General features: G+C 61.0%; 49 protein-coding genes (1 of these 49 running past the window's edge). 31 read left to right on the forward strand and 18 right to left on the reverse strand.

The genetic code is table 11. From position 1 onward, the window contains the following. Together AF71_RS10535 and AF71_RS10540 are read left to right on the forward strand one after the other, a co-directional pair. Nucleotides 1–533: the 3' portion of a DNA-3-methyladenine glycosylase I gene (locus tag AF71_RS10535; protein WP_018116680.1), read on the forward strand. Its footprint begins 97 nt before the window's first position; the window shows 533 of its 630 coding nt (coding positions 98–630); its start codon lies beyond the left edge, outside the window; it ends in the stop codon at nt 531–533. Then, nucleotides 530–1,009 carry a hypothetical protein gene (locus AF71_RS10540; RefSeq protein WP_018856906.1) on the forward strand — a complete coding sequence of 160 codons (480 nt, stop codon included), beginning with the start codon at nt 530–532 and terminating at the stop codon, nt 1,007–1,009. Before AF71_RS10535 ends, AF71_RS10540 begins: the two co-directional genes overlap by 4 nt. A 7-nt stretch (nt 1,010–1,016) precedes the next feature. Here the strand turns inward: AF71_RS10540 and AF71_RS10545 are convergent, their stop codons facing one another. Next, nucleotides 1,017–1,721 carry an HAD family hydrolase gene (locus AF71_RS10545; RefSeq protein ID WP_018116678.1) on the reverse strand — a complete coding sequence of 235 codons (705 nt, stop codon included), beginning with the start codon at nt 1,719–1,721 and terminating at the stop codon, nt 1,017–1,019. Nucleotides 1,722–1,958: 237 nt separating this feature from the next. On the opposite strand from AF71_RS10545, the gene AF71_RS10550 reads away from it, so the two are divergent. Further along, nucleotides 1,959–3,008, forward strand: coding sequence for an aldo/keto reductase (locus AF71_RS10550; protein ID WP_169681280.1), 1,050 nt, complete (start codon nt 1,959–1,961; stop codon nt 3,006–3,008). Between the two features lie 54 nt (nt 3,009–3,062). Here the strand turns inward: AF71_RS10550 and AF71_RS10555 are convergent, their stop codons facing one another. The 3 genes from AF71_RS10555 to AF71_RS10565 form a co-directional block, all read right to left on the reverse strand. After that, nucleotides 3,063–3,422, reverse strand: coding sequence for a DUF305 domain-containing protein (locus AF71_RS10555; RefSeq protein WP_169681282.1), 360 nt, complete (start codon nt 3,420–3,422; stop codon nt 3,063–3,065). 69 nt (nt 3,423–3,491) lie between these two features. Then, a complete protein-coding gene (locus tag AF71_RS10560) occupies nt 3,492–3,857 on the reverse strand; it encodes a hypothetical protein (protein ID WP_169681284.1) in 366 nt (121 codons plus the stop codon). A 90-nt stretch (nt 3,858–3,947) separates the two neighbouring features. Further along, nucleotides 3,948–4,706: a hypothetical protein gene (locus AF71_RS10565; protein WP_018856910.1), complete on the reverse strand. Its 759-nt coding sequence runs from the start codon at nt 4,704–4,706 to the stop codon at nt 3,948–3,950. 138 nt (nt 4,707–4,844) lie between these two features. Between AF71_RS10565 and hisS the strand changes: the two genes are divergently transcribed. Genes hisS through hisG form a run of 3 tightly spaced genes read left to right on the forward strand, consistent with a single transcriptional unit; the run spans nt 4,845 to nt 8,174 of the window. Beyond that, complete coding sequence (hisS, locus tag AF71_RS10570; protein ID WP_018856911.1) at nt 4,845–6,359, forward strand: histidine--tRNA ligase; 1,515 nt, start codon at nt 4,845–4,847, stop codon at nt 6,357–6,359. Between the two features lies 1 nt (nt 6,360). Then, nucleotides 6,361–7,479: an ATP phosphoribosyltransferase regulatory subunit gene (locus AF71_RS10575; RefSeq protein WP_169681286.1), complete on the forward strand. Its 1,119-nt coding sequence runs from the start codon at nt 6,361–6,363 to the stop codon at nt 7,477–7,479. After that, on the forward strand, nt 7,479–8,174 hold the full coding sequence (gene hisG / locus AF71_RS10580) for an ATP phosphoribosyltransferase (protein ID WP_025659453.1): 696 nt from the start codon (nt 7,479–7,481) through the stop codon (nt 8,172–8,174). Before AF71_RS10575 ends, hisG begins: the two co-directional genes overlap by 1 nt. 79 nt (nt 8,175–8,253) lie before the next feature. Here hisG and AF71_RS10585 read toward each other — a convergent pair whose 3' ends face one another. Beyond that, on the reverse strand, nt 8,254–8,697 hold the full coding sequence (locus AF71_RS10585; RefSeq protein WP_026371753.1) for a DoxX family protein: 444 nt from the start codon (nt 8,695–8,697) through the stop codon (nt 8,254–8,256). Nucleotides 8,698–8,910: 213 nt separating this feature from the next. Between AF71_RS10585 and AF71_RS10590 the strand changes: the two genes are divergently transcribed. After that, the gene (locus AF71_RS10590; RefSeq protein WP_018856915.1) at nt 8,911–9,621 is read left to right on the forward strand and encodes a glutathione binding-like protein; all 711 of its coding nucleotides are present in this window, start codon (nt 8,911–8,913) and stop codon (nt 9,619–9,621) included. Nucleotides 9,622–9,683: 62 nt separating this feature from the next. Here the strand turns inward: AF71_RS10590 and AF71_RS10595 are convergent, their stop codons facing one another. From AF71_RS10595 to groES, 3 genes are all read right to left on the reverse strand, one after another. After that, complete coding sequence (locus tag AF71_RS10595) at nt 9,684–10,130, reverse strand: hypothetical protein (RefSeq protein WP_037089657.1); 447 nt, start codon at nt 10,128–10,130, stop codon at nt 9,684–9,686. Between the two features lie 702 nt (nt 10,131–10,832). Continuing rightward, a complete protein-coding gene (gene groL / locus AF71_RS10600) occupies nt 10,833–12,473 on the reverse strand; it encodes a chaperonin GroEL (protein ID WP_018116667.1) in 1,641 nt (546 codons plus the stop codon). 74 nt (nt 12,474–12,547) lie between these two features. After that, nucleotides 12,548–12,844 carry a co-chaperone GroES gene (gene groES / locus AF71_RS10605; protein ID WP_004675403.1) on the reverse strand — a complete coding sequence of 99 codons (297 nt, stop codon included), beginning with the start codon at nt 12,842–12,844 and terminating at the stop codon, nt 12,548–12,550. A 310-nt stretch (nt 12,845–13,154) separates the two neighbouring features. On the opposite strand from groES, the gene chrA reads away from it, so the two are divergent. The 7 genes from chrA (at nt 13,155) to AF71_RS10645 (ending at nt 22,308) form a co-directional block, all read left to right on the forward strand. Next, nucleotides 13,155–14,603 (forward strand): chromate efflux transporter, encoded by a 1,449-nt coding sequence (chrA, locus tag AF71_RS10610; RefSeq protein ID WP_169681288.1) that lies wholly within the window; start codon nt 13,155–13,157, stop codon nt 14,601–14,603. A 101-nt stretch (nt 14,604–14,704) separates the two neighbouring features. After that, complete coding sequence (locus AF71_RS10615) at nt 14,705–15,553, forward strand: TIGR01459 family HAD-type hydrolase (RefSeq protein WP_018116665.1); 849 nt, start codon at nt 14,705–14,707, stop codon at nt 15,551–15,553. A 27-nt stretch (nt 15,554–15,580) separates the two neighbouring features. Then, nucleotides 15,581–16,564: a bifunctional riboflavin kinase/FAD synthetase gene (locus AF71_RS10620; protein WP_018856918.1), complete on the forward strand. Its 984-nt coding sequence runs from the start codon at nt 15,581–15,583 to the stop codon at nt 16,562–16,564. A 133-nt stretch (nt 16,565–16,697) separates the two neighbouring features. Beyond that, nucleotides 16,698–16,895, forward strand: coding sequence for a DUF3311 domain-containing protein (locus AF71_RS10625; RefSeq protein WP_018856919.1), 198 nt, complete (start codon nt 16,698–16,700; stop codon nt 16,893–16,895). Then, nucleotides 16,885–18,360, forward strand: a complete 1,476-nt coding sequence (locus AF71_RS10630; RefSeq protein ID WP_112644305.1) for a sodium:solute symporter family protein — start codon at nt 16,885–16,887, stop codon at nt 18,358–18,360. Before AF71_RS10625 ends, AF71_RS10630 begins: the two co-directional genes overlap by 11 nt. A gap of 281 nt (nt 18,361–18,641) precedes the next feature. Beyond that, nucleotides 18,642–21,548: an isoleucine--tRNA ligase gene (gene ileS, locus AF71_RS10640; RefSeq protein ID WP_169681292.1), complete on the forward strand. Its 2,907-nt coding sequence runs from the start codon at nt 18,642–18,644 to the stop codon at nt 21,546–21,548. A gap of 133 nt (nt 21,549–21,681) precedes the next feature. Continuing rightward, entirely contained in the window at nt 21,682–22,308 is a 627-nt protein-coding gene (locus tag AF71_RS10645; RefSeq protein WP_018856922.1) for a hypothetical protein, read from the forward strand. Between the two features lie 116 nt (nt 22,309–22,424). Here AF71_RS10645 and AF71_RS10650 read toward each other — a convergent pair whose 3' ends face one another. Then, a complete protein-coding gene (locus tag AF71_RS10650; RefSeq protein WP_018856923.1) occupies nt 22,425–22,862 on the reverse strand; it encodes a nucleoside deaminase in 438 nt (145 codons plus the stop codon). 90 nt (nt 22,863–22,952) lie between these two features. Here AF71_RS10650 and AF71_RS10655 point away from each other — a divergent pair, with 90 nt between their 5' ends. From AF71_RS10655 to AF71_RS10665, 3 genes are read left to right on the forward strand one after another with little or no spacing between them, the layout of a single operon-like run. Continuing rightward, on the forward strand, nt 22,953–24,806 hold the full coding sequence (locus AF71_RS10655) for a pseudouridine synthase (RefSeq protein ID WP_169681294.1): 1,854 nt from the start codon (nt 22,953–22,955) through the stop codon (nt 24,804–24,806). Beyond that, nucleotides 24,787–25,347 carry a 16S rRNA (guanine(966)-N(2))-methyltransferase RsmD gene (gene rsmD / locus AF71_RS10660; RefSeq protein WP_018116136.1) on the forward strand — a complete coding sequence of 187 codons (561 nt, stop codon included), beginning with the start codon at nt 24,787–24,789 and terminating at the stop codon, nt 25,345–25,347. The genes AF71_RS10655 and rsmD overlap by 20 nt, the downstream gene beginning before the upstream one ends. A 42-nt stretch (nt 25,348–25,389) precedes the next feature. After that, nucleotides 25,390–26,265, forward strand: a complete 876-nt coding sequence (locus tag AF71_RS10665) for a patatin-like phospholipase family protein (RefSeq protein ID WP_169681296.1) — start codon at nt 25,390–25,392, stop codon at nt 26,263–26,265. A gap of 15 nt (nt 26,266–26,280) precedes the next feature. Here AF71_RS10665 and AF71_RS10670 read toward each other — a convergent pair whose 3' ends face one another. Continuing rightward, a complete protein-coding gene (locus AF71_RS10670; RefSeq protein ID WP_167354932.1) occupies nt 26,281–26,430 on the reverse strand; it encodes a hypothetical protein in 150 nt (49 codons plus the stop codon). A 794-nt stretch (nt 26,431–27,224) separates the two neighbouring features. Here AF71_RS10670 and AF71_RS10675 point away from each other — a divergent pair. Beyond that, nucleotides 27,225–27,560 carry a hypothetical protein gene (locus AF71_RS10675; RefSeq protein WP_169681298.1) on the forward strand — a complete coding sequence of 112 codons (336 nt, stop codon included), beginning with the start codon at nt 27,225–27,227 and terminating at the stop codon, nt 27,558–27,560. A gap of 489 nt (nt 27,561–28,049) precedes the next feature. On the opposite strand, the gene AF71_RS10680 is transcribed toward AF71_RS10675, so the two are convergent. Beyond that, nucleotides 28,050–29,858: a monovalent cation:proton antiporter-2 (CPA2) family protein gene (locus tag AF71_RS10680; protein ID WP_169681300.1), complete on the reverse strand. Its 1,809-nt coding sequence runs from the start codon at nt 29,856–29,858 to the stop codon at nt 28,050–28,052. Between the two features lie 118 nt (nt 29,859–29,976). Here AF71_RS10680 and AF71_RS10685 point away from each other — a divergent pair, with 118 nt between their 5' ends. From AF71_RS10685 to lpxK, 6 genes are all read left to right on the forward strand, one after another. Beyond that, entirely contained in the window at nt 29,977–31,323 is a 1,347-nt protein-coding gene (locus AF71_RS10685) for a TldD/PmbA family protein (protein ID WP_169681302.1), read from the forward strand. A gap of 17 nt (nt 31,324–31,340) precedes the next feature. Continuing rightward, nucleotides 31,341–32,150, forward strand: a complete 810-nt coding sequence (locus AF71_RS10690) for a 3'(2'),5'-bisphosphate nucleotidase CysQ (RefSeq protein WP_113470063.1) — start codon at nt 31,341–31,343, stop codon at nt 32,148–32,150. Nucleotides 32,151–32,211: 61 nt separating this feature from the next. Further along, complete coding sequence (locus AF71_RS10695) at nt 32,212–32,457, forward strand: DUF4170 domain-containing protein (RefSeq protein WP_018856931.1); 246 nt, start codon at nt 32,212–32,214, stop codon at nt 32,455–32,457. Between the two features lie 141 nt (nt 32,458–32,598). After that, nucleotides 32,599–33,918, forward strand: a complete 1,320-nt coding sequence (waaA, locus tag AF71_RS10700) for a lipid IV(A) 3-deoxy-D-manno-octulosonic acid transferase (protein ID WP_018856932.1) — start codon at nt 32,599–32,601, stop codon at nt 33,916–33,918. A gap of 13 nt (nt 33,919–33,931) precedes the next feature. Continuing rightward, a complete protein-coding gene (locus AF71_RS10705) occupies nt 33,932–34,645 on the forward strand; it encodes an HAD family hydrolase (protein ID WP_018856933.1) in 714 nt (237 codons plus the stop codon). Between the two features lie 106 nt (nt 34,646–34,751). Beyond that, the gene (gene lpxK, locus AF71_RS10710) at nt 34,752–35,792 is read left to right on the forward strand and encodes a tetraacyldisaccharide 4'-kinase (protein ID WP_169681304.1); all 1,041 of its coding nucleotides are present in this window, start codon (nt 34,752–34,754) and stop codon (nt 35,790–35,792) included. Nucleotides 35,793–35,823: 31 nt separating this feature from the next. On the opposite strand, the gene AF71_RS10715 is transcribed toward lpxK, so the two are convergent. Then, nucleotides 35,824–36,054: a DUF2093 domain-containing protein gene (locus tag AF71_RS10715; protein WP_007530431.1), complete on the reverse strand. Its 231-nt coding sequence runs from the start codon at nt 36,052–36,054 to the stop codon at nt 35,824–35,826. 67 nt (nt 36,055–36,121) lie between these two features. Continuing rightward, nucleotides 36,122–37,936, reverse strand: a complete 1,815-nt coding sequence (mutL, locus tag AF71_RS10720; RefSeq protein ID WP_169681306.1) for a DNA mismatch repair endonuclease MutL — start codon at nt 37,934–37,936, stop codon at nt 36,122–36,124. A 176-nt stretch (nt 37,937–38,112) separates the two neighbouring features. On the opposite strand from mutL, the gene AF71_RS10725 reads away from it, so the two are divergent. Next, entirely contained in the window at nt 38,113–39,834 is a 1,722-nt protein-coding gene (locus AF71_RS10725; protein WP_169681308.1) for a response regulator, read from the forward strand. A 123-nt stretch (nt 39,835–39,957) separates the two neighbouring features. Further along, a complete protein-coding gene (locus tag AF71_RS10730; RefSeq protein ID WP_025659431.1) occupies nt 39,958–41,316 on the forward strand; it encodes an EAL domain-containing protein in 1,359 nt (452 codons plus the stop codon). 58 nt (nt 41,317–41,374) lie between these two features. On the opposite strand, the gene AF71_RS10735 is transcribed toward AF71_RS10730, so the two are convergent. The 5 genes from AF71_RS10735 to AF71_RS10755 form a co-directional block, all read right to left on the reverse strand. Beyond that, nucleotides 41,375–41,983, reverse strand: coding sequence for a PRC-barrel domain-containing protein (locus AF71_RS10735; protein ID WP_169681310.1), 609 nt, complete (start codon nt 41,981–41,983; stop codon nt 41,375–41,377). A 231-nt stretch (nt 41,984–42,214) separates the two neighbouring features. Beyond that, nucleotides 42,215–43,102 carry an SMP-30/gluconolactonase/LRE family protein gene (locus tag AF71_RS10740; protein WP_169681312.1) on the reverse strand — a complete coding sequence of 296 codons (888 nt, stop codon included), beginning with the start codon at nt 43,100–43,102 and terminating at the stop codon, nt 42,215–42,217. Nucleotides 43,103–43,107: 5 nt separating this feature from the next. Next, nucleotides 43,108–43,740 carry a 2-dehydro-3-deoxy-6-phosphogalactonate aldolase gene (locus tag AF71_RS10745; protein WP_018856940.1) on the reverse strand — a complete coding sequence of 211 codons (633 nt, stop codon included), beginning with the start codon at nt 43,738–43,740 and terminating at the stop codon, nt 43,108–43,110. A gap of 15 nt (nt 43,741–43,755) precedes the next feature. Beyond that, on the reverse strand, nt 43,756–44,673 hold the full coding sequence (locus AF71_RS10750; RefSeq protein ID WP_169681314.1) for a 2-dehydro-3-deoxygalactonokinase: 918 nt from the start codon (nt 44,671–44,673) through the stop codon (nt 43,756–43,758). Next, the gene (locus tag AF71_RS10755; protein WP_018856942.1) at nt 44,673–45,443 is read right to left on the reverse strand and encodes an SDR family oxidoreductase; all 771 of its coding nucleotides are present in this window, start codon (nt 45,441–45,443) and stop codon (nt 44,673–44,675) included. The genes AF71_RS10750 and AF71_RS10755 overlap by 1 nt, the downstream gene beginning before the upstream one ends. A 103-nt stretch (nt 45,444–45,546) precedes the next feature. On the opposite strand from AF71_RS10755, the gene AF71_RS10760 reads away from it, so the two are divergent. The 5 genes from AF71_RS10760 (at nt 45,547) to AF71_RS10780 (ending at nt 52,228) form a co-directional block, all read left to right on the forward strand. Further along, nucleotides 45,547–46,341 carry an IclR family transcriptional regulator gene (locus AF71_RS10760; protein ID WP_018856943.1) on the forward strand — a complete coding sequence of 265 codons (795 nt, stop codon included), beginning with the start codon at nt 45,547–45,549 and terminating at the stop codon, nt 46,339–46,341. Nucleotides 46,342–46,531: 190 nt separating this feature from the next. Beyond that, nucleotides 46,532–47,263 carry a LuxR family transcriptional regulator gene (locus tag AF71_RS10765; protein ID WP_018856944.1) on the forward strand — a complete coding sequence of 244 codons (732 nt, stop codon included), beginning with the start codon at nt 46,532–46,534 and terminating at the stop codon, nt 47,261–47,263. 517 nt (nt 47,264–47,780) lie between these two features. Beyond that, nucleotides 47,781–48,935: an iron-sulfur cluster carrier protein ApbC gene (gene apbC, locus AF71_RS10770; protein WP_018856945.1), complete on the forward strand. Its 1,155-nt coding sequence runs from the start codon at nt 47,781–47,783 to the stop codon at nt 48,933–48,935. A 401-nt stretch (nt 48,936–49,336) separates the two neighbouring features. Next, the gene (locus AF71_RS10775) at nt 49,337–50,311 is read left to right on the forward strand and encodes a magnesium transporter CorA family protein (protein WP_025659424.1); all 975 of its coding nucleotides are present in this window, start codon (nt 49,337–49,339) and stop codon (nt 50,309–50,311) included. Nucleotides 50,312–50,329: 18 nt separating this feature from the next. Beyond that, nucleotides 50,330–52,228: a potassium transporter Kup gene (locus tag AF71_RS10780; protein WP_025659423.1), complete on the forward strand. Its 1,899-nt coding sequence runs from the start codon at nt 50,330–50,332 to the stop codon at nt 52,226–52,228. Nucleotides 52,229–52,544 lie beyond the last annotated feature (316 nt).

Here is a 52,544-nt window from a genome sequence, read left to right on the forward strand (position 1 = left end):
GGGGGCGGCCGGTAACGGATGACATCCGCCTCTTCGAGAAGATCTGCCTGGAGGGGTTCCAGTCCGGTCTCTCCTGGCTCACCATCCTGCGCAAGCGCGAGAATTTCCGCGCTGCCTTTGCTGGCTTCGACTTCGAGAAGGTTGCGCTCTTCGACGACAGCGATATCCAACGCTGCCTCGCCGATCCCGGCATCGTGCGCCATCGAGGCAAGATCGTCTCGACGATCAACAACGCCCGCCGTGCGATCGAACTGAGGCAGGAGTTCGGGTCGCTCGCCCGGTATTTCTGGAGCTTCGAGCCCGGTCATAACGATAGGCCAAAGGTGGTCGATCGTGCCACTGTCATGGCCAACCCGACAACGCCGACATCGGTTCTCATTTCCAAGAATCTGAAGAAGCGCGGCTGGACGTTTGTCGGCCCAACCACAGTTTATGCCTTCATGCAGGCAATGGGTCTCGTCAACGATCACATCGAAGGTTGCTTCTGCCGCGTCGAGGTAGAGGCGATGCGCAATGCGCTGGTGCGCCCATGAAGGCGCTCGCGGCAACCGTCGCATTCTGCCTGGTGGCATCCGTAGCGTTCGGCCAGTCACCGGAGCTGCAGCCCGGCGAGCGACTGGAGAAGCTGCAGTTTCCGGCTGCAACCATGGAGCTCAAGGGCTGGACGAAGCTCGGCAACGGACGGGTTTACACACTTCCCGTGAAGGCTGGCCAGCATGTGAAGATCAGCTTTGCGACCAAGAGCAAGTTTGCCTTCCTTTCGATCTTCGATCTGGCAACGCCCGACGAGGAGGCGATCTTTGGTACCGATGAGGATGGCACCAGCTACACCGTCACGGTGAAGGACAACACCACCTGGCTGCTGCGGCCCTATTATTCCAAGGCGTCGCCGCGCCGCGGCCTGGGCGCGCCCTACAGCATTCTCGTCGAGCCGCAGGCAACAGCGCCGCAGCCCACGGCTCCGGCTGAACAGCAATCGCCGTCGCCACTTTTCCCTTCAAGGCAGTAATGAGGGGCTAGCCCAGGCCTTCGATCAACCTGCGCAGTTCTCCGAGATGTTCGATCTTGCGAAAGCGCGGTGCGTCCTTCGGTTCCTCGACATGCTCGACGACCCAGGTGAGTTCGTGCGGCACGAAGACGCCGTAGCTGCCGGCGGCAATCGCGGGGACAATGTCTGATTTCAGCGAGTTGCCGACCATCATCGCCCGTTCCGGGCCACCGCCGACCTTGGAGAAGATCCGCCGGTAGGTCACGGCGGTCTTGTCGGAGACGATCTCGACGGCGTGGAAGAAGTCGCCAAGCCCGGATTGCGCGAGCTTACGCTCCTGATCGAAAAGATCACCCTTGGTGATCATCACCAGCAGGTAGTTTTCCGAGAGCGCCGCCAAGGTCTCCTGCACATGCGGCAGGGTCTCGACGGGGTGAGAAAGCAGGTCGCGGCCGGTGTCGAGGATATTGGCAATGACACTGGCGGGCACCTTGCCCTCGGTGACCTCGATCGCCGTCTCGATCATGGACAGCGTAAATCCCTTGATGCCGAAACCGTACTGCCGGAGATTGCGCTTCTCTGCCTCCAGCAAGCGCTCGGAAATTCTTGGACCATTTGCAAAATCGGCCAGCAATTCCGTGAAATGCGCCTCGGTAAGCCGATAGTATTGCTCGTTCTGCCAGAGCGTGTCGTCGGCATCGAAACCGATGGTCGTCAGCATGCGGGTCGTCATCGCCCATCTCCGAGTAATCTGGTTTGAATCTATTGAAAGATGGCCGCGATACAAGAGCATCGCAAAGCCGTGAGGCGAGTACACGGCATGTTGAAATGCCGCCGCCTCGCCTTACATCGATAGTGCCTTCCACGCGGCCGCATTCCGGCTGCTCCTGTCATGTGCAGGCCAACAACCAAAAAATGAACTCATCTGTCCGTAGGCAAGCCTGCGGTCGTCACAAGGAAATTTTCGACCATGCGTTACAATCAACTTGGAAATACGGGACTATTCGTCTCGGAAATCTGCCTCGGTACGATGACATTCGGCGCCGCCGGCGAAAACAACCTTTGGGGCTCGATCGCCGACGTCGACCAGAAAGCCGCCGATGAAATCGTTGCGAAGTCGCTGGCATCGGGCGTCAACTTCATCGACACGGCCGACGTCTATTCCTTCGGCGAATCCGAAAAGCTGCTCGGCCAGGCCCTGAAGAACCTCAGCGTTCCCCGTAAGGACGTGGTCATCGCCACGAAAGTCTATAGCACCATGGGCGACAAGCCGAACGACCGCGGCGCCTCGCGTGGCCACATCATGGATTCGGTCGAGGCCAGTCTGAAGCGGTTGCAGACCGATCATATCGATCTTTACCAGATCCATGCCACCGATCCGGTCACGCCGATCGACGAGACGCTGCGAGCCCTGGACGATCTCGTATCCCGCGGTCTCGTGCGCTATGTGGGTGTCTCCAACTGGCAGGCGTGGCGCATCGCCAAAGCGCTCGGCATCTCGGAACGTCGCGGTCTTGCCCGGTTCGAGACGGTACAGGCGTACTATTCGATCGCCGGCCGCGATCTCGAGCGTGACATCGTGCCGATGATGCAGGAGGAAAAGCTTGGTCTAATGGTCTGGTCGCCGCTGGCGGGCGGTCTTCTCTCCGGCAAGTACGGGCCGGGAGCGCCGGGCAACGGGGAAGGACGCCGCGCCTCGTTCGACTTCCCGCCGGTCGACAAGGATCGCGCCTGGGCCTGCGTTGCCGTGATGCGCGAGATCGCCGCGAAACACGGCACAAGCGTCGCGACCGTCGCGCTTGCCTACATCCTGGCGAAACCTTTCGTGACGACTGTCATCATCGGCGCAAAACGCGTCGAGCAGCTCGACCGGAACCTGGCGGCCGTCAACCTGAAGCTCGATGTGGACGACCTGAAGAAGCTGGACGAGGTCAGCGAACTCGCGCCCGAATATCCGGGCTGGATGCTGGCCCGGCAGGGGGTAGCCCGACGGCCGGAACCTTTCGAACCGAAGGGCTGATTAAGGCCTTGTGCAGGCGGACGCCGGGGCTTCGTGCTCCGGCGTCCTTTGCGATTACTTGCCGTGAGCCTTCAGCCAGGCCTGCATATCGGCGATCTCAGCCTCCTGGGCCTTGATGACGGCTTCCGCGAGCTTGCGAATTTCCGGATCCTTGCCGTACTCCAGCTCGATTTTCGCCATGTCGATCGCACCTTGATGGTGCGGGATCATGCCGCGGACGAAGTCGACATCGGCGTCGCCGATATACTTCATCGTCATGTCCTTGTGCATTTTAGCGTTCGCCTGCGCAAAAGCGTGGCTCGATGCGCCGTGGTCGCCCATTGGCTTGCTCATGTCCATTTTCATCTCCTCTGCGAAGACGGGTGCGGACGAGAGTGCGAGCGTGGCCGCTATGGCGAGAACTTTCAGAGACATGGGATTTCCTTCCTCTGTCTGATACTGGAATTCAATGCGCGGCCGAAGCCGCAGCGTTCATGAAGACCGTCAGACAAGCCGGGGAGGCGGCGCCAGCGGTGCTGGGCGGGCATCCTGCATGGCGTGAGCCGGTCCGGGCGCAGGATAGGAAAACATCTGCTTGCCGGTCGCGGCGATGACGCTCAATGGCGGAATGACCAGGCAGGCCGAACAGAAGGGCATGTGCACCATACCGGCGGCCGAACAAGGATCCTGCTGCGCCGGCGACGACTTGGCCTTCTCGCCCATATCCATGCCGGCCATATGCTGATGCTCGGTGCTGGGCGTCGCAGCGACCGGCTGCATGGACAGGCATGTCGGACAGCCAGCCCATGCGGACATGGTGCCGAAGGCAAACCAGCCGAAAACCATCGCTATGATTGCAAGAAACCGCATATCGTCAAAATAGGTGCAGCGCGCGAAGAAGCCAAGCCCGCTTTATACACTTTGGCGAGAGAAGCGTCGGCCGACGTGCGGAGGCTGGCGCTAGTACGCGGCAACGACCTGATGGACGATCTGATAGCCATTGCTCTCTTCGCCGAGTGGCGCCACGGGCCACTGCCAGTTGGCCCGAACCGACGACAGCGCCACGCCGTGCAGCAGATCAGTCTCGTCATGAACCTTCCCCTGTCGGTCTATCACGGCATAGGTAACATCGGTAACCAGGCATGTCTTGCAGGGCGCTGCCTCAAGCGCCGACCGGTGCGCCTCGATCAGTTGTGCGACGGTATCGGCGGGCATGGCGCCGGCCTGTTCCGCCTCGTAACGGCGTTGTGCGCCGCGACCGATCTGGGAGAGGAGATTGGCCGAGACGACGAAGTCGAGATACGGAACGCTTCTCAGGAACGCCAGCGGCTCTGGTTGTTTGCCCGTGGCAAGCTCGTCGTAGCCGGAGAGATCGCGCTCGATCAGCCGAACATTGCTGTAGCGCTTGAGCCGCAGCCAGAGGCGCACCGAGGCAAGATGCACGAGATCGACGAGGACGACAGTGTCAAAGGTCCTGGCTAATTCCTCAATCGGCACGTCGCGGAGCAGGCCCGAGCCCAAAACGACCGCCGCCCTCCTCTGCCGCAACTCCGCAATGGCACTTCTCACAGCGTTCCGGCTTCGCTCCTCGTGCTCCGCCCATTGCCGGCTGCAACGGCCGGCGCGGGACCAGAGATTGACGGAGTATCGGATGAACCGGCGATGCGCCTTCAATGTCATCGGAACGGTGGCAGCATAGAGAAGCGCCTCGGCAATCATCGTGTAGCTCCCGCCATTCGATCCATTCTCTCTCGTTCAATCGATTCTGTGTTCCTGATCAAGGGCCTTCGCCCTTGCCGCACCCGGCCCTTTCCGCTAGGTAACCGCCACTGTCACAGCGAGCGGAATACCTTGGAAATGAACGACAAGCAGAAGAAACCACAAAAGCTCAAGGCCAGACTTCCCCGCGGCTTCGTCGATCGTTCGGCAGCCGACATTCGCGCCGTCAACGAAATGACCGCGAAGATCCGGGAAGTCTACGAGCATTATGGTTTCGATCCTGTCGAAACGCCGCTCTTCGAATACACCGACGCGCTCGGCAAGTTCCTGCCGGATGCCGACCGGCCGAACGAGGGCGTCTTCTCGCTGCAGGACGACGACGAGCAGTGGATGTCCTTGCGCTACGACCTGACGGCGCCGCTCGCCCGTCATGTTGCCGAGAATTTCAACGAGATCCAGCTGCCGTACCGGACCTATCGCGCCGGCTATGTCTTCCGCAATGAGAAGCCGGGCCCCGGTCGCTTCCGCCAGTTCATGCAGTTCGACGCCGATACGGTCGGTGCGCCGGGCGTGCAGGCCGATGCGGAAATGTGCATGATGATGGCCGATACGCTGGAAGCCCTCGGCATCAAGCGCGGCGACTACGTGATCCGCGTCAACAACCGCAAAGTTCTCGACGGTGTTCTCGAAGCAATCGGTCTCGGCGGCGATGACAAGGCCGGCCAGCGCCTCAACGTGCTACGCGCCATCGACAAGCTCGACAAGTTCGGTCTCGAGGGCGTTGCTCTCCTGCTTGGTCCCGGCCGCAAGGACGAGTCTGGCGACTTCACCAAGGGTGCTGGTCTCGACCAGGGACAGATCGACAAGGTTCTCTTCTTCGTCGGGATCAAGGACTATACCGAAAGCGCTGGGCAGCTTGCCGAGCTGGTTGCCGGAACGTCCAAGGGTGCGGAAGGCGTCGAGGAGCTGAACTTCATCGGCGCATTGGTGCGAAGCGCCGGCTATCAGTCGGATCGCGTCAAGATCGACCCCTCGGTTGTTCGCGGCCTCGAATATTACACCGGCCCGGTTTACGAAGCCGAGCTCCTCTTCGACGTGACTAACGAGAAGGGCGAGAAGGTCGTCTTCGGTTCCGTCGGTGGCGGCGGTCGCTACGACGGTCTCGTGTCCCGCTTCATGGGCCAGCCCGTGCCGGCCACTGGCTTCTCGATTGGCGTCTCTCGTCTGATGACGGCGCTGAAGAACCTCGGCAAGCTCGGCCAGGCCGAGGTCATCGAGCCGGTTCTGGTCACTGTCATGGACGGCGATGTCGAGTCGATGGGCCGCTACCAGCACATGACGCAGGAATTGCGCAAGGCTGGCATCCGCGCCGAGATGTTCCAGGGCAACTGGAAGAAGTTCGGCAATCAGCTGAAATACGCCGACCGCCGCGGCTGCCCCGTCGCCATTATCCAGGGCGGTGACGAGCGGGCGCAGGGCGTCGTGCAGATCAAGGACCTGATCGAAGGCAAGCGCCTGTCCGGCGAGATCGAGGACAACGCCAGCTGGCGCGAAGCGCGCGTCGCACAGGAGACAGTTGCCGAAGGCGACCTCGTCGCCAAGGTGAAGGAAATTCTGGCGGCGCAGGCCGAAGACCGCAACAGGGCGGGCTGAGATGGCCCTGATCAACCTGCCGGACTTCTCCGGCGAGCTCCTCTCAGAGTTTGCGGCGCGAAAGACGGAGCGGGTAGATACGCCCGTCATCCAGCCGGCCGAACCATTTCTTGACATCGCCGGCGAGGATCTTCGCCGGCGCATTTTCATGACCGAAAGCGAGACGGGCGCCAGCCTTTGCCTGCGGCCGGAGTTCACGATCCCCGTCTGCCTGCGCCACATCGAGAGCGCGACCGGCACGCCGAAGCGCTATTCCTATCTCGGCGAAGTTTTCCGCCAGCGGCGTGAAGGCGGCAACGAGTTCTATCAAGCCGGGATCGAGGATCTTGGCGACATCAATATTGCCGCTGCCGACGCGCGTGCGATCGGCGATGCGATCGGCGTGCTGGAGCGCGTCGTTCCCGGCAAGCGTCTTGCGGTGACACTCGGCGATCAGGCTGTCTTCGAAGCAGTGGTGCAGGCGCTTGGCCTGCCGCTCGGCTGGCAGAAGCGCCTGATCCATGCCTTCGGCAACATGAGCCAGCTCGAAGCTCTGCTGGCAAGCCTCGTCAGCCCTCAGTTCGTAACTGGATTGAGTGACGAGATGGCACATCTGATTGCCGCCGACGATGAAGCAGCACTTGTTGCACAAATAGATGCGACGATGCAGGCGACGGGCTATTCGACGAATGCCAGCCGTTCGCCGCTCGAAATCGCGCGCCGTCTGAAGGAAAAGCTGATCCTCTCCGAAACGCGCCTCGATGATGCGGCCTTCCGTGTGCTGGAAGAATTCCTGTCGCTGAACGTACCGCTGATCAATGCTTCGGCGGCCTTGGCCGGTTTTGCCGATGCCGCGGGCCTCAAGCTCGGCAACGCGCTGGCGCGTTTCGACGGCCGCGTGGCCGCTCTGGCCAATGCCGGCGTCGATTTGGCGCTGATCGATTACCGCGCAGCCTTCGGGCGTCCGCTGGATTACTACACCGGCCTGGTTTTCGAGATCGGCGTCCAGGGCACGTCGGCGGTTCTCGCCGGTGGGGGCCGTTTCGATCGCCTGATGACCTTCCTGGGCGCCAAGGAACGCATTCCCGCCGTCGGCTTCTCGCTCTGGCTGGATCGCATCGAAGCCGAGAGGGCCGTATGATGACGATTACCATCGCATTGCCCTCCAAGGGCCGGATGAAGGACGATGCCTCGGCGATCTTCGAACGCGCCGGGATCAGGATCACCGCTGTCGGCAACGATCGCTCCTATCGCGGACGCGTCGAAGGTTGGGACGACGTCGAAGTTGCCTTCCTTTCCGCCTCCGAGATTTCCCGTGAACTTGGCAGCGGCACCGTCGATTTCGGTGTCACCGGCGAAGACCTTGTCCGCGAGGGCCTGGCGGAGGCGGACAAGCGTGTCGAGATCTGCGCGCGTCTCGGATTCGGCCATGCCGATGTCGTGGTTGCCGTTCCTGAAATCTGGCTCGACGTCGACACTATGGCCGATCTCGGCGATGTTGCTTCCGACTTTCGCGCCCGTCACGGCCGGCGCCTGGCGATTGCCACGAAATACTGGCGGCTGACGCAGCAATTCTTCTCCAGCCAGCACGGCATCCAGCTCTACCGGATCGTCGAAAGCCTTGGGGCAACGGAAGGGGCGCCTGCCTCGGGATCGGCCGATATCATCGTCGACATCACCTCGACTGGTTCGACTCTTCGCGCGAACAACCTGAAGATCTTGTCCGACGGCGTCATCCTTCGCTCCCAGGCCTGCTTCGTCAGGGCACGCAAGGAAAGCCACGCGAACGACGCGACCGTTCAGCGGCTGATCGACGCCGTTCGCTCGGCACTCTGACCATCGCCAAATCAACACACGAAAAGACCCGCCGTCTGGTGACGGCGGGTTTTTCATGCTTGGGAGGATGCTTGATCGCTTAGGCGACTGCGTAGGCGCCGCGGCGTGCGTCGAGCGAGTAGAGGCCCGGGCCGACAATGGCGAGGAAGATGTAAGCGCCGGCCAGCGTGAAGTTCTTCATGACCATGATCTGGTTCAGGGCGTTGATCCAGCCGAGAGCGGCAGCCGGGAAATCCGGAACGTTGACCGTCGGCAGGTGGAAGACGACAGCGGTGAAGATACAAAAGGCGGCGAGCAGCCAGCCGACGGTCTTCGTCTGGTAGCCGACGAGAACCGCGAGGCCAGTTACAAATTCAAAGGCGCCTGCGAGATAGGTCAGGGCAGTCGACGCCGGAAGACCAGCACCGGCGATCATGCCAGCGGTTCCAGCCGGATCGGTCAGCTTGCCGAAGCCGGCAAGGATGAACATGAACGACAAGAGGACGCGAGCGACAAGAATGACAATATTGTTGGTATTCGACATGAACGTTGTCTCCGTTGAATGGCGTTTGAGGTTGTTGTGCCCCGGCACGGTTGCAACCTCGGATGCCACTTTGTCGCCTTTTTTTGCTGTTGTGGAAAGATAGACGGAAAGGGACACTTCGTTCTCTATTATTGAACGACCGATCTTGGCGAAGTCGGCTTGCCATCGATGGTGCGCCTCTTTTATGGTCGGCCGCCCAAGATGGAGACCCCGATGGCAGATCTTTCCGCATTTCCGATCACGACGCGCTGGCCAGCAGCGAACCCGGATATCATCCAGCTTTACTCGTTGCCAACCCCGAACGGCGTGAAGATATCGATTGCGCTTGAAGAGCTTGGCTTGTCCTATGAACCGCATCTGATCTCGTTCAGCACGAACGACCAGAAGTCGCCGGAATTCGTATCGCTCAATCCCAATGGCCGCATCCCGGCAATCATCGATCCCAATGGCCCCGATGGAAAGCCGATCGGCATTTTCGAATCCGGTGCCATCCTGCTCTATTTGGCAGAGAAGACAGGCAAACTCATTCCATCAGATACAGCCGGGCGCTACGAGACGATCCAGTGGGTCTTCTTCCAGATGGCCGGTATCGGACCGATGTTCGGACAGTTCGGGCACTTCTACAAATTCGCGGCCGATAAGGTTGCCAACAACTCGTATCCGATGGAGCGCTACCGCGACGAATCAAAGCGGCTTCTGAGCGTACTGGAAGCACGCCTCCAGGGTCGCCAGTGGATCATGGGCGATCTCTACACGATCGCCGATATCGCCACTTTCCCGTGGCTCCGCGGTGCAGACATCTTCTACGGCGGGCGTGAGGTGTTGGATTATAAGAGCTTCCCGGCCGTGATGGACTGGCTAGAGCGCTGCATCGCCCGGCCGGCCTCGGAAAAGGGGTTGAATATCCCGGCACGGCCTGCGTAAATCTGAGGCAAATATGCAAAAAGCCGGTCCAAAAGGCCGGCTTTTTTCATGTGCGGGAGCGTCTATTGGCGCCTGGCAAACTCGCCGCCGGTATTCGTCTTGAAACGAGGGAAGATGAAAACACCGAGCATGCTGCCGTGATTAGCATCGTCGTGGCCGTTCGACTCGCCCATGCAGAACAACGGCTGACGGAAGCCATTCGACATCATGATGGTGGTCGAGAAACAGAAGGATGAGGAGAGCGTCGCAGCCTGCTCGAAGAGTTCCAGGATGTGATCGTGATCCTTCGGATCGTAGCAGCGCATGAGGCTCAGAAGCCCGCATACCCGCGCCGGGAGTCCGTGCAGCAGGGCGCTCCATTCCTTGAGGCGGATCACGCCGCTGGACAGGTCTCCGACCCAGGTTTCCGAAATGGAAAACTGCGCCAGCATTTCAGGATCATGATTGCTGATATCCAGTGAGCCCGGCATAAGCGGTGCCGCGGCGTTGGTTCTCGCGATTTTGAACAAATTTTTCCCCAGCGTAGGTGCGGCTTCCCCCGCCGCACGTCCGGCAAAAATGAGCAGGTTCATGTTGCACCGCGCATCATGCTCGGGCGACCGGGAAATGGGGTCTGGATTGCCGGTTCTTCTCACGGAACCGCTTCCAATTTCACGGGGGCGTTACTCAACTTCTAATATATTTTTCGGGAGGGGGTTGTCCCGAATCCTACGTCGCATTCTCGTGGCCAGGATCGATGCGCATCGTGACCCATCGGCTGATGACACGCGCCGAATGCGAGGGGATTTATAGGCACTTTCATGCAAACGGCAATCCGCTTTTTGCATAATGCCGATCGCTACTGTGAGTGGAAAAACAACCGTGAAAGTATGGGGGACGCGAAAAAGAGCAAAAAAATGCGCAGCTGCCGAAGTGTAACCGGTTTCAATGCTCTCCTGAGCTCTGAAATGTGCATAAAATTGCAGCGAACGGATAACACAGCTTTTGGAAGAAATAATGCAGGCTCACAAGCTCTGCGAAAGCTTCGCCGAATGCGAGGCGCATTCAGATATGCGGTTAAACGTTTCACCTGACGATTGAAAAAGCTCACCTGGCGAATCATGCGCCGGAACGAAAAAGGGCGGTCCGAAGACCGCCCTTCCTATTTCCGGGAAAACCAGGAGATAGATCGGTGAAGCTTTATGGACGCTTCAGCGATAGGCTTTCGCCTATCACATCATGTCCATGCCGCCCATGCCGCCCATGCCGCCCGGCATGCCAGCCGGAGCGTCCTTCTTCGGCAGCTCGGCGATCATGGCTTCGGTGGTGATCAGCAGCGAAGCAACCGAAGCTGCGTCTTGCAGAGCCGTGCGAACAACCTTGACCGGGTCGACGATACCCATGGCGATCATGTCGCCGTATTCGCCGGTCTGGGCGTTGTAACCGAAGTTGTCCTGACCCTTCTCGAGGATCTTGCCAACAACGATCGATGCTTCGTCACCAGCGTTCTCGGCGATCTGACGGGCCGGAGCCTGCAGAGCGCGGCGAACGATGTTGATGCCAGCTTCCTGGTCGTCGTTCTCGCCCTTGACGGAGATCTTGGCGGAGGAACGCAGCAGGGCAACGCCGCCGCCCGGTACGATACCTTCCTGAACAGCAGCGCGCGTCGCGTTGAGCGCGTCGTCGATGCGGTCCTTCTTTTCCTTCACTTCGACTTCCGTCGAACCGCCGACGCGGATGACTGCAACGCCACCAGCGAGCTTAGCAAGACGCTCCTGCAGCTTTTCGCGGTCGTAGTCGGAGGTGGTTTCTTCGATCTGGGCCTTGATCTGGGCAACGCGGCCTTCGATGTCGGACTTGGCGCCCGAACCGTCGACGATCGTCGTGTTTTCCTTGGAGATCGAAACCTTCTTGGCGCGGCCGAGCATGTCGAGGGTAACCGACTCGAGCTTGATGCCGAGGTCTTCGGAGATGACAGTGCCGCCCGTGAGGATCGCGATGTCTTCGAGCATGGCCTTGCGGCGATCGCCGAAGCCAGGAGCCTTGACAGCAGCAATCTTCAGGCCGCCACGCAGCTTGTTGACGACGAGCGTAGCAAGAGCTTCGCCTTCGACGTCTTCAGCGATGATGAGGAGCGGCTTGCCGGTCTGAACGACAGCTTCGAGAACCGGGAGCATGGCCTGGAGGTTCGAGAGCTTCTTCTCGTGCAGGAGGATGAAGGCGTCTTCGAGATCAGCGATCATCTTTTCCGGGTTGGTGACGAAGTACGGGCTGAGGTAGCCGCGGTCGAACTGCATGCCTTCGACGACTTCGAGTTCGGTTTCAGCGGTCTTGGCTTCTTCGACGGTGATAACGCCTTCGTTGCCGACCTTCTGCATTGCTTCAGCAATGTCGAGACCGATCTGCTTTTCGCCGTTTGCGGAGATCGTGCCGACCTGGGCAACTTCTTCCGAGGTGTTGATCTTCTTGGCCTTGGCCTGGAGATCCTTCACGACTTCAGCAACAGCGAGGTCAATGCCGCGCTTCAGGTCCATCGGGTTCATGCCGGCTGCAACAGCCTTGGCGCCTTCGCGAACGATCGCCTGAGCGAGAACCGTTGCGGTCGTCGTGCCGTCGCCGGCGATGTCGTTGGTCTTCGAAGCAACTTCGCGGACCATCTGGGCGCCCATGTTTTCGAACTTGTCTTCCAGTTCGATTTCCTTGGCGACCGAAACGCCGTCCTTGGTGATGCGCGGAGCGCCGAAGGACTTGTCGATGATGACGTTACGACCCTTCGGGCCGAGCGTTACCTTCACTGCGTCAGCGAGAATGTCGACGCCACGCAGCATCTTTTCGCGCGCGGTGCGGCCGAATTTGATTTCTTTAGCTGCCATGATTGAAACTCCTGAATTCGAGTTGTCCGGGCTATGGGCCCGTAGCTAAAATCGGAAAGGGGAAAAACGGCTGATTAGCCGATGATGCCCATGATGTCGGCTTCCTTCATGATCAGAAGGTCTTCGCCGTTGATCTTGACTTCAGTGCCGGACCACTTGCCGAACAGAACGCGATCGCCAGCCTTGACGTCGAGAGCGACGACCTTGCCGGACTCGTCACGAGCGCCGGAACCGACGGCGACGATTTCGCCTTCCTGCGGCTTTTCCTTGGCGGTGTCGGGAATGATGATGCCGCCCTTGGTCTTTTCTTCGGACTCAACGCGACGGACAACGACGCGATCGTGAAGGGGGCGGAAATTGGTGCTTGCCATTGTCTAATCCCTCGATCAAATGACACTCGCAGGCCGAGAGCGGCCCGCACGGATGGGTGTTAGCACTCGTGCTTGGTGAGTGCTAGCGAGGCAGCATTTAGGAGTGGCCCAACGGGGAGTCAAGAACGGCCGCAATTTTTCTTCTCCGTCCTCACAAACAGCCTTAACAGCAAATCCTTGTCGGAAGTGCGACAGGTTGCGTTCTCTCCGAGATTTCCGAACGTCCTGAAGCTGGAGAGCTTTTGTATCCCCGGAACGTTTGCGGCACCCGCGGGGCGAGTGGCGTCAGGATTGCCGCGCATACACGCCGATGGTATCGAGCAGCTTGGGGCAGGGGGCGGCAACCGTGAACAAAACGATCGCGGCGGACGAAATCATAGCGGTACCGACACTTGGGGAGGCGGCGCGTGTATGGGCGCGCATCGGCTGCTTGGGCTTCGGCGGGCCGGCCGGTCAGATCGCCCTGATGCACACGACGATTGTCGATGAGAAGCGCTGGATTTCCGAGGAGAGCTTCCTGCACGGATTGAATTTCTGCATGCTGCTGCCTGGCCCGGAGGCTCAGCAACTGGCCACCTATATCGGCTGGCTGATGCACGGCGTGCGCGGCGGCCTCATTGCCGGCTTGTTGTTTGTATTGCCGGGCTTCCTTGTCATCCTGATGCTGTCGAGCCTCTACGCCGTCTTTCAGGAGGCCGCGTGGCTTCCCGCGCTTTTCTTCGGAGCAAAGGCTGTCGTTTTGGCAATCGTCATCGAGGCCTTGCTCCGGGTGCGGCGCCGAGCGCTGAGGGAGCGCTTTCATTATTATGTGGCCGGAGCGTCGTTCCTGGCTCTCTTCTTCCTGAACTTGCCGTTTCCTCTGGTTATCATCCTGGCCGCAGCAGCAGGCTTGTTATGGATGAAGTATTCCAAGCGTCGATTGGCAGCGCCGGTCTTGCCGCAAGCCTCTTCGCGCACGCATTTTCCCGCGGTTACGACGCATGTGATCGCAAGGCCTCTTGTGGTGCTCGTGTTCTGGATCCTTGTCTGGCAGTCGCCACTCTTTTTCATTCGCGGCCTCGATGTACCGACGGACCTGATCGCCGAAACCCTGAGCGGCGAAACCAATGTTTTCGGCGCGGTCTTCATCTTCTTCTCCAAGATGGCCGTCATCACCTTCGGAGGCGCGTACGCCGTCCTCTCCTATGTCGGCCAGGTCGCCGTCGGCCATTACGCCTGGCTTCAGCCGGCCGAGATACTCGATGGACTGGCACTTGCCGAGACGACGCCCGGGCCACTTGTTCTTGTTCTCTGTTTTGTCGGATTTCTCGCCGGCTATCGCAACCCGCTCGCCATGGCGCCGCTTGCCGGGGGCTTCCTTGGTGCTTTCCTCGCCGGCTGGGCGACCTTCGTGCCGAGCTTCATCTGGATCTTCGCCGGGGCTCCCTACATCGAGAAGCTGCGCAGCAACGAAAACCTCTCGTCGGCCCTTTCGGCGATCACCGCGGCGGTAGTCGGCGTCATCCTCAACCTTGCCCTTTGGTTCGGTCTGCACGTGCTCTTCGCCGAAGTTGGCCGTGCCGCACTCCTGTCCGGGAAAACCGGTCTGCCAATCGTCAGCGTCGCATGGCCGGAGTGGCGGACCCTCGATATCGCGGCGCTTGGGATCTTTGTAATGGCGTGCGTGATGCTCTTCCGATTCGAGAAGGGCCTCCTGACGATACTTGCTGTGTCGACTGCCGCAGGCCTGCTAATCAAAACGGGCGAGGCCCTTCTCTAATCGACGAGCACAGTTTTTTGCCGTTGCTCACTGCAAAATGCCTTGCCATCCCGGCATGCCTTTGCGATGTCACCTTGACTTAACGACAGCGGGAAATCGGAATGGCCAAGCGGATCGAGAACTTTGCAGAAATCACCAGCCACTACGACGCGGTGTTCTGCGATGTCTGGGGCGTCTTGCACAATGGAGTCGATCCCTTTCCCAAGGCGGCTGCGGCGCTGGAAGCAGCGCGCGGCGAGGGGCTAACCGTCGTTCTCATCACCAATTCGCCGCGCATCGCTCCGCAGGTCGTGACGCAGCTTCGCCAGATCGGCATCCAGGATGGCGCCTATGACCGCATCGTCACATCGGGCGACGTCACGCGGGGCCTGATCGCCGAGGGTCCGAAGAAGGTATTTCTGCTTGGACCGGATCGCGACGAGGCGATCATCGAGGGCCTTGGTGTCGAGCGCGTCGAGGCCAAGGATGCGGACTCGGTCGTCTGCACGGGCTTCTTCGACGACGAAACCGAGACCCCGGAAGACTACACCAAGATGCTGAAGGCATTTCAGGCGCGTGGCGTGCCGATGATCTGTGCCAATCCCGATCTGGTTGTCGAGCGCGGCCACAAGATCATCCCCTGCGCCGGCGCGATGGCGGCATATTACAATCAGCTCGGTGGCCAAACGCGCATTGCCGGCAAGCCGCACAAGCCGATCTACGAGGCCGTGCTATCTGCCGCCCGCGAAGCCCACGGGGACTTTCCGCTGAACCGTGTGCTTGCGATCGGAGACGGTATGCCGACCGATGTTCGCGGCGCTCTCGATTACGGGCTTGATCTCCTCTATATCAGCGGCGGCATCCACGCGACGGAATATACGCTGAATGGAGTGACCGACGAGGCGATCCTCACCGCCTATCTGGAGCGCGAAAGAGCGACGCCGAAGTGGTGGATGCCCCGCCTCGCATAACGAGCCTCGCAAGAGAAAAGCCAGCCGATGACCGTTTTTCACCGCAACGAAACCCGCGAACCCCTGCCGGCCCATCTGCATGGCGGCGTGATTGCCATCGGCAACTTCGACGGTGTGCATCGGGGCCATCAGTCCGTGCTCAACCGGGCCTTGGAGATATCGAGGCAGCGGGGCATTCCGGCACTGGTCCTGACGTTTGAGCCACATCCCCGCACTGTCTTCCGCCCGGAGCAGCCGGTCTTTCGCTTGACGCCGGCGCCGCTCAAGGCGCGCATCCTCGAAGCGATCGGCTTCAATGCCGTCATCGAATATCCCTTCGACCGGGAGTTCTCACAGCGCTCGGCGGACGATTTCATCCATTCGATCCTCAAGGATTGGCTCAGCGCATCCGAGGTCGTGACCGGCTTCAACTTTCATTTCGGCCGCGGCCGGGAAGGCGGCCCGGCCTTCCTGATGGATGCCGGCCAGAAATACGGCTTTGGCGTGACGCTGATCGACGCGTTTCGTGACGAGAATACCGACGTCGTCTCCTCGAGCCACGTTCGCGAATTGTTGAGGGATGGCAATGTCAGCGAGGCGGCGGCGATGCTCGGCTATCACTATACGGTGGAAGCGGAAGTCATCGGCGGCGAGAAGCTTGGCCGTCAGCTCGGCTTTCCGACCGCGAATATGCGGTTGCCCGCCGAAGCAGACATTCAGGCGGGCATCTATGCCGTGCGCTTCCGCCTTGCCGATGGGACGCTCTATGATGGTGTCGCCAGCTACGGTCGCCGACCGACGGTCACCGACAATGGCGCGCCACTGCTCGAGACGTATCTCTTCGATTTCAGCGGCGACCTCTACGGGCAGCTCTGCTCCGTGTCCTTCCTCGGCTATCTGCGCCCGGAACTGAAGTTCGATGGCCTCGACCCCCTCGTGGAGCAGATGAACCGCGACAAGGAGGAGGCGAGTGCGCTGCTGACAGGCGTACAGCCGCTCGGCGAGCTCGACCGCAAGATCTGCTTCGCCTGAAGGTTCAGACGCTTTCGAAAATTGCGGCCCTTTCGGGACGACGGCCGTTGCCGTGTGGGGGCAGGGGTCTATGTCATCTGTTTGATTAGACGCGGATTCGCTGCGCCCCCAAGCACCGAAAGGCAATCATCAAATGGATAAAAGGTTTGGAACAGCAGCCTGCTGGCTGCTCATCATTCCCTATATCGGGCTCCTTTGGGTTCCCTTCTACAACTTTCACGACCCGGTTCTCTTCGGTTTCCCATTCTTCTACTGGTATCAGCTCGCCTGGGTGCCGGTTACCGCTTTCCTGACCTGGATCGCCTACCGGAGCATGCGCAATGACGACTGAACTCAACACCACCGCGCTTGCCGTCTTCGTTTTCTTCTTCGTGCTCGTCACGGTGATGGGGTTTGTCGCCACCCACTGGCGAAGGCCGAAGACGCTTGCCCATATCGACGAGTGGGGCCTTGGTGGCCGCAGCTTCGGCATCTGGATCACCTGGTTTCTGGTCGGCGGCGACTTCTACACCGCCTACACGGTCATCGCTGTTCCGGCGCTGGTCTATACGGTTGGCGCCTACGGTTTCTTCGCGCTGCCCTACACCATTATTGTCTATCCCTTCGTCTTCATGGTCATGCCGCTCCTTTGGCAGCGGGCGAAAGACTTCGGCTACGTGACCGCCGGTGACGTGGTTCACGGCCAATTTGGTTCGCGCGGGCTGGAGCTTGCCGTCGCTGTAACCGGTGTCATCGCCACGATGCCATACATCGCGCTGCAGCTCGTCGGCATGACCGCCGCGCTGAAGGCGCTGGGGCTGCATGGCGAGGTACCGCTGGCGATCGCCTTCATTGTGCTGGCGCTCTACACCTATTCGGCTGGCCTGCGGGCGCCGGCACTGATCGCCTTCGTCAAGGACATCATGATCTACATCGTGGTGATCGCCGCCGTGGCGCTCATTCCCTCGAAGCTTGGCGGCTATGCCAATGTCTTTGCTGCCGCTGATGCCGCGTTCCAGGCAAAGGGCTCCGGCAGCCTGCTTCTTCAGCCCAACCAGTATGTCGCCTACGCGACGCTGGCCCTCGGCTCGGCGCTTGCGGCCTTCATGTATCCGCATACGCTGACTGGCATCTTCGCCTCCAACAGCGGCAACACCATCCGCAAGAATGCTGCGTTGCTGCCGGCCTATACACTGCTGCTCGGCCTTCTGGCACTGCTCGGCTACATGGGACATGCCGCAGGCTTGAAGCTGGACAACGCCAACGATGTCGTGCCGGCGCTCTTCCAGACGCTGTTCCCGAGTTGGTTCGCGGGCTTCGCCTTCGCGGCGATTGCGATCGGTGCGCTGGTACCGGCGGCGGTGATGAGCATCGGCGCGTCCAACCTCTTCACCCGCAATTTCTGGAAGGCCTATGTCAATCCTCAGGTGACGGATGCCGGCGAGGCAAAGGTCGCGAAGGTGACGTCGCTCGTTGTCAAGGTCGGCGCGCTTCTTGTCATCCTTTTCCTGCCGACCCAATTCGCGCTCGACCTTCAGCTTCTCGGCGGCGTCTGGATCCTCCAGACGTTTCCGGCGCTGGTCTTCGGCCTCTACACCAATTGGTTCCGCGCGCCCGGTCTGATCGCAGGCTGGTTCGTCGGCTTCTTCGGTGGCACGCTCTTCGTCTGGATCAACGGCCTGAAACCGCTGCAGCCTGTCACCATCGGAGAGACCTCGTTTACCGTCTATATCGGCCTGCTGGCATTGGCGTTGAACGTCATCGTCGCCGTCATCGTCAATGTGCTGATCCCGGCAAAAGTGACGGCGCGCGCCTGATCGTCCCCCGAAAACAGAAGCCGCGGGCGGGCAAGTTCGCGGCTTTTCCATGCGATGACCTCATGGAATCCCTCTTCCTTTTCTCTGCAAAAGCGCCTATGAACCGGCGCGATGAACAAGTTCCGGCTGGCGATCACGATACGAATTATCGGCCCGGCCTTCCGCGCGCGCTAAGCGGCCGGAAGGTCCGGGTTTTCGGCGCTTGGACGACGAGCGCCTCCGTCACCAATTTTCAAGCCCGTTGCGCCCGCTCCCGTGGCGCCTAGAGACGATTGCTAGACATGACCGATACAGCCGAAAAAGTTGACTATTCGAAGACCCTCTATCTGCCGGAAACAGACTTCCCGATGCGCGCCGGTCTGCCGCAGAAGGAGCCGGAAACCGTTGCCCGCTGGCAGCAGATGGGCCTCTACAAGAAGTTGCGCGCTTCCGCCGCCGGCCGCGAAAAGTTCGTGCTCCACGATGGCCCTCCCTATGCCAACGGCAACATCCACATCGGCCACGCGCTGAACAAGATTCTCAAGGACGTCATCAACCGCTCGTTCCAGATGCGCGGTTTCGACGCCAACTACGTTCCCGGCTGGGACTGCCATGGCCTCCCGATCGAATGGAAGATCGAGGAAAAGTACCGCGAGAAGGGCAAGAACAAGGACGAGGTTCCGGTCAACGAATTCCGCCAGGAATGCCGTGACTTTGCCGCCAGTTGGATCAAGGTGCAGTCGGAGGAATTCAAGCGCCTCGGCATCGAGGGAGACTTCGACAACCCCTACACCACGATGAACTTCCACGCTGAATCGCGCATCGCCGGCGAACTCCTGAAGATCGCGAAGTCCGGCCAGCTCTATCGCGGCTCCAAGCCGATCATGTGGTCGGTCGTCGAGCGCACGGCGCTCGCGGAAGCCGAAGTCGAATACGCCGATGTCGAAAGCGACATGATCTGGGTGAAGTTCCCGGTGGCTGACGGCCCCAACGAACTCAAGGACGCCTTCGTGGTGATCTGGACGACGACGCCGTGGACGATCCCGGGCAACCGCGCGATCGCCTATTCCTCGCGGTATAGCTACGGCCTCTACGAGGTCGAAACGGCCGAGAACGACTTCGGACCGCAGCCCGGTGAACGGCTGATCTTCGCCAAGCGTCTCGCAGAAGAGTCGGCCGCGAAGGCGAAGGTGACCCTCAAGTTCGTCCGCGATGTCGCGGCGGCGGAATTTTCCGCGATCACCTGCGCACACCCTCTGCATGGCCTTGGCGGTGGCTATCACTTTGAAGTGCCGCTCCTCGACGGCGATCATGTCACCGACGAGACGGGCACCGGCTTCGTCCACACCGCGCCGAGCCATGGTCGCGAAGACTTTGACGCCTGGATGGACAACGCCCGGGCACTCGAAGCGCGCGGCATTTCGTCCGCGATCCCGTTCCCGGTCGACGATGCCGGCTTCTTCACGGCCGACGCGCCCGGCTTCGGTCCGGACGCCGAGGGCGGTGCTGCTCGCGTCATCGACGACAAGGGCAAGAAGGGCGATGCCAACGAGCGTGTCATCAAGGGGCTGATCGGTCGCCATGCGCTGTTTGCGCGCGGCCGCCTCAAGCACTCCTATCCGCATTCCTGGCGTTCGAAGAAGCCGGTCATCTTCCGCAACACGCCGCAGTGGTTTGTCTACATGGACAAGGAACTCGGCGACGGCTCGACGCTGCGTTCGCGCGCATTGAACGCGATCGACGCAACCCGCTTTGTGCCGGGAGCCGGCCAGAACCGCCTGCGCGCCATGATCGAACAGCGCCCCGATTGGGTCCTGTCGCGTCAGCGCGCCTGGGGCGTGCCGATCTGCCTGTTCGTCGATGATGACGGCGGCATCCTGCAGGATGATGCCGTCAACGCCCGCATCCTGAAAGCCTTCGAGAACGAGGGCGCCGATGCCTGGTTCGCCAATGGTGCTCGCGAGCGCTTCCTGGGCGAGAAGGCGAATCAGCCCTGGACGCAGGTGATGGACATCCTCGACGTCTGGTTTGACTCGGGCTCGACCCACACCTTCACGCTGGAAGATCGTCCCGACCTGAAATGGCCGGCCGATGTCTATCTCGAGGGATCGGACCAGCACCGTGGCTGGTTCCACTCGTCACTGCTGGAAAGCTGCGCGACGCGCGGCCGTGCGCCTTACAATGCCGTCGTCACCCATGGCTTCACCATGGATGAGAAGGGCGAAAAGATGTCGAAGTCCAAGGGCAACACCGTCACCCCGCAGGAGGTGATGAAGGATGCCGGCGCAGACATCCTCCGTCTTTGGGTCATGACGACGGACTATTGGGAAGACCAGCGCCTCGGCAAGGCGATCATTCAGACGAATATCGACGCCTATCGCAAGCTGCGCAACACGATCCGCTGGATGCTCGGCACGCTGGCACACGACAAGGGCGAGGTTATTGCGCTTGCCGATCTGCCGGAACTCGAGCAGCTGATGCTGCATCGTCTGGCGGAACTCGATCAGCTCGTCCGCGAAAGCTACGACGCCTTCGAGTTCAAGAAGATTGCCCGCGCGCTCATCGACTTCGCCAACGTCGAGCTGTCGGCCTTCTACTTCGACGTCCGCAAGGATGCGCTCTACTGTGATGCGCCGTCGAGCCTGCGCCGTCGTTCGGCCCTGCATGTCATTCGCACCATCTTCGAATGCATGGTGACCTGGCTGGCGCCGATGCTGCCGTTTACGACGGAAGAGGCCTGGCTGTCGCGCAATTCTTCGGCTGTATCGGTTCACCTCGAGCTGTTCCCGACCATTCCGGCCGAATGGAAGAACGAGGCACTCGCCGAGAAGTGGAAGAAGATCCGCGCCGTTCGTACGGTCGTTACCGGCGCGTTGGAAATCGAGCGCAAGGACAAGCGCATCGGCTCTTCGCTGGAGGCTGCCCCGGTTGTCCACGTCGCCGATGCGGAGCTCCTGAAGGCACTTGAGGGTCAGGACTTCGAGGAAATCTGCATCACTTCGGGCATCGTCGTAGACAGCGCCGAAGGACCGGCAGATGCCTTCCGTCTACTCGAGGTTTCAGGTGTCAGCGTCGAGCCGAAACTGGCCGAAGGCACCAAGTGCGCTCGCTCCTGGCGGATCACCACGGATGTCGGCTCCGATCCCGCCTATCCGGACGTCTCGGCCCGTGATGCGGCTGCATTGCGCGAACTATCGGTGCAAAACTGAAGAATATTGCCGGGTGAATTGCCTAACGGTGGTTCATCCGGTAAAAGCTGCCTGAAAATGGCCGGATTTTTGCGTCAGGGGGACGAATGTCCGGTAGGGCGAAGATTGCACCGGCATGGCTGGAAGGGTTTTCATGTTATCAACGCGTTGGTTCCGTTTGGGCGTCTGCCTGACCGTCGCCGTGGCAGGCGGCTCGCTGATTTCCGGCTGCGTGGGGAGCCCGCGCTACGGAACAGACAAGACCGCCATGGAACAGCTGACCGACGACATTGGTCAGTCCGTTTCTCTCACCGGCGACGGTCCGAAGAACAAGGGCGTCAAGTACAGCGCTCGTCCGGGCCTCGTTCTGCCGTCCGCAGCAGCCAAGCAAACCCTCGCCGAGCCGCAGCAGACCATCGCCAGCAAGGATAATCCGCAGTGGATCGAATCCCCGGAAGAAACGCGCGCCCGTCTGGTCAAGGAAGCTGACGAAAACAGCGACAACCCGAACTATCGCTCGCCGCTCGCAAGCGACAAGGTTGAAGGTGGTCGGCAAACGACTGAGGCCCAGACCAAGGCTTATCGCGAGGCTCGCGCCGCCCAGAAGGGTACCTATACAGATCGCCGCTACATCTCGGATCCGCCAACCGAATATCGCGCGGTCGACGATCCGGCAAAGCTGGACGATCTCGGCGAACCGGAGCTGAAGAAGGCGAAGAAGAAGAAAAAGGAAGCTGCGATCGCCGGTACCGGCAAGCAGTGGTGGAATTTCCTCCAGTAAGGTTTCAAGCGGGGCAGTCAGCCCCGCTTTGCTTTTGCCCACCTGTCAATCAGCAAGGCGTCCAGAAACTGGCAGGCTAGGAAGATCCTGCGGGCGGCCCGATCTTCGTGCTCCTGTTACGGCATATCCCGCTTCTGCGCGAAGAATGTCCGAAGGATTTCGGTGGATGTCGTTTCCTGCAAGCCGGAATACACGTCCGGGGCGTGATGGCAGGTAGGTTGCTGGTAGAAGCGCACGCCGTTGTCGACGGCGCCACCCTTAGGGTCTTCCGCGCCATAATAGAGCCTGCGAATACGCGCGAAGGATATGGCCGCCGCGCACATCGTACAGGGTTCCAGCGTGACGTAGAGGTCGGCGCCGGTCAGCCGTTCCTGACCAAGCTCTTCGCAAGCCATTCGAATGACGGCGACTTCGGCATGGGCGGTCACGTCGTTAAGCTCGCGCGTACGGTTGCCTGACGCGGCGACCACGGCCCCGTCAATCACCAGAACCGCTCCGATCGGCACCTCGCCACGCTCTCGGGCGGCGCGGGCCTGGTCCAGCGCCAGCTCCATAAATTGATTTGTCTTCACGATCCGACAATTTCCACTTAACCGCAGGGGCGCGACCTGATAGGAAGGCCCGAAAAGGCAGGCAAACAACAAATGACATTCAAAGACAAGCCAAAACGGCCAGGCGGCAAGCCATCCCCGCGCAATGCCGGCCCAAAATCCGGTGCCAAGCCGGCAAAGGCGCTCGTCGAGACCGAGGCGGACGACGTCGCCGAGGGCGATGCCAAGGCCGAGCGCATCTCGAAAGTGATGGCGCGCGCCGGCGTCGCATCGCGCCGCGATATCGAGCGCATGATCATGGACGGCCGCGTCAAGCTGAACGGCAAGCTCCTCGACACGCCCGTCGTCAACGTCACCTTGGCCGACAAGATCGAGGTGGACGGCGTTCCGATCCGCGGGATCGAGCGCACACGACTCTGGCTTTATCACAAGCCCGCTGGCCTCGTGACCACCAACATGGACCCGGAGGGACGGCCGACGGTTTTCGATAACCTGCCGGAAGACCTGCCGCGCGTCATGTCGATTGGCCGCCTCGACATCAACACCGAGGGTCTGCTGCTTCTGACCAACGATGGTGGCCTCGCCCGCGCGCTGGAACTGCCGACGACGGGCTGGCTACGCCGCTACCGCGTGCGCGCCCACGGCGAGATCGACCAGGACGCGCTGGACAAGCTCAAGGACGGCATTGCCGTCGATGGTGTCCTCTACGGCGCAATCGAAGCGACCCTCGATCGCACGCAGGGCTCGAACGTCTGGCTCACCATGGGCCTGCGCGAAGGCAAAAACCGCGAAATCAAGAACGTGCTCGGCGCGCTCGGTCTCGACGTCAACCGTCTGATCCGCATTTCTTACGGCCCCTTCCAGCTCGGTGACCTGCCGGAGCGCGACGTCGTCGAAGTGCGTGGCCGCACCTTGCGCGACCAGCTCGGCCCGCGCCTGATCGAGGACGCGAAGGCCAATTTCGACGCGCCGATCTACAACACGCCTGCTGTTGTTGCCGAGGAAGAGCCGGAAGCGAAGCCGGAGCGCCGCGAACGCCCCCGCAAGCCTGAGGACAAGCGCGAGCGTGCGCTGAGCCGCCTCGACACCAAGCGGGACGACCGCCGTGATGACCGTCGCGATGGTGGCCGCATGGACGATGATCGCCCGAAGCGCCCCGCGCTCGGCAGCCGCCGCAACGCCAATGTCTGGATGGCGCCGGGCGCCCGACCGCTCGGCGAAAAGGCGGCCGCCAAGGCCGAGAAGAATGCGAAGACCGCCCGCAAACGCGGCGAGGCTCCGGGTTCCGCAAAGCCCGAGCGCTCGAGTCACGGCGACGACCGGCCGCGCGTTCAGATCAACCGCGCCCGCGATGACGAGGGCGAGTGGATCCGTTCCAGCGAGATCGTTCGCAAGCCGAAGGATGAAGGCGACGAGGGCTTCGGCCGGAAGCGCTCTTTCGGGGATCGTCCGGCTCGCGGTGAGCGGTCCTTTGGTGACCGCCCGGCGCGCGGCGAACGTTCGTTTGGCGACCGTCCCGCCCGCAGCGACAGACCGCACGGCGATCGCCCTTCGCGTGGCGACCGTCCCTTCGGTGACCGCCCTCGCGGGGATCACAAGCCGCGCGAAGAGGGTGACGAGCGTCCGCGTTCATTTGGGGATCGTCCCCGTGGCGACCGCCCGTTTGGCGACAAGCCACGCGGCGATCGGCGCCCCCGCGCCGAGGGCGACGAGCGTCCTCGCGCCAAGAGCTTCTCGGGCGAGGCCCGTTCGGAGCGTCCGGCCGGCAAGTCCTTTGGTGACAAGCCGCGCGGCAAGAGCTTCGGCGGCAAACCCGGCGGCGGCAAGAATTTCTCCGGCAAGCCGAAGGGCGACAGGCCGGGCGGCGGTGGCAAGCCTTCGGGCGGGCCGTCGCGGGGTGGACCGAAAGGAAAGGGAATGACGCGCGGTGCGGATCGTCGGCGGTGAATTTCGCGGACGGCCGCTTGCCGTACCGAAGTCAAACGACATCCGGCCGACAGCCGACCGGACGCGTGAGAGCCTGTTCAATATTCTGAGCCATGCCTATCCGGAATGCGTCGACGGCACCCGGATACTGGATCTCTTTGCCGGCACCGGCGCCGTCGGCCTCGAAGCCGTCTCCCGCGGCTGCCGCCATGCGCTATTCGTCGAAAACAGTGTCGAGGGCAGGGGCCTGCTTTGGGAAAACATCGATGCGCTCGGCCTGCATGGCAGGACGCGCATCCTGAGGCGCGACGCGACCGATCTCGGCAGCGTCGGCAATCTCGAGCCGTTCCAGATGCTTTTTGCCGACCCGCCCTATGGCAAGGGTCTCGGCGAAAAGGCGATGGCCGCCGCCGCCAAGGGCGGTTGGCTGCAACCGGGCGCGATTGCGGTTCTTGAGGAACGCGCAGACGTTGCCGTTTCGGTCGATCCTTCCTATCTGTTTTTGGAAAACCGAACGTTCGGCGATACCAAGGTTCATTTCTTCCGCTATCAGCCCGAATAAGGGCTGAGGAAATCGGGGGCAGCGGTGCAGCAGGCAGGGACGATGGAAACCGAGTTGCCTGCCCCACGCGGCACATCACGAGCTATGCCCACTGTTGCTGTTGCCTTCGGCGGAGGCGGCGCGCGCGGCCTCTCCCACATCCACATCATCGAAACGCTGGATGAGCTCGGCATTCGCCCCGTGGCGATTGCCGGATCCTCGATCGGCTCGATCATGGGCGCGGGGATGGCGGCCGGAATGACCGGCGAAGCCATCCGCGAACATGTGATGATGACGGTCGGCAACAAGGCTGCCGTTGTCAGCCGCCTGTGGGGCCTGCGACCGCAGACGGTGCGCGATGCCGTTGCCAACGGCGTGCGCATCGGCCAGTTCAATCTCGAGCGTATCCTGAAAGCCTTCCTGCCCGCCGATCTGCCGGATCGCTTCGAGGACCTCTCAATCCCGATGACAGTGACGGCGACCGATTACTACGGCCAGTGCGAGGTGCTGACGAGCGGGGGAGCGCTGCTCCCGGCGCTGGCGGCTTCCTCCGCGATCCCCGCCGTCTTCATGCCGGTGCGGCTGCACGGTCGGGTGATGATCGATGGCGGCATCAGCAATCCCGTGCCTTACGAATGCCTGATGGATCGCGCCGACATCGTCATCGGCATCGACGTCGTAGGCGCGCCGGAAGGAGATGGCGCCCACATTCCAAACCGGATGGAAAGTATCTTCGGCTCCGGCCAGCTGATGATGCAGACCGCGATTTCCCTGAAGCTGCGGCTGCAGGCGCCGCACATCTTCCTTCGCCCCGCAGTCGGGCGCATCGGCGTGATGGATTTCCTCAAGGCGCGCCAAGTCCTGTCCATGTCGGTCGGCGTCAAGGACAAACTGAAATACGCACTCGATCGGGAGATCGAGGCGCGGATCGCCTCCTAGAAGCTTCGCCCAGGCTTAGTAGCCGTTAATGCCGGCCCCACGAACCGGGCCAATGCCCGCGGGAGTTGCGTAGGTGGTATTCCCTGCGCCCGAGCCGGTGGTTGCACACCCGGAAAGGGCAAGGATCGCGATGGCCGCGACGGCCAGAAGACAGCGTAGAGGCATGGCATTGTCCTATCATCGAAGACTGCGCGGGCCTCAGGGGCCGGAGCGGATACTCCCGCAAATCAATGGCGATGGCAACGGGTAGCTAAGAGCGTAGGTTCGATGCGCTGCCCGGATTGATCTCCGGATGCATCCTCACTCGTCCGGGCTATGGCTCGGACATCAACACAGCCCGCCCGGTTCGCCGTGGCGCGCTTTGTCGTAGCCGGCATTCGTGGGTGCCCGGCAGGAAAAGGTTACCACCGTCGGCTAGTGCGGCGCACGTCGACGATGCGCCCATCCCTTTGACGGACCCCTATCTCGTAGCGGTTCCCATTGCGGATTGCGCGATAGGTAAAGTACCTCCCGCGGCAATTATCCCGAATGACGTCGCGAAATCCCCGGGTACGAAGCAGCCTCGCACCCTGAGGGCAGGTTATCGGTCGCCCGTGGTTCAGGCTGCTGCCGGAGCCGATGATGATCTGAGCGCTCGCTTCCTGGGGAAGCGCGACCGGTGAGACGAATACGACCAGAGCAAGTGCACATGAGAGAAGCGAAGATCCGAGTATAGCCTTGAGACTCATAACATCCTCCGGGTTAGCCCGCATGAGAAAGGCAGGGCATGAGAAAATCGCCTAAGTTGTGGCTCAATACAAGTGATGACTCGACGACCCAGCCGGGGGAGTACGCTCATCAAACTCTAACGAACCTGCCACGCCTCTCAACGCGCTTTACAAGGTGGCAAAACGCCCCCGCGATATCTAACTAGAACGGATAACTTAACACGGCCCGATTGCAAGAGCATGCTTGCTTCGATGGTGAACGGGACAAACACCGGTAGTTTCTGGCAGGGGGGCGTCTGCGGCGCCGCCGGCAGCCTGTTGTTCAATGCCTGGATCGTGCCGTTCCTCACACGAGCCTTCGACAAAGTCGGTGCCGGGCCCGAAGAGGTGGCTGATGCCGTTTTCCGATGGATCGAGCAATACATAGACCTCGGTATCTCGAGTGGGGGCAACTTGTGGAGTGCTCCCGACCCGGATTTCCTTCGACTTGTCTACTACGCGTTGCAGGTTGCGTTCCCGGCTACAGCAATCCTCATCGGTCTGCAGATAAGGCGTCTAGTTGTACGCTTCTGGCCCCAAGGGCCATAAATATGATCGCGCCAGAGAGCCCGTCGCCTGTCCTCTTTCCAACGGGCGAGTACAGGTTCATCATGCCATGGGATGCTTGCCGCCGCTTAGCTGTTGCAGTAGACCCCCGAGCCCGGAACTTGGCATTGGAAAACTTTGGCGGTCAGGCTTTGTAGGATGCTCAATTGGAGAGTTCCATGACCCGCTTGCACAAGCCAATCGCAGCACTCGCTTTTCTCTTGCTCGCTGCAATCAGTTCGTCATGTACCACCGGTGGGCCGGGAGCCCGCTCGCTAAATGAACCCGCGAACCCCGCCTGCGCAGATGGCTTCACGCCCAAAGGCGGCGGTTCATGTGACTTTTGAGATCTGGGAAAGATGGAGATTGCCCACTACCGGGCGAGTTCCTATCAGACGCGAAGGCCAAGGGATCGATGAGGGTGTATCACATCGTCGCTCACGCGGGCATCCTTTGAGCGAGCAGAACGTTTCAATCTAACGTGAAAGGGTTCTAAGCGTCGGCCGTCACCTCTGCCGTGCCCGCCAGCGGGTCCTCGTCGAAGCTAGCGGCGCGCTTTGGCTTCATGAGCGGCTCCGGTTTGACCGGCTGCGAGAAAAGCATGTCGCGGCCGGCCTGCAGTCCTTCGGTGACCTGGAGCACGAGGCGCGCCTCGTCGCGCTTGCGGATATCCTCGCCGATTTCATAGGCCTCCGCTTCGCCGACGCCCAAGGCCTCGAGCGTTCGCCGGCCGAAGAGCAGGCCTGACTCCAGCGTTTCGCGCAGTTCGTAGTCGACGTTGAGGTTGCGCAGCGCTATCGAGTGGATGCGGTCGTAGGAGCGCACGAAGAGCTTTGCGTGTGGATAATCCGCCTGCACCAGTTCGACGATCTTGTCGGTGATCTCGCGCTTCTGCGTGCAAACAACAACGATCTTCGCCCGGTCGATGCCGGCGGCCCTGAGCACGTCCTTTCGGGTGCCGTCGCCGAAGTAAATCCGGAAACCGAAAGAGGAAGCCTGCCGGATGCGATCGGCTGAAAAGTCGATGACGGTCACGGCGCGCCCGCCGGCGAGCAGAATCTGGGCGGCGATCTGTCCGAAACGCGAAAAGCCGACCATCAGCACATCCGCGCCGGCACCTTCGAAATCCTCGTCCAGTTGTTCTTCCTGATTGCCCGACAGCAGCCGCTTGGCGAGCATCGTTCCGATCGGCGTGAGGGCCATCGACAGGGTGACGATCGCAATCAGCAGCGAGGCGGTACTCGTCGGCATCAGGCCGGAAACGGCAGCGGCCGAAAACAGGACAAAGCCGAATTCGCCGCCCTGCGGCAGCAGAAAAGCGATCCTGATAGCGTCGTCATGCGGCGAGCCGGTTGCGCGGCAGAGAACGTAGATCACCAAGGCCTTCGCTGCCATGACAACAGGCACGGCGACGATGATGAAGAGTGCGTTGTCTCTGAGTACCTCGAGCTGGATCGAAAGCCCGACGGCGATGAAGAAGATAGCGAGCAACACGCCGCGGAAGGGCTCGATGTCCGCTTCCAGCTCGTGGCGATAGGAGGATTCGGCCAGCATCACGCCAGAAAGGAAGGCGCCCATGGCCATCGACAGTCCGGCAAGCTGCATCAGGCTCGCCGATCCCATCACCACGAAGAGGGCGGCGGCGATCATCGTCTCGCGGGCCCCGGTGCGGGCGATGATCTGAAAGAGCGGTGTCAGCAAGTAGCGTCCCATGACGATCATCGCGCCGACAGCACCAATGGCGATCGCGAAGTCCAGCAGGGGCGTTCCGCTGCCCTTGCCGCCGTTGAGAATACTGATCAGGGCCAACAGCGGCACGATCGCAAGGTCCTGAAACAGCAGCATCGAGAACGAGCGCTGCCCGTAGCGCGTATTCACGTCGCCTTCATCCTCGAGGATCTGCATCGCGAAGGCGGTGGAGGAGAGAGCAAGCCCGAAACCCGCAACGATGCTGCCACGCCAGTCGAGAACGCCGGAAAGGCCGCTCAACAGCGTCAGCAGTAGACCGGTCGCCACCACCTGCGCGGTTCCGAGCCCGAAGATGTCACGCCGCATTTGCCAGAGGCGCGAAGGCTTCAGCTCAAGCCCGATGATGAACAGGAGGAAGACGACGCCGAGTTCGGCAACATCCAGGATCTTTTCGCCATCCGTCAATCCATGGAAGATCGGGCCGATGACGACGCCGGCAGCCAGGTAACCGAGCACCGTTCCGAGACCAAGGCGCTTGAAGATGGGCGCCGAAACCACGGCGCCGCCGAGGAGCAGGATCGTCTCGGCGAAGAGAGTGTTGGGCTCTGACATCAGGCGAGTTTCTTTCAATGCGGGGAGGCATACAAGCGGCGGGCAAAAGAATCGGCTCACGCGACCTTGATGCTTTTCGTAGTGCACAATAAATGGAACGCGAAGGAAAGGCCAAATCATGTCTTCAGAAATCGACTCCTCGACGCTTCTTTCCCGCGCAAGCCAATTGATCGACCTGGCAAAGAAGGCTGGCGCCGATGCCGCGGATGCGGTGGTCGTGCGCTCGCGATCGCAATCGGTCAGCGTGCGCCTCGGCAAGGTCGAGAGCACGGAATCGTCAGAAAGCGATGATTTCTCGCTGCGCGTCTTCATCGGTAAGCGCGTTGCCAGTGTCTCGGCAAATCCGGGCTTCGATCTTTCTGCTTTGGCCGAGCGGGCCGTGGCGATGGCCAAGGTGTCGCCGGAAGACCCGTTCGCCTGCCTGGCAGACGAGGACAGGCTTGCGAATTCCTATCCGGATCTCGAGCTCCTCGATACGACCGAGGTGTCGTCCGACCAACTCCGCGAAGCCGCCCTCGAGGCGGAAGCCGCGGCCCTTGCCGTCAATGGCGTGACCAATTCGTCCGGCGCCGGAGCCTCGGCCGGCATGGGTGGCCTTGTCCTTGTCACCTCCCAGGGTTTCCAGGGCAGCTACATGGCCTCGCGTTTCGGCCGATCCGTCAGCGTCATCGCCGGCGAAGGCACGGCGATGGAACGCGACTATGATTTCGACAGCCGCATCTATTTCGGCGAGCTGGATAATGCCGCCGAGATCGGCCGCCGGGCCGGCGAGCGCACGGTCAAGCGCATCAACCCGCGCCAGGTGGATACTGGCAAGGATATCACCGTCGTTTTTGATCCCCGTGTTGCTCGTGGCTTCGTCGGACATATTGCCGGGGCCATCAATGGCGCCTCCGTTGCACGCAAGACCAGTTTCCTGCGCGACAAGATGGGGCAACAGGTCTTGAAGGCGGGGCTCTCGATCTCCGACGATCCGCTGATCGTACGTGGCCCGTCGTCGCGCCCCTTCGATGGCGAGGGCGTATCCGGCGAACGACTTCTGATGATCGAGGACGGTGTTCTCAAGCACTGGTTCCTCTCCACCTCGACGGCCCGCGAGATCGGAATGGAAACCAACGGCCGCGGGGTGCGCGGCGGCAATTCGGTGACGCCATCCGCGACGAACCTCGCTCTCGAGCCGGGCGACATTTCACCCGAGGACCTGATCCGCGGTGTCGGTAACGGCTTCTATGTGACCGAGCTGATCGGCCATGGCGTCAACATGATCACCGGCGAATACAGCCGCGGCGCGACCGGCTTTTGGATCGAGAATGGCGAACTGACCTTTGCCGTGTCTGAAGTGACGATCGCTTCGAACCTCAAGGACATGTTCATGCGGGTTACGCCGGCAAACGACATCGACCGCAAGTTTGGTGTCGCCGCTCCGACGCTTGCGATCGAGGGAATGACGCTCGCCGGGCGCTGATGGATTGGATTGCCGAAATGACTGACGTGGACACAGCCCTCTGGCGGAGCGATCTGGAATTGATCGCAGATGCTGCCAGGCAGGCCGGCAAAGTCGCACTCGGCTATTTCAATCAAGCGCCTGAGGTCTGGTGGAAGAACGAGGGGCGATCGCCCGTCAGCGCCGCCGATTTCGCGGCCAACCGGACGCTTGAATCCATTCTCCGCGCAGCCCGGCCGGATTATGGCTGGCTTTCGGAAGAAACTGAAGACAGCGGCGATCGGCTCTCACGGGACACGCTGTTCATCATCGACCCGATCGACGGCACGCGGGCATTCCTGGCGGGAATGGATCTGTGGTGCGTGAGCGTCGCGGTCGTGCGCCACGGGCGACCTGTCGCCGGCGTTCTCTACGCTCCTGCTCTGGAAGAACTCTTCGAGGCGGTCGAAGGTGGCGTGGCCCTGAAGAACGGGCGGCCGATTACTGTATCGACAAAACCGCTCGATGCACCAGGGCGCTTTGCCATCGCGGAGGATGTGCTCAAGGCATTCCCGGAACCGTTCAAGCATCGCATCGAGCGCGTGAAGCACGTGCCGTCCCTTGCCTATCGCATTGCCATGGTTGCCGACGGTCAAATTGACGGCACTTTCATCAAGCACAATTCACATGATTGGGATCTCGCGGCCGCGGATCTCATACTCGAGCGCGCCGGAGGCCGGCTGGTTGATCTCCGCGGTGACGTGCCGCTCTATAACCGCATGCAGGTCAGCCATGGCGAACTCTGCGCCGCCGCTGGGCCGCGACTCGCCGATCTTATAACCGGGATCGGTGAACGACGAGGCAGTTGACGTTTCCGTCAAAATCCCTCAGATGAAGCGGCGGAGGAGAATAGAGCAGAAAGAGAAGAAAATGACGGAATCCGGCGGCAAAAAGCAGCTCTTGCATCTCGTATTCGGCGGCGAACTGGAAAGCTTGGACGATGTTCAGTTCAGGGACCTCAAGGATCTCGATATCGTCGGCATTTATCCGGACTATGCCACGGCATTGACGGCCTGGAAGTCAAAGGCGCAATCGACTGTGGATAATGCGCATATGCGCTACTTCATCGTCCACATGCACCGTTTGCTGGACCCGGAAAGCAAGTCTGCGCAGTAACCCTCCCCCGGGCGCGGCTCGCTAACAGCCGTGAGCCGACTGACTGCCTGACGCATTCTGAACAAACTGATCGGCCATTGCGGCCGCAACAATAATTGGGAATGGGTTGATGTCGATCATTTGTGATCGGAGATTTGGCAGATGAGCGGTCGCATGGCGCGGTTTGCGCTGGGCGCCTATCAGGCAACGGGAACGTTGCTGACGCCGTTCGTCGGAGGGTACCTCGCCTATCGGGCCGCGAAGGGCAAGGAAGACCGTGCGCGCCGTTTGGAGCGCTCGGGCTATGCCAGCGCCGACCGTCCGGCCGGACCGCTGGTCTGGTTCCATGCCGCAAGCGTCGGTGAAACCAACGCCGTCATTCCGCTGATCCGCGAAATTCGCCGCCGCGACATCCACGTCATTCTGACCACCGGAACCATCACGTCCGCCAAGCTGGCCGCTGAGCGCATCGGCAACGAAGCGATCCATCAGTACGTGCCGCTCGACCTCAAGCCCGCCGTCAGCCGTTTCCTTGAATATTGGCAGCCGGACTGCGTACTGATCGCTGAGTCCGAAATCTGGCCGGCGACCCTGATGGAACTTGGCCGCCGCCGCATCCCGCAGATCCTCGTCAACGCGCGCATGTCGGACCGCTCCTTCGCGCGATGGAGTCGGCGTCCGGCACTTGCGGAAGCCCTGTTCGAGAACCTGGCGCTTGTTATTGCGCAATCGGATGTCGATGCCGAGCGCTTCCGCGATCTCGGCGCGCGCCACGTCATGATGTCGGGCAATCTCAAGGTCGATACCGACGCCCCGCCTTACGATGCTGCGGTATTCGCCGACTACAAGAAGCAGCTCGGCGGCCGCAAGACCTGGGCAGCGATCTCCACCTTCGACGGTGAGGAAAAGGCCGCAGGCATCGTCCATCGGGCGCTGAAGGAGCGGGACGAGCAGTTGACGATCATCGTGCCGCGGCATCCGGAACGCGCCGACGACATCGAAGCCGAGCTCGTCAAGCTGGGTCTCAAGGTCGCCCGCCGCACGCGCGGTGATGCGTTGGCCCCTGATGTCGATATCTTCCTAGGCGATACGATCGGCGAAATGGGCCTCTACCTGCGCCTGACGGAGGTTGCTTTTGTCGGGCGCTCGCTGTTTGCCGAAGGTGGGCAAAATCCGCTGGAGCCGGCGATGCTCGGTTGCGCGGTGCTGTCGGGCAGCAACGTGCAGAACTTCCGCGAAGCCTATCAGAAGCTGGCGCGGCGCGGCAGCGCGCGCATGGTCCGCGATACGGAGATGCTTGCCAAGGGCGTCCACTATTTGCTCACCAACGACGGAGCGCGTCGCACCATGATCGAAGCCGGGATCGGCGCCGTGCAAGAAATGCGGGGCGCGTTGACGGCGACAGTGAAGGGCTTGGAGCCCTATATCAATCCGCTCACCGTGAAGGCGAGGCTGCTGCCGAAGGCGGCTTTGCAGCGCTGAGGGCAGGGCGGCTATGAAGGCAATCAAGGGAATACTTTTCGACAAGGACGGCACGCTTCTCGACTACGACGAGAGCTGGCTGCCGGTGAACCGCGAGCTAGCGCGCATCGCTTCGGAAGGCGATCCCGAACTCGCGGACCGGCTGCTTCTGGCTTGCGGCATGGATCCCGTCAGCGGCCACATCGTTCCCGACAGTCTGCTGGCGGCCGGCAACACGCGCCAGATTTCGGAGGGGCTCGTCGCGGCCGGCTCGATGCTCGACGTGATCGAGCTGACGATCAAGCTGGACGAGCTCTTTTCTCATGCCGCCGAGTTTTCCGTAGCAGTCACTGATCTGGCCGCCTTTTTCGGTCGGCTGCATGCACGCGGCTTTCGCCTCGGTGTCGCCTCGAGCGACAACGAGCGCTCGATCAGGCAAACCGCCCAGCGCTTTGGCTTTGCGCCCTTCATCGACTATGTGGCCGGATACGATAGTGGCTTCGGCACCAAGCCGGAACCGGGCATGGTGCTTGGTTTCTGCACGGCGACGGGCCTTGATCCCTCCGAGGTCGCCGTTGTCGGCGATAACAACCACGATCTGCACATGGGCCGCAACGCCAAGGTCGGCGTGACCGTGGCCGTACTGACTGGCACCGGATCGCGTGAAACGCTCGCTGCCGCATCCGATTACTGCCTGAACGACATCACCGAGCTTGAAGGCCTGCTGCCCGACCGTCAGCTTGCTTGATTGACCAAGGGCTTGCTTTTTCTTGAAATTTACCTTCTCTTTCCGCCCGGTCGAGGACACAGCCCGTCAGCATGACGCTCGGGGTCCGAAAGGCAGGGCGGGGAAAATGGTATCCGAAGCGCCACCCTTCTGGTGGTCGAAAGCCGATTGGCGTGCCTGGGCGCTCTATCCGATTTCCTTCCTGTATGGGCGTGCGGCCGGCTATCGGATGGCCAACGCCAAGCGTGCCTCGGTTCCCGTGCCCGTTATCTGCGTCGGCAATTTCACCGTCGGCGGCGCCGGCAAGACGCCGACGGCGCTGACGATCGCCCGCGCGGCAAAGGCAAAGGGGCTGAAGCCTGGTTTTCTGAGCCGTGGCTATGGCGGTTCCCTCGATGTCACGACTGTTGTCGATCCGGTTCATCACCGCGCCCTGGCTGTCGGGGACGAACCTCTGCTTCTCGCTCGAGAGGCGCTCACCGTGATTTCCCGCCGCCGTGTCGAAGGGGCCCAGCGCCTCGTCAAGGAAGGCGTGGACCTGATCATCATGGATGACGGTTTTCAGAGCTCTCGCCTGGCGATCGACTATGCGTTGCTCGTCATCGACGCCACGCGTGGCCTCGGCAATGGCCACATCGTTCCCGGTGGTCCTGTACGCGCGCCCATCCGTCAGCAGTTGCGCTACGCGACAGCCCTTTTGAAGGTTGGCGGGGGCGAAGCGGCCGACAATATCGTTCGGATCGCGGCGCGCGCCGCCAAACCCTATTTCACGGCTTCCCTGAAGGTGTGCGACAGCGCCGATCTTTCCGGCCGCAACGTGCTGGCCTTTGCCGGTATTGCCGATCCGTCGAAATTCTTCCGCACCGTCGAATCCGTCGGCGGGCATATCGCCGCTCGCCGCTCGTTCGGTGATCACGAGCATCTGACCGATGACGAGATCGACGACATTCTGACAACGGCAGAGAGCGACGGCCTTCAGATTGTCACGACGTCGAAGGATTTCGTCCGGCTCGCCGGCCATCATGGCAAAGCCGAGGAACTCGCGGCGAAATGCCGGGTGATTGAGGTGGAGATGGCCTTCGAGGATGCTCTGGCGCCAAGTCTCATCATCGATCGGGCCATCAATGCCTGCCGCGACCGGCGCTTGAAGGAAGGGCGGAAGGCCTAATCGGAAAATCTCGGGGTGCCGGTGTTCAGCGTCAGCGCTTCTGGTTCGGCAAAACGCCAGCGCGCTTGTCAGCCTCCAGCGAGGCTACGGCATCGGCGTAGGGCTCCTGGCGCGCGACGCTCCAATAGCGCAGCTCGTCGAGCGGGATCTGCTTGCCGGTAATTGCACATACGACGTAGGAGCCCGGCGACAGGATCTGAAAATCCGCATCGAGATAGCGTATCTGCGCTTCGCGGTTTCCATTTCCTTCGAACAAGTTCATGCGCTCCATTCCTTGCAGGCTGTCATACCCCTGCCATAACGCGCCGCAGCGGCCTTTTCCAGCTTTTTCAGCTACGGCCGAACAACCGTTCAATATCCGAGAGCTTGAGCTCGATATAGGTCGGTCGTCCGTGGTTGCACTGCCCTGAGCCGGGAGTAACTTCCATTTGACGGAGAAGGGCGTTCATTTCTTCGGGTCGCAGCCGTCGGCCCGAACGCACGGATCCGTGGCAGGCCATGGTCGCTGCAACATATTCCAGCTTGGCCGACAGGCCGGAGGCGGTATCCCATTCGGCGATCTCGTCCGCCAGCTGACGGATAAGTCCCGTGGCGTCCACCTCTCCCAGCATGGCAGGTGTCTCACGCACGGCGATCGCGCCGGAGCCGAAGCGCTCGATGGCCAGCCCCAGCTCGCCAAGCTCGGTGGCAAACTGCATAAGCCGATCGCAATCCTCTTCCGGCAGATCGACGATTTCGGGGATGAGGAGCACCTGCGAGGCGAGCCGTTTCGAATGCAGCGCCTTGCGCATCGCCTCGAATACTAGGCGCTCATGCGCGGCGTGCTGATCGACGATTACGAGGCCATCATCCGTCTGCGCCACGATATAATTTTCGTGAATCTGCGCCCGGGCGGCACCCAGCGGATAGCGCTGTGGCGGCTCTTCCGGCGCAACCGGCATTCTTGGGGTAGGGGCGATGTCGCTGCGGGCCGTCGGCGTCGCAAGGCCGTCGAAGGAGGCCTGCGGCCGTTCGCCGAAGCTGCCGTTTGCAGCCTGGTGGAATGGACGCGATGGCGAGGTCGCCGCCGACCAAGGCTGTTGGGGCCGTTGGGCGCCAGGCTGGAAACCGGGCCGGAAGGAGCGCAGCATGCCGTCTGCACCCGTTGTGGCTGCCCGGCTGCCGTCACGCGCCAGCGCCTCGCGCACGGCGCCGACGATCAGGCCGCGCACCAGTTGCGGGTCGCGAAAGCGCACATCCGATTTGGCCGGGTGCACGTTGACGTCGACAAGGGCCGGATCGAGCCTGATCGACAGTACTGCGACCGGATAACGCCCGGCTGGGATGGTCTCGGCATAGGCGCCGCGGATCGCCGACAGGATCAGCTTGTCCTGCACCGGGCGTCCGTTGACGAAGGCATATTGGTGGGCCGAGTTTCCGCGATTGAAGGTCGGCACGCCGGTAAAGCCTGTCAGAGATATGCCCTCCCGCTCCGCATCGATCTCGATCGCATTGTCGCGAAAATCCTTGCCAAGGATCTGCGCCATCCGCGCCAGATGATCGTCACCCGTCGCCGGCAACTCCAGCGTCGTTCGATCAGTCCCCGAGAGCACGAAGCGCACCCCGGGGAAGGCAATCGCCATGCGCTTGACGACCTCGGTGATCGCCGCAGCCTCGGCCTTTTCCGTCTTGAGGAATTTCAGGCGGGCCGGCGTCGCGAAGAAGAGATCGCGAACTTCGACGATCGTGCCCGGATTGCCGGGTGAGGGGCGAAGATGTGTAATTCTCCCGCCCTCGACGGCGATTTCGTTGCCGCCCGCGCTGTCCCGGCGGCGGCTCGAAATGCTGAGCCTGGCTACCGAGCCAATCGATGGCAGCGCTTCGCCGCGAAAACCCAGCGTGCGGATATCGTCCAGCGTATGTGAGATCTTCGAGGTGCAGTGGCGTCGTACGGCAAGCTCCAGATCCGCAACATCCATGCCAGACCCGTTGTCCGAAACCCGCAGCAGGCTCTTGCCGCCGCCCGACGTCGCAACCTCAATGCGCGTCGCGCCTGCGTCGAGGGCGTTTTCGATCAACTCCTTAGCGGCGCTCGCGGGCCGCTCGATGACTTCACCGGCGGCGATTTGATTGATGAGGGTCTCTGAAAGCTGTCTGATGGCCATGCGCCTATTCTCTTGGATTCGCGGGTCCGAGGGAAGGGCGAAAGCGCCACCGCCTTTCCGTTCTGCACGCCCTAATTCCGGCTGCTTAATATTAAGCGCGCCTTAAGACAAAGGTGCCATTTTGCAACTTATTCCGAGGACTGGGTTTAAATCGGACAGATGTGGGACGCGTAGGAATGAGTGCCGGCTTCGAACAAGCGGACACATCATCTGTAAGCAGCGAAATGCCGGCTGAATCAAGCCTGCAGACGGTGCTGTTTGACGCGGTATGCGAGAGCTTGGGCGCCGCATTCATCGTCTATGACAAGACCGACCACATGGTCTTTGCGAGCCGCCAGGTTCTCGATTTCTTTCCGATATCGGCGGCGATGCTGAAGCCGGGGAGGCGGTTGCGGGACTTCCTGGGCGCCATCTACGACACCGGCATCCGCACGCAGTCGGCCAGAAACCAAGGTGCGATGAGCCGTGAGGATTGGCTGTCCCAGAAGATCGCCTCGCACTGGCGCGAGCGCTTCGAGGCCGTCGAGCGGCATGGTGCGGATCGGTGGATCAGGTTTGGCAAGCGGCGCCTTGCGAGCGGCTACGGCGTCTGCGTCATCCAGGACATTTCCGAGAACAAGAAGCGCGAGGAACAGTGGCGCTCCGATCTCGAGCGTGTGCAGCTCACGGAGGATATCCTCGACAACCTGCCGTTCCCGCTCTTCGTCAAGGACCGCAATCTGAATTACGTCGCCGTCAACATCGCCTTCTGCGACAAGTATCAGACGACGGTCGATGAAGTGCTTGGCCGCAAGAGCAGCGACCTGTTCTCCGCGGATGTCGCCCAGCGTTTCGAGGAAAGCGACCGTCATGTTCTGGAGACGGGCGAAATGTCGATTTCCCGTCAGCGGCAGGTCTCCCGCGACGGCGTCGAACGCGACATCGTCACGCGCAAGCACCGGATCGGCAAGCCGGGGCGCTATTTTCTTGTCTCGACCATGCAGGATCTGCCGCGCGACGGCGACGATCTAGAAGAGTTCCGGTTCGCATCGACGGTCACGACGTCAAGCAAGAATTCCTATCGGCGCGCCTATGTTCCGATGAGCGGAAACGGCGAACGGCGCGAGCCGGCGGCAATGGAGGCGATCGTCCCGGAGAACTTCTCCGGTCGCAAGATCCTCGTCGTGACATCGGATGTCGTGGCAGAAGGCGCGGCCCTGCGGACCCTCGCCAAATACGGTTTCGAGGCCTGCTCGGTTCGCGGCGAGGACGAGGAGGAACAGTTCCTGGAAATCGCGAGCTCGTCCGGCATCGTGCTCGACCTGCTCGTGATCGACAACCAGCTCGGCATGCGCTGCCTCGAGCTCGCCGAGCAATACGGCATCCCGGCACTGGCGATGGACGGCTTCCAGCTCGCCAATGAGCTCACCTTCCAGATCGCCCGTCATTTCAACCGCAGCAACCGCGGCCAGATGGCCGAAGGCATTGACACCGACTGGGAAATCACTGCCGTGGAGGAGGCGAACACGCTCGACGTGCTCGTTGCCGAAGATAACGACATCAACCAGATCGTTTTCTCGCAGATTCTCGAAGGCCTCGGCTACCGTTACATGATCGCCCCAAGCGGCGACGAAGCCGTTCGCCTCTGGACAGAGCACCAGCCGAAAATCATCCTGATGGATATCTCTCTGCCGGGCTTCAACGGTTTCGAAGCGGCGCGGCTGATCCGCCAGACAGAGGAAGGCGGCAGTGCAAGAACGCCGATCATCGGTGTTCTGACGCAAGCCTTCGAGCGCGATCGAGCTGAGTGCGCAAAGGCTGGAATGGACGACGTAATTATGAAGCCGGTAAGCCCAGATATTCTTCAAGGGATCTTTCAACAGTACCTTGCCCAGGACATCAGACAGGCCAGCATGTGACGAACAAAGCTCGTCAACTCCCTAAATCTTGGGACAAAACACGGTTCCAACGTGACCGATCCACTATCGAATTCTTAAGACTTGCCCGCCATCCTTCCTGCCGTTGGTGCAGTCTGGGTCTGAATGATGATGTCGGCTGAAATGCCTCTGGTGCCCGTAAGTCAGAATGAACTTCAGACAATGGCCTATACCGACCCACTGACCGGGCTCGGCAACCGCTACCGCATGCGCGACCGGATTGCCCAGATCTCAGCCGAACGCGCGAGCGATCCAGCACCATTTACGATCGGCATCGCCAATCTCGATTCCTTCAAGCCGATCAACGATCTTTTTGGCTCATCGGCGGGAGACGAAATTCTCTGCCAGGTCGCCCATCGATTGAAGGCCTGCATTCCCGACGGTGCCCTCGTGACGCGTCATGACGGCGATGAATTTGCCTTTGTCCTGCCGCTGGTGTTCGAGCGGGCCAGCGCCGAGAAGTTCGGCCAGATGATACGCGAAGTCCTGTCGGCGCCGTACGATCTCGGCGACCGCAATGTGCGGCTGTCGGCATCCTTCGGCTTTTCGATCTATCCCTTCGCGGGCGAGGAATTCGACGAACTGCTGAAAAGCGCCGAAACCGCGCTCTACCGTTCAAAACGCCGCGGCCGTGGCCAGATCACCGTCTATTCCCGCGAGATCGCCCAGGAAATGAAGCGCGCGACGCAATTGGAACAGGCGCTGCGCAATGCCATCATCTCCGATGTGATCGACGTGCATTTCCAGCCGATCGTCGCACTTTCCAATAACCAGGTCGTGGGCTTTGAAGCTCTGGCGCGATGGAACGATCCTGATCTTGGCTTTGTATCACCGGGCGTTTTCGTCCCGCTGGCGGAGGAGCGCGGCTTCATTGATGCGCTGTCCGAGGCGCTCCTGCGCAAGGCGGCCGAGGCTGCCCTTTCCTGGCCGCGCGAACTTTTCCTCTCCTTCAATCTCTCCTCGGCGCAGTTGATGGATCCGGGGACGAGCAGCAGCATCCTGTCGATCCTCGGTCGTGTCGGCTTCGATCCGCACCGGCTCGAACTCGAAATCACCGAGACTGCGGTGATGGGCTCGGCCGACACGGCAAACCGGATCATTGCGGATCTCCGTCAGGCCGGCGTGCGCATTTCGCTGGATGACTTCGGGACGGGTCAATCGAGCCTCGGCCGCCTCCGCGACTTTATGTTCGACAAGATCAAGATCGATCGCGCCTTCGTGTCGCGCATCAATTCCGATCGCGCCTCGGAGCACATCATCAAGGCGATCCTAACCATGTGCGAGGGGCTCGACCTGGAAGTGGTCGCCGAAGGGATCGAGGACTATCTGGAAGCCGTCAAGCTGCGTTCGCTCGGCTGCGGTATGGGGCAGGGCTACCATTTCGGCAAGCCCGCTGACAGCATTGCCACGCTCCGGTTCTTGCACGAGAACTACTACGACACGTCTGATCGCGTCAGCGCCTGAAACTCCGATGGCGCCCTTTCGGACGCCACCGGTTACGCGGTACTCACTGCGCAGCATCTTACTTGTTCGTCGTTGAACCCGTGGCCGTGGTATCCGTTGTACCGCCAGGCGCAGGGGCCTTCTCGGCTGCAATCATCTGAAGCGTCTTGAACTGCGGAGCCGCCTTCAGCGTTTCTGCGGTCTCGGACGTGGTCAGCTTCACTGTGCCGTCCTGCGTGTTCTGAGCGACGGTGATCTTATCCATCGGAACGGCAACATCCTTTTCGCCGATTCCAAGGAAGCCGCCGACGCCGATGATCGCTGCGACCAGGCCGCCGTCCTCCTTCATGATCAGGTCGTTGACCTCACCGATGCTCTCGTTCTGGCCGGTGTAGACCGACTGGCCAATATAGGTGTTGGCACTGATCTGATCGGCGGCCTGCTCCGTTAGATATCCACCACTCGCCTGCGCGGTGTCAGCCGTTGCGGCCGGCGCCGGAGCCTGAGCGGCGTTGTCCATCGGTGCTGTGGCGTCCGGGACCTTCGGCGGAGCTGCCGGGTCGGCCGGTGCGGCCCGTGTTGCCGGAGCGCCTGGTGTTGCCGGCTGAGTCTGTGAGAATGCCGCCGGTGCAAAAGCCGTGGCAAACAGCGCGCTAGCGGCAACGGTCTTCAGGAGTTTGCTTGTCATTTTGAACCTACCTTTGCGTTCCTGAGGGATCTTTAGCCCGCTCCCGCCATGCTCGGCGTTTGCGGCCGGTTCCCTATTGAAATGAACGGGATTTCAATTGGTTCCCGAAAAAAATCGCGCAAAAATTGCTAATTCCACGGAACTTTTAGCTCATACGATGTATGGCCACGCGGGGTTCGGTCGACAAAAAAGGGCGCCAAATGGCGCCCCGTGAAGCCTGATTATGGTTCTTCACATCACGTAAACCGGGTCGAAAACGCCCTTCACCGTAACATCCAGTTCGAGCAGGGAACCCGCCTGCGGTTGCATCGAGCGGGCATGCTCATCGAGCCCCTCCCACGCCGTGGTGACGGCAAGGCGGTCACCGTTTGTCCCGATGAAGGCAGGGCATGACGGCTGTGCCGCCGGCACCTTGTAGCGTGCAATGCGCAGTCCATCAGGGCTGTAGCGATCGACGGTACCGGCACCCCAACGGGCATTCCAGATGTATCCGTCGGCATCCACCACCGAGCCGTCGATGCCACCCGGCTCATCCATCGTGTCCACAAGCACGATCGGCTCGCCTGTCGGGAGACCGGTCTGCGGATCGACCATCACACGCATCAGCCGGCTGATGCGTGTATCGGTGAAGTAGCCCATCGTTCCATCCGGCGAGAAGCAGATCGAATTCGGGATGCTGATGCCATCGAATATCTTGGTTACGCGACCGCCGGCGACGTGGTAGATGGCGCCTGCGCGGCTTTCCGCCCGCTTGCTCATCGTGCCGATCCAGAGCGAGCCGGAGGGGTGGGTGCGGCCGTCGTTCGAGCGGTTTTCCGGTTTGTCGCTTTCAAGAGCTGCATAGAAGGTCAGATTGCCGCTCTTGATATCGCGAATGAAAAGGCCTCGTTCGGTCGCAAGCAGCTGCCGCTCAGGATCGACCCGGGCGAGCACGCTCGCCATCATCGGCAGCGCATGCACCTTCTTCTCTTCCGTCGAAAGGTTCAGCTCGTGCAACTCCTTGCCGAGAATATTGAACCACCAGACCGTGTTGGTGTCCGGATCGTAGGTCGGCCCCTCACCAAGCACAGAGTTGGTGCTGCAGAGTGTCCTGCCCGCGAACTCATGAATTTCCGTCATATGCCTTAAGCTCCTACGGCTGCGTCATAGGCGTAAATGGTCGCCTTGGCACGCTCGGCAACCTCTGCGGCGGTCATTCCCGGCTTGTAGAGGCTGGTGCCGAGGCCGAAGGCATTTATGCCAGCCTTGGTGTAATCGGAGAAATTCTTGTCCGAAACACCACCAACGGCCGCAATCACGAGCTCCGGCGGCAGAATTGCGCGGATAGCGGTGATGCCCGACGGTCCGAGAACGCTGGCGGGGAAAAACTTCAACCCCGTTGCGCCGGCGCGGGCAGCCGCCAATGCCTCCGTCGGCGTGAAGACGCCCGGCATCGTCACCATACCGTAGTTGCGGGCGAGAATAATGACCTCGGGCTCGACGTTCGGCGTGACCAGCAGTTTGCCGCCTGCCGAATGGAGGCTGTCGACGGCCTCGGTCGTCAGCACGGTCCCGGCCCCGATGAGGCAATCGGCCGGCGCCATCTTTGCGGCAATCTCGATCGACTTGAACGGCTCGGGCGAGTTCAGCGGGATTTCGATGGCGGTCAGACCGTTTTCGATCAGTGCGCCGACCACGCCTTCGGTTTCTTCAGGCTTGATGCCACGTAGAATGGCAATCAGTGGACGCTTCATCGTAGGAAAGGGGATGCGGTTCATCGCTTTGGTACTTTCTCAGTTCGGCCAAATAGTTTTGGCGGCGGCAGCAAGGCCGCCACGGACGGCCGTGTCAGCATCAATGGTGTTGTAGGATAAAGATAATGCCTTGAAGGCCGCTTCATAAAGGCCCTGCAGCCGGCCGGCGGCGACGAGAGTGACGTCGACGCCCGTCCCCGCATCTGACATCGCGCCCGCGATTTCCAGGCCGATCAGGGTCCCGGATATCTTCGCCTGCGCGGCCGCAGCGGTCAGACCATGCAGCAACTGGCCCGAGCGCGCGGTAAAGAAGAGGTTGGTCGCCATCGCGGGTCGGTCATAGGCCGTTTTTACGGCGCTCCCGAAGGCTGCCTCGTCCGCCGGGCTCTGATCGGCACCGGCGATTGCATGCGACAGGATCGTGTGCTTGGAGATCGCGTCGAAAAGTTCGCCGGTCATGAAGCTGGAGAAACCGGAGACACGACCATTCTTGACATGCACCCATTTCGAATGCGTTCCGGGCATGCAGACCGCCTGCGACCCAGTGCTTTGCGGGCCAAGCGCACCGAGGAGCTGTGTTTCCTCGCCGCGCATGACATCTGGCCGCGCCGGATCCCTCTGTGCAAGTCCGGGCAGGATGCGGACGTCCCGGCTCTGGTCGGGGACGGATACGGCGCCGGTCAGGATCGAGGATAGCGATGCCGGGACATCGACATAGCCCGCTTCGACCCATCCCTGTTTCGCACCTGCCATGCCGCAGATGATGACCGGAAGATTTTCCGGCGCATTTACCTTGCCCAAGTGCGAGGCGAGAACCTCGGCAAATCCGGTCTTCGCTGCCGTCGTCATACCTTCATTGCCACGGCTTTCGGCCAGGACGCTGTCATCCTTGCCGATCAGCCAGAGCCGAAAACTGCTCGTTCCCCAATCCACCGCGACATAAGCGGGATCCGCCATCAGAAAATGCCTCCATCGACAATAAGAGATTGTGCGCTCATCGCTGCCGCGCAGCTAGACGCCAGAAACAGGCACGGACCGACGATCGCATCGGCGTGCAGAACCTTCTTGATGCATTGGCGCTGCACCGTTTGCGCAATGCCGTCCTCGGTCAGCCAAAGCTTCATCTGGCGATCCGTGACGATCATGCCGGGCAGAATGCAATTGACGCGGATGTTATCCGGTCCGAGCTTGCCGGCCAGGCTTTTCGTCAGCCCGATCACGCCGGCCTTCGCGGTCGTGTAGGCCGGGAATTCGGGCATGTTGAGGAGAAAGGCGATCGACGACATGTTGATCACCGCGCCGCCGCCAGCGGCACGCATCGAGGGCGCGACGGCTTGCGTGGTGAAGAAGACGTGCCGCAGGTTGGTCGCCTGGTTGTTGTCCCAATATTCCTCGGTCACCGTTTCGAAATCGTGCCGGTCGTCGCGGGCGGCATTGTTGACGAGCACGCTGATCGGACCGGAGTGAGCGACAACCTCGTCGACTGTTCTGCGGATGGCGGCGACATCGCGAAGGTCGGCCTTATGAAAGCGAACGGGATGCAAGGTGTCGCGCGACAGCCTCGCGACGAGGTCATGGCTTTCCGTTTCCGCGATGTCGATGAAGGAAACCTTGGCGCCTTGTCGGGCGAAGCCTTCGACAATCGCTGCCCCGATGCCTGATCCGCCTCCCGTGATCAGGACCGTGCGGTCCCTGAATTCCGGAAACTGCGCAACAATACCCGTCACTATTTCCTCCCGGCTTTCGGTTGTTCTATTATTTGGAACTTAATTTGACTATGTGGAATTATCCGACTACCCTGGCATTTCTGTCAAGGCGTTTGAGGCAACAATGAGTGCGGCAAAAGGGAGTGCGCCCGAGAGGCGCGACACGGGCACCCTCGGCAAGCTGATGGTCCTTCTCGACCTGGTGACCCACGCCGACGGTCCCATGCGCTTCACGGATATACTGGCAGTTGCCGATCAGCCGCGTGGTACGGTCCACCGCCAACTCAGCCATCTCGTGGAGGAGGGCCTGCTCGAGATCGATGCGGAGGGCAGATACTCGCCGGGCTTACGGCTTTTGGACTTCGCGTCTCGCAGTTGGGCGCGCAACGAGTTTCGTCTGGTTGCGGAGCCACATCTTAAGGCTCTCCAGAATTTGACTGGTGAAACGGTCCATCTCGGCGTGCTGCGCGGCACCTCGATCATCTACCTCGACAAGTTCGAAGGGCAGCAGCCCGTCAGAATGTATTCGCAGATTGGTAACGCCTCACCGGTCTATTGCACCGGCGTCGGCAAGGCGGCCCTTTCCATCCTGCCCAGAGAGCGGGTCAGGGCCTTGGTGGCGGACCTCTCCTTCCATCGGTTCACGGCAAACACCCATACGGCCGAGTCGCTTCTTGCTGAGATCGAGCAGATACGGGAGCAGGGCCATGCCTTCGACCGTGAGGAGCACGAGGTCGGGATTCGCTGTATTGCTGCGCCGATCTGGTCAGAAACTCAGTCGCTTGTTGGCGGCGTTTCCGTGACTGGTCCGGCTTACAGGCTCACTATGGAAAGGCTTTCGGAATGGGCGGCTCCGATCCAGCAGTCGGCTGAACGGATCATGGAGGCGATGCGCATCGGGCTTGGTCCGCGTCGCTGAACTGCTGACGGCCGGCTTGGCCTAAAGCACAATATTGAGATTTTCTGACGAATCGTCACAATTGATGCTCGTCAATCCCCCGCCTTGGGGTGTATGTGCTGGTAGATCGTCACCGGCGATACAAACTAGGGACGGCGCGGAGGCGTCGCCGCCCATCAGGCTTCCATCTTTTTTTGAGTTGAACAAGTAAATGACTTCATCGCAGCCAGGATCTTCCGTGGACGTACACGTTAGCGAGATCGCCGGACTGAAAACGCAGTTCGATATTTTCCGCTTCATGAAGAAGGTAACGGAAGCCTATCGGGCGCGGGCCTTTATGGTTTTCAATCTTCCTTCCGTGACAGCACGGGACCTGCAGAGCAGCACGGTCATCTCGAGCTGGCCGGTGGAACTTCTGGCTGCCTACGACCACGAGGGGCTTGTGGCCAATAGCCCGGTCATGAAGAGGCTTCGGACTTCGACAACGCCCTTCTTCAATGACGTGTCGCAAGCGAAACTGGATCGCCCCGACGGGAAGGCGGGCATCGTCAAGGCACTTTTCGAACGCTTTCGCATGATGCGTTGCGCCTATTTTCCAACCCACGAGCCCTCAGGCGGTCGTGGCGCCATTTCATTCTCAGGCGATCGCGAGGCATTCACCGCAGAAGAAATGCGCGAACTCCACTATATCTCCATCCACGTCTTCGACCGGTTGGCGGAGATCCGCAACCATGACAACTGCGTCACCGATACCTTGACCGATCGGGAGATCGATTGTCTGAACTGGACCGCGGCTGGCAAGACCAGTGTGGAGATTGCCGAAATCCTCACCCTGTCCGAGCATACGGTGAACCACTACCTGAACCGCGCGACAAAAAAGCTGGATACGGCAAACCGGACGCAGGCAGTCGCCAAGGCGCTGCGGATCGGTCTCATAAAGTAAGCGTTGCGCAAATTGTGGGCTTGCCAATCATTCGCGCCCAATTTCTCGCCAATTCCGACGACCCCGGCGCCATGCCGCGCCGGCATTGCTGGCGGTTTGCCAATTGGCATGTTTTCTGCTTGCTTACATTCAGCGGTCCAGAGGGGACCTGGCACGACGCCGGATAAACGGCGCGGCCTGCATACCGCCAGCCGATGCCACAGGCCCGACCTCGGGCGTAGGGCGTCGGCGGCGGTTGTTGCCTTTAGAACACGCCGCCGACGGCATCCCTCACGCTTGCTCTTCCCATGGGCATTTTGCGCTGGCCTTTTGTGACGCTTGCTCTAGTTCGCAAGGCTTAGCTCGCTATCCTGGAAGGCTGTTGTGACCATCAGGGCGAAAGCCCGGCGGACTTGGTGGACATAGTGGCCTTCCGGCGAGCCTCGTCTCCTCAAATGCGGTCCCGATCGCCGATTTTGTTTGGCGAAGAGGCGGCGCTCCTCTATCTAGAATGCCAAACACAGGCAGTGAGGATGGAATGACGGGCGTCACCAAGGAACAGGTTCTCGAAACGCTGAAGACCGTACGCGGCCCCGATCTCGAGCATGATATCGTCGAGCTCGGTATGGTGTCTGATGTCTTCATTTCCGACGGCAAAGTCTATTTTTCCATCACCGTTCCGGCCGATCAGGCTAAGGAGCTCGAGCCGCTTCGTCTGGCTGCCGAACGGGTCATCAAGGAAATGCCGGGCGTCAAGGGAGCGCTGGTTGCGCTGACGGCAGACAAGAAGGCCGGTTCCGGCTCGGCGCCGGTCTCGCGCCCGCAGCCGCAGGCCGGGCATGACCATCATGGCCCTGCGCACGCCCCGCAACAGCAGCCGCGCGCCGGCAAGCTCGGCGTTCCCGGTATCGGCGCGATCATCGCCGTCGCCTCCGGCAAGGGGGGCGTTGGAAAGTCCACGACGGCCGTCAATCTTGCGCTCGGCCTCCAGGCAAATGGCTTGCGTGTCGGCATTCTCGACGCCGATATCTACGGCCCCTCGATGCCCCGGCTGCTGAAGATTTCCGGCCGCCCCACCCAAATCGATGGGCGCATCATCAACCCGATGGAGAATTACGGGCTCAAGGTCATGTCGATGGGCTTCCTCGTCGATGAGGAGACCGCCATGATCTGGCGTGGCCCCATGGTGCAATCGGCATTGATGCAAATGCTGCGTGAGGTGGCCTGGGGCGAACTGGACGTGCTTGTCGTTGATATGCCGCCCGGCACCGGCGATGCGCAGTTGACGATGGCGCAGCAGGTGCCGCTGGCGGGCGCCGTCATCGTTTCGACGCCGCAGGATCTCGCCCTCGTCGATGCCCGCAAGGGCTTGAACATGTTCAAGAAGGTCGAGGTCCCCGTGCTCGGCATCGTCGAGAACATGAGCTATTTCATCGCGCCCGATACCGGTACCCGCTACGATATCTTTGGTCATGGCGGGGCTCGCAAGGAAGCCGAGCGCATCGGCGTTCCGTTCCTCGGTGAAGTACCGCTGACGATGAACATTCGTGAGACGTCCGACGCCGGCACGCCGCTTGTCGCGACGGAGCCGAACGGCATTGTTGCCGGCATCTATCGCGACATCGCGACCAAGGTCTGGCAGCAGCTCGGCGGGCAGCCGCAGCGGGCCGCACCGGAGATTGTTTTCGAGTGAAATGCTTCGCTGCCGCTAGACTCCCAATTGCGGAGGAAATGTGGTGAAACGGCGCAGTAAGCGTAAGATGTCTTGATTCTTTCGCAGCTTTCCGTCATATGGCGCGCCGTCGCCATGAGGCGGTGTTTTGCGAATGCTCGATGATGGCCACCCCGCCGGGGCGGTCAGCTGCATGGTCGGAGTTATCTTGGTCGAAGGATTGGTGACTGCGATGCGGTTGAGCACGTTGCATATCCTGGCGGTTGCCGGATGTGCCAGGAGTCGTATGAACTTTCTTCAATCGCTTTCATTAAGATCGGGAACTTGCACCCCGCGCGCTCTCGCAGGCGGCGCGCCGCGGAAGGGCTTTCGATGAAAACAGCGATGCGCGCAACAAGCCCGGATTGCCGGAGGCCCAACCGGTGATCACGGCCTACTGTTCCAATTGCAAGTCGGTTGACGTTGGCGACCTGTCGCGGGGTACGTTACGCGACGATGTGATGTGGATCGACCTGATCGAGCCTTCGCGCGAAGAGGAGCTTTTCGTTGAGAAAGCTCTCGGCATCGAGGTTCCGACGCGAGACGATCTCAAGGACATCGAGCCGTCAGCCCGTCTCTACGTCGAAAACGATGCCGTCTTCATGACCGCTTCCCTCGTCTGGAAAGCCGAGACAGATGCACCGACGCTGACCGACGTGGCATTCATCCTCGCCGGCAAGCGGTTGGTCACGATCCGCTACGCGCAGCCCAAATCCTTTGCGCTCTTCATTGCCGCGCTCCACCGCGTGCCGCAGCAATGGCGCAGCGGTGCCGCATTGCTGGCAAAGCTTTTCGAAACGATCATCGATCGCACTGCCGAGATACTGGAGCAGTCCGTTGCCCGCATCGACATCCTGTCGACGCATGTCTTCGGCGATCGCGCCAGGAAGGTGCGCAAGCCGTCGAACTATCTGGAAGAGAAGCTCCGGGACATTGCGGGCCATCATCGCATTGTGAGCAAGGTCAGGGACAGCCTCGCCTCGTTGTCCCGCCTCATGACCTTTTTCTTCACCATCCCGGCCGTTCAGCAGGATCGCGACACCAAGGAATTGTGCAAAACGGTCTCGCGCGACATCCAGTCGCTCAACGAGCATGCCTCCTTCATCGCCGGCAACATCACGTTCCTGCTCGACGCCTCGCTCGGCCTGATCAACATCGAGCAGAACTCGATCATCAAGATATTTTCGATCGCGTCCGTGGTGTTCTTGCCGCCGACGCTGGTCGCCTCCATCTACGGTATGAATTTCGAGTTTATGCCGGAACTGCACTATGCCCACGGATATCCGTTTTCGATTGGGCTAATGGTGCTGTCCGCCGTCATTCCCTTCTTCTTTTTCCGATGGAAAGGCTGGCTCTGAAGAGCCTGTTTTCATTTCATGCACGAAGGTAGCCATACACACGAACGACACATGAAGCCGCGCAAGCTGGCCTACCTTGCGCTCGGCTCCATCGGCGTCGTCTACGGCGATATCGGTACCAGCCCGCTGTACGCGTTCCGCGAAGCCCTGAAGCCCGTCATGGTCGACGGCCTCACCCGCTTCGAGGTGATCAGCCTCATCTCGCTGATGATCTGGACCCTGACCATTATCGTCACCATCAAGTACGTGCTCTTCCTGCTGCGTGCGGACAACGAAGGCGAAGGCGGCACGCTTTCCCTGCTGGCGTTGCTGATGAAGACGGCAAATGGACATACCGCGCTGCTGATGTTGCTTGGCCTGGTGGGCGCGGCGCTGTTCCTCGGCGACGCGATGATCACGCCGGCTCTCTCGGTGCTATCGGCTGTCGAAGGTCTGAAGCTCGTGGCTCCAACTCTGACGAGCTACATCGTACCGATCTCGGTCTTCATCCTGGCTCTGCTATTTGTCGTCCAGTCTCGAGGGACCGGGGCCGTCGCCCGCTTTTTCGGGCCGATCATGGCGCTCTGGTTCATCGTGATGGCGGCCGCCGGCATTTCTCACATCTCGGATGACTTTGGCATCCTTGCCGCTTTCAACCCTTACTATGCCGTTAGCTTCCTGCTGCATGAGGGGTTCTACGGCGTGGTCGTGCTTGGCGCGGTCTTCCTAAGCGTGACCGGTGCCGAAGCGCTTTATGCCGATCTCGGGCACTTTGGTCGCCGGCCGATCCAGTGGGCGTGGTTTGTGCTGGTTTTCCCGGCATTGACACTGAACTATCTGGGGCAGGGCGCTCTGGTGCTCGGCAATCCCGCGGCCGTGTCCGATCCGTTCTTCCTGGCCTTTCCGCAATGGGCGCTGCTGCCGGCCGTCATTCTCGCGACCGCGGCCACCATCATTGCCAGCCAGGCGGTCATCACCGGTGCCTTCTCGCTCGTCCGCCAGGGCATCAACCTCGGCTTCCTGCCACGCATGGAAATCCTCTTCACCTCGGAGACGAATACCGGGCAGATCTTCTTGCCCTCCGTTAATGCGTTGCTGTTCGTCGGCGTCATCTTCCTCGTCATCAGCTTCAAGACGTCGGACGCGCTGGCCATTGCCTACGGCATCTCGGTTACGGGCGCGATGGTCGTCACTTCGATCATGGCCTTCGAGTTCGTGCGCGCGCGATGGAACTGGTCGATTCCGGTCGCCACGTTGGCGCTTGCCCCGCTGCTCTGCCTGGAAATGATCTTCTTGGGTGCAAACCTGCTGAAGATCCACGACGGCGGTTACATTCCGATCCTGATGGCGACCGCCTTTACGATCCTCATGTGGACCTGGCGTCGCGGCACGGCCCTCCTGATGGAGAAGACGCGCCACACCGATATCCCGCTCGCCTCTTTTGTCAGCTCGATCGAGCGCAAGAGCGATCATTCGCCCGCCCAGGTACCCGGTACCGCGATCTTCCTGACGAGCGATCCGGAATCGGCGCCCGCGGCCTTGCTGCACAATCTGAAGCACAATCACGTTCTGCACGACAAGAACGTAATCCTCACGATCCGCACCATCAACAAGCCGCGCGTTGCGAGCGCCGATCGCTACAAGGTCGAGCAGATCTCGGAGCGGTTTTCGCGCGTCGAGCTCATGTTCGGCTTCATGGAGTCGCAGAACGTCTCGCAGGCCTTGGCGACGTTGCGCAAGACCGGCCTGAAGTTCGACATCATGTCGACCTCATTCTACCTCGGCCGCCGCAAGCTCGTTCCCGATGCTAAGTCCGGCATGCCTTATTGGCAGGACCGTCTTTACATCGCGCTTGCCAATGCCGCGGCCAATCCGTCGGACTATTTCCGCCTGCCGGCAAACCGCGTGGTGGAACTCGGCTCGCACGTCATTATCTAGAAGAGCAAATGCGCTTCTAAAAAGCCCGGCGATCCGCCGGGCTTATACATTGCGAGGCCGGTGCATCGGTTATGATGCACCGGCCTCGTTTGCCATTGAGGTGATTGCAACACCGCAGTGACGATGCGCAGAGCGGTTGGTCCTAGCGGGCCTGAACTTTCGTTCGTAAAAAAGCAGAACCCTTTGCGCATTTCGAGGCTTCGTCGAACCGTTGAGAGAGCTTCGCGCTCGCGTATAAGGGAGACATCGCCTCATGACCTATACTAGCCGCTTTATCGGCATCGACATATCGAAATCGTCCTTCGACATCTGCGTG

The sequence above is a fragment of the Rhizobium sp. 57MFTsu3.2 genome, from assembly GCF_012932765.1.
GTDB classification, from domain to species: domain Bacteria; phylum Pseudomonadota; class Alphaproteobacteria; order Rhizobiales; family Rhizobiaceae; genus Rhizobium; species Rhizobium altiplani.

What these genes read in the sequence shown, in the direction of transcription:
- lpxK (WP_169681304.1), top strand. Translation starts at nt 34,752, where the DNA reads ATGGTATCCGAAGCGCCACCCTTCTGGTGGTCGAAAGCCGATTGGCGT.
- AF71_RS10630 (WP_112644305.1), top strand. Translation starts at nt 16,885, where the DNA reads ATGACGACTGAACTCAACACCACCGCGCTTGCCGTCTTCGTTTTCTTC.
- AF71_RS10615 (WP_018116665.1), top strand. Translation starts at nt 14,705, where the DNA reads ATGGCCAAGCGGATCGAGAACTTTGCAGAAATCACCAGCCACTACGAC.
- AF71_RS10585 (WP_026371753.1), bottom strand. Translation starts at nt 8,697, where the DNA reads ATGTCGAATACCAACAATATTGTCATTCTTGTCGCTCGCGTCCTCTTG.
- AF71_RS10765 (WP_018856944.1), top strand. Translation starts at nt 46,532, where the DNA reads ATGACTTCATCGCAGCCAGGATCTTCCGTGGACGTACACGTTAGCGAG.
- AF71_RS10705 (WP_018856933.1), top strand. Translation starts at nt 33,932, where the DNA reads ATGAAGGCAATCAAGGGAATACTTTTCGACAAGGACGGCACGCTTCTC.
- AF71_RS10590 (WP_018856915.1), top strand. Translation starts at nt 8,911, where the DNA reads ATGGCAGATCTTTCCGCATTTCCGATCACGACGCGCTGGCCAGCAGCG.
- AF71_RS10625 (WP_018856919.1), top strand. Translation starts at nt 16,698, where the DNA reads ATGGATAAAAGGTTTGGAACAGCAGCCTGCTGGCTGCTCATCATTCCC.
- AF71_RS10675 (WP_169681298.1), top strand. Translation starts at nt 27,225, where the DNA reads ATGGTGAACGGGACAAACACCGGTAGTTTCTGGCAGGGGGGCGTCTGC.
- AF71_RS10695 (WP_018856931.1), top strand. Translation starts at nt 32,212, where the DNA reads ATGACGGAATCCGGCGGCAAAAAGCAGCTCTTGCATCTCGTATTCGGC.
- apbC (WP_018856945.1), top strand. Translation starts at nt 47,781, where the DNA reads ATGACGGGCGTCACCAAGGAACAGGTTCTCGAAACGCTGAAGACCGTA.
- AF71_RS10550 (WP_169681280.1), top strand. Translation starts at nt 1,959, where the DNA reads ATGCGTTACAATCAACTTGGAAATACGGGACTATTCGTCTCGGAAATC.
- groL (WP_018116667.1), bottom strand. Translation starts at nt 12,473, where the DNA reads ATGGCAGCTAAAGAAATCAAATTCGGCCGCACCGCGCGCGAAAAGATG.
- AF71_RS10735 (WP_169681310.1), bottom strand. Translation starts at nt 41,983, where the DNA reads ATGACAAGCAAACTCCTGAAGACCGTTGCCGCTAGCGCGCTGTTTGCC.
- mutL (WP_169681306.1), bottom strand. Translation starts at nt 37,936, where the DNA reads ATGGCCATCAGACAGCTTTCAGAGACCCTCATCAATCAAATCGCCGCC.
- AF71_RS10780 (WP_025659423.1), top strand. Translation starts at nt 50,330, where the DNA reads ATGCACGAAGGTAGCCATACACACGAACGACACATGAAGCCGCGCAAG.
- chrA (WP_169681288.1), top strand. Translation starts at nt 13,155, where the DNA reads ATGGTATCGAGCAGCTTGGGGCAGGGGGCGGCAACCGTGAACAAAACG.
- AF71_RS10560 (WP_169681284.1), bottom strand. Translation starts at nt 3,857, where the DNA reads ATGCGGTTTCTTGCAATCATAGCGATGGTTTTCGGCTGGTTTGCCTTC.
- AF71_RS10745 (WP_018856940.1), bottom strand. Translation starts at nt 43,740, where the DNA reads ATGAACCGCATCCCCTTTCCTACGATGAAGCGTCCACTGATTGCCATT.
- AF71_RS10655 (WP_169681294.1), top strand. Translation starts at nt 22,953, where the DNA reads ATGACATTCAAAGACAAGCCAAAACGGCCAGGCGGCAAGCCATCCCCG.
- AF71_RS10650 (WP_018856923.1), bottom strand. Translation starts at nt 22,862, where the DNA reads ATGGAGCTGGCGCTGGACCAGGCCCGCGCCGCCCGAGAGCGTGGCGAG.
- AF71_RS10620 (WP_018856918.1), top strand. Translation starts at nt 15,581, where the DNA reads ATGACCGTTTTTCACCGCAACGAAACCCGCGAACCCCTGCCGGCCCAT.
- AF71_RS10665 (WP_169681296.1), top strand. Translation starts at nt 25,390, where the DNA reads ATGGAAACCGAGTTGCCTGCCCCACGCGGCACATCACGAGCTATGCCC.
- AF71_RS10730 (WP_025659431.1), top strand. Translation starts at nt 39,958, where the DNA reads ATGATGATGTCGGCTGAAATGCCTCTGGTGCCCGTAAGTCAGAATGAA.
- hisS (WP_018856911.1), top strand. Translation starts at nt 4,845, where the DNA reads ATGAACGACAAGCAGAAGAAACCACAAAAGCTCAAGGCCAGACTTCCC.
- AF71_RS10575 (WP_169681286.1), top strand. Translation starts at nt 6,361, where the DNA reads ATGGCCCTGATCAACCTGCCGGACTTCTCCGGCGAGCTCCTCTCAGAG.
- AF71_RS10725 (WP_169681308.1), top strand. Translation starts at nt 38,113, where the DNA reads ATGAGTGCCGGCTTCGAACAAGCGGACACATCATCTGTAAGCAGCGAA.
- AF71_RS10715 (WP_007530431.1), bottom strand. Translation starts at nt 36,054, where the DNA reads ATGAACTTGTTCGAAGGAAATGGAAACCGCGAAGCGCAGATACGCTAT.
- AF71_RS10750 (WP_169681314.1), bottom strand. Translation starts at nt 44,673, where the DNA reads ATGGCGGATCCCGCTTATGTCGCGGTGGATTGGGGAACGAGCAGTTTT.
- hisG (WP_025659453.1), top strand. Translation starts at nt 7,479, where the DNA reads ATGACGATTACCATCGCATTGCCCTCCAAGGGCCGGATGAAGGACGAT.
- waaA (WP_018856932.1), top strand. Translation starts at nt 32,599, where the DNA reads ATGAGCGGTCGCATGGCGCGGTTTGCGCTGGGCGCCTATCAGGCAACG.
- AF71_RS10685 (WP_169681302.1), top strand. Translation starts at nt 29,977, where the DNA reads ATGTCTTCAGAAATCGACTCCTCGACGCTTCTTTCCCGCGCAAGCCAA.
- AF71_RS10540 (WP_018856906.1), top strand. Translation starts at nt 530, where the DNA reads ATGAAGGCGCTCGCGGCAACCGTCGCATTCTGCCTGGTGGCATCCGTA.
- AF71_RS10670 (WP_167354932.1), bottom strand. Translation starts at nt 26,430, where the DNA reads ATGCCTCTACGCTGTCTTCTGGCCGTCGCGGCCATCGCGATCCTTGCC.
- AF71_RS10545 (WP_018116678.1), bottom strand. Translation starts at nt 1,721, where the DNA reads ATGACGACCCGCATGCTGACGACCATCGGTTTCGATGCCGACGACACG.
- AF71_RS10565 (WP_018856910.1), bottom strand. Translation starts at nt 4,706, where the DNA reads ATGATTGCCGAGGCGCTTCTCTATGCTGCCACCGTTCCGATGACATTG.
- AF71_RS10740 (WP_169681312.1), bottom strand. Translation starts at nt 43,102, where the DNA reads ATGACGGAAATTCATGAGTTCGCGGGCAGGACACTCTGCAGCACCAAC.
- AF71_RS10680 (WP_169681300.1), bottom strand. Translation starts at nt 29,858, where the DNA reads ATGTCAGAGCCCAACACTCTCTTCGCCGAGACGATCCTGCTCCTCGGC.
- ileS (WP_169681292.1), top strand. Translation starts at nt 18,642, where the DNA reads ATGACCGATACAGCCGAAAAAGTTGACTATTCGAAGACCCTCTATCTG.
- AF71_RS10690 (WP_113470063.1), top strand. Translation starts at nt 31,341, where the DNA reads ATGACTGACGTGGACACAGCCCTCTGGCGGAGCGATCTGGAATTGATC.
- groES (WP_004675403.1), bottom strand. Translation starts at nt 12,844, where the DNA reads ATGGCAAGCACCAATTTCCGCCCCCTTCACGATCGCGTCGTTGTCCGT.
- AF71_RS10760 (WP_018856943.1), top strand. Translation starts at nt 45,547, where the DNA reads ATGAGTGCGGCAAAAGGGAGTGCGCCCGAGAGGCGCGACACGGGCACC.
- AF71_RS10555 (WP_169681282.1), bottom strand. Translation starts at nt 3,422, where the DNA reads ATGTCTCTGAAAGTTCTCGCCATAGCGGCCACGCTCGCACTCTCGTCC.
- AF71_RS10645 (WP_018856922.1), top strand. Translation starts at nt 21,682, where the DNA reads ATGTTATCAACGCGTTGGTTCCGTTTGGGCGTCTGCCTGACCGTCGCC.